Raw genomic sequence first — 43,942 nt, 5'->3', positions numbered from 1 at the left:
GTTCAACTCGGCGGCGCCCGACGACGGCAACATGATGCTGTTGGAACAGACGGCGACGCCGGCGCAGAAGGAGCGCTGGCTCAAGCCGATCGTCGACGGCGACGTGCGCTCCGCCTTCGTCATGACGGAACCGCATCCGGGCGGGGGCTCCGATCCCTCCATGATTCTGACCACGGCCACCCGCAAGGGCGACCGCTACCGCGTGCGCGGCCGCAAATGGTTCATCACCGGCGCCGCGGAAGCCAGGCATTTCATTCTCGTCGCCCGCACCTCCGACGACGAGCGCAAGGGGCTGACCGCCTTCCTGTTCGACCGTGACCAGCCGGGCTGGTCGATCGATCGGCGCATCGGCATCATGGGACCGGAAGAGCACGGCGGCCACTGCGAACTACTGTTCGAGGACCTGGAGATTCCGGTCGAGAACGTGCTGATGAGCGAAGGCGACGGCCTGAAGGCGACGCAGATCCGCCTCGGCCCCGCGCGCCTGACCCACTGCATGCGCTGGCTCGGCCTGTCCAAGCGCTGTGTCGAGATCGCCCGCCTTTATGCCGCTGAACGCTTCGCCTTCGGGCAGCGCCTGTCCCACCGCGAATCCGTTCAGATGATGCTGGGCGACCTCGCCATGAAGATCGAGATCGGCCGGCTTCTGGTCATGAAGGCAGCCGTCGAGCTCGACCGCGGCGGCTTCGCCCGCAAGGAGGTGTCGATGGCCAAGATCCACGTCGCCAATCTCCTGCACCAGGCGGCCGACACGGCGATCCAGATCAACGGCGCCCGCGGCTATTCGCGCGACACGGTGCTGGAATGGATCTACCGCTACGCCCGCCAGGCCCGGCTCGTCGACGGCGCCGACGAGGTGCACAAGATGGTCTTGAACCGCCTGCTGGAAAAGGAAGGCCCTAACTTCTGGCGCTGGGACAGCGAACCTGCCGGCTGAGGTCGCCCCGTCACCCCCCAGCCGGGCTGCGGCCGGCTCGTTCTTCCGCACACCGAACCGGGCACGCGCAGGTGGAATGGTGAGTGACGCGGCGGAAGAAGAGCAGAGGGAAGATCGCTCTTTGCGCACTTCCAGGCGCGATTTACTCGCAGGCATTTTTCAATAAGTTCAACGGTCACCGCCATATCTCCCTCCGCGGACCGAAAAACAGCCATGGCTTTATCCTTTGCCTCCTTGCCGGAACGAAAGAACAGTCTGCGCGTCTGATCGCGCCGGTCACGAAGTCCATGGTGATTGCTTAACGCAGGCTGTGTTTGGACCCCTTCCTGTCAATTATACAACGGCGGCAGAGGGAATTTTACCGAAAATAGGGCACGCCCGTTTCCGATTGCTGATCGGAAAACAAATCGAGGCCCGGAACGCCAGATATCTAATATGAAAATAGGTTACGCACGGGTTTCAACTGAAGATCAGAAACTTGATCTTCAAATAGATGCCCTCAAGAAGGCCGGCTGTGTGGAGATATATTCAGATCATGCGGTGTCGGGCGGATCATTCAATCGACCAGGCTTGACAAAGGCCCTCGATAGTCTTCAAGGCGGTGACACGCTGGTGGTCTGGAGACTTGACCGGCTTGGCCGATCCCTCATCCATCTGGTGCAATTGATCAACGAACTGGGAACGCGCGACGTTCATTTTCAATCGCTGTCGGAGCTGATCGACACCGCTTCATCGGGCGGCCGGCTGGTTTTTCACATGATGGCCGCCCTGGCGGAATTCGTGCGCTCGCTCATCAGCGAGCGCACCCGGGCCGGCATGGCGGCTGCTCGGCGCATCGGCCGCCACATGGGTCGGAAGCCGATCCTGTCGGATGAGGAACTGCGCAGCGCAGCCTATGCCGTTTCGCATCAGGGGGCGCATCTGAGCGACGTAGCCAAGCGACACGGCCTGGCGCCGCGGTCGCTGCGAAGAATGATCCAGGCGCGCGTCCACGGCAAATAGCGCCAGGACCATGAGCGATCGCCGGAGGTCGTGCCCGGCCCCCGGGCACCCGACGGTGGTCAGGAGAATTGGCGCAAGCGTCGTCGGATCTCGGTTCGCGAGGACACTTCGGGGCGCGTTCATGGCGATTAGGGCATCTGCGGTCCGACGCCGGGCAGGTGTGGCTTCGCACTTCTGTTGTTGCCGCCCGTTTGGCAAGAAGTTTCTGACCTTCTTTTACGTGTGATCGAGTGCGGACCTCTGTCAGGCCTTTCGTTGCGGCGCTTGCAAGCATGAGTATGTCAAAAGCACGATCTTTCATCACGTCATTTTCAATAAAAAAATCTCACAATTCTGAGTCTTCCTCACTTTGTGTGATTCATCGGCTGTTAGCGACGATGTCGCTATGGCGGGCATGCAAAAGAAATCGAAATGGTCGCCCGGCCCAGGGGTTAAGATTCTGGGTGCCACGCTCACTGTTGACGACGGGTGGGTTGTTTCCGCTGCTGGATCCGCAATCGGCATCTGCCCCGATTGTGGACGGCGAAGCCGAAGTCGGCATGGTTGGGCCCGCCGCAGCCTCCAGGATCTGCCGGTCCAGGGCAAGCCGGTGACAGTGAAGCTGCTGCTGAGCCGCTGGCGATGTGCACAGCGGGAATGCCCACGACGAACGTTCACCGACCGACTGCCGACGGTAGCTGATCCATACGCGCGTCGGACGAGAAGGGTCGGAGAGATTGTCGGCCTGCTCGGCCATAGCGCCGGCGGCCGTCCTGGCGAGCGGTTGATGCAGCGGCTCGGCATGCCGGTCAGTGATGACACAATCCTGAGGCAGTTGAAGCGGGATGCCACGGCTGCTCAACGCAATTCCGAGATACGGGTGGTCGGTATCGATGATTGGAGTTGGCGTCGGGCGACGAGCTACGGAACCATCATGGTCGACCTCGAGCGCCGCGCGGTTGTCGACATACTGGATGACCGTAGCGTCGAGAGTGCGGCAAAGTGGCTGCGTGACCGGCCTTCCATCGAAGTTGTCAGTCGGGACCGCTGCGGCCTGTATGCGCAGGCGACTCGTGAAGGCGCACAGCAGGCCCAACAGGTCGCTGACCGGTTTCATCTGGTCCAGAATCTTCGCTCGGCCATCGAAGAACAGATGAGCCTTTCCGGGCGCGCCACCGGGAGGGCCATTCTTTCGGAGGACGCATTTGTTGACTCTGCCACACATCGCCGTCGCGCCCGTCTTGCGCATAGTCAATCCCGCCAGGAAATATTCGACATGCTCCACGCTTTTCGCCAGCAAGGGCTATCCCACAGCGAGATCGCCCGACGGACCGGCTACGGATGTCGCAGCGTAACGAAGTGGCTAAAGTTCGAGGCTCCGCCCGACAGGCGGCGAGCAGCGTTGAAACCCACATCACCATGGTACTTTGAAACCTTCCTCGCCAAATGCTGGAAGGATGGGAATCGCTGTGGCCGGCACCTTTTTCATGACGTCAAACAGCGCGGTTACTGGGAGCCTGGCGGCGGGCCGAAAGGGAGCAGGTCGAAGATGTTCCGCCCACCGCGCTGACGTCGGAGCCGGTTCGAGACCCGGAAACCGGTCATGCAATCTCGCCAGTAGTTGCCGCCGCGCTGTGCATCAAGCCGCGAAACCTGCTGACAGAGCGACAGGTCAAAAAGGTCGATGTCCTGAAGCAGGGATCTGATGCGTTCGCCGAGATGCGACGCCTGGCGATGCGCTTCAACGGGATCCTTCATGGCAAGAGATCGGCACCACTGGACGCGTGGATCGACGATGCGATCGACTCCGAAATCATTCCGATCATGCGGTTCGCCCGCGTCCTGCGCCGAGACATTGATGCCGTCAATAATGCCATCGAGCTGCCATGGAGCAACGGGCAGGCCGAAGGCCAGATCAACCGCCTCACGACCCTCAAGCGCGCAATGTATGGTCGGGCAGGCCCTGAACTGATGAGGGCACGAATGCTACCACCGCTCCACACAAAGTGAGGAAGAGCCTGCCAAGCGGTTGTTCATATCCTGTATTCCCCCCGTTACTCCATGAAATTGAATCTTTTCTATCGAATTGTGAATCGCAGATTTGAAGATGCCGGATTGCGGCGCTGGAAATCCGAATGGGTCCCTTTTTTCCGCTTTGGCGGGAGAAACTTTTCGACACATAAAAGTCAACATTTTCAGTGTATCCCTTGCCACTTGGAACCCTCCGATTCGTTGTACGCGAAGGGACCCCTTAAAGCTCATTCGAGACCTCGATGTCCTGGTTCAAGACGGCGCTTTCAACGAAGTTTCCGAGCGCACGAGCTGTTGAGTCATAGATCGACTTCTTTCCGTCCGCGCTTGAAAGCGTAAGCACGAACGCAACTTCTTGCGCCCCCGCCTGGCTGTGATGCGTCCACCCAAATTGGTAGAGGTCACGCATGAACACGCGGGCATAAAGCCGCAGGTGTGGACCGGAAAACCCAAGCCCGCTCCCCTTGGAAAAGTCCCTGCAGTGCCTCCTGATAGGCTGCCATTTGCGAAGCTCATCGCGAGCATCGCTTTCTGGAAGCGTCGACTCTTTCATCGAGCCAAGAAGCGACGGCCACTTTTCCGCTCCCGTCTGATACGCCAGTGATGTCTCCAATCGGGAAGCGAAGTAGTTAGCGCCGCCAAACGGCGACACGAGGGGCCGCAGAACAGCGGTCAAGCTGGCGCGTCCGAACAATTTTCCGTCACGCACCAGCTCGGGAGGGATGGGAATATCGTTCCAGTAATATGCGGTTCCCGGCTCGAGTTGTGCCCGCCACGCAAGTGTGACACTGCCGGGCGCGCAGGTCCAAGGAAGGTGCCCTTGATACGGGGTTCCCCAGCCGAGGTTGGGATCGTGCTCACTTCGCTCCGCTGAATTGATGAGGAGAGCCTTGACCAAATCCGGCGTTGGTTCACGTAAGCTATCGAAAGTGTGGGCTGCCAAAGACGAGACCAACGGCGTTGCGTAACTGCTTCCCGTATCGACGACCCCACCCAGCATCCTAAGATTCGAAAACCACGACAGGTCCGGTTTCATCATCCCATCGGGGCCAGGACCGGGCAGACAGGTAGGGCATCGGTCGCCTGGGGTTCCATCCGGAAGCGCTTGACGGCCACCCACGACTATCGCCGCCTCGCAATCAGCAGGCGGATTAGGCCGGGAATTGTTGTCAGGGCTGACATTTCCAACGGAGATCACTGGAAGAAATCCAGCCGATCTCGCCAGAAGACTGATTTCATGGCCGAGAACGCTGACCTCGGAGGGATCCAAACCGGCGCCGTCCTGATTGGCAGAGATGTTCCAGACGCGCGCTTCTGGATAAAGACGCGCAACCTCCGCCAGATAGTCCACCAACTCCCGCTCATCGAAGCGCCGATTGGCGTTCCGATGGGGGACGGCCTGAACAGTTCCGATACGGCAGTTCAGTTCAGGCAGCGAGCGATTTTTGTTCCAGGCGTGCCCGTGGATAACGAGGGAGCTAACGCTATTTCCGTGTGGCTTGTCGGCTTGGACGTTCGTAACGAAAGGTGTCGCCCTGAAAGCTTCAGCCGCAGTGTAGCTTCGCGCATGCAGACCGCCATCGACGACGGCAACGATTGGAGCATTCTCATCGATTACTGGTGCGGGAGGCTCCGCTCCTTCGCCAGGTGCTGCCACTCTGATCGGCCGTACAGGATCAATGCGATAAGAAGCGCCTGACGCAATGAGCTGTCTCAACCCTTCTTTGTTCGGAATTCGGACTGTAGCGCGTCCGACGCCGGTGTTTCGATAATCTCGCATCGCCCGTGCAATGCTGGATTGTCGTGGTGTCGTGAGAGAACGCGGTTGTTCCGCTTCCTCAGATGTCCCGAGCGTGAGCCGCACGCTGGTAAATGTCGGCAAGACCAGCCTCTCATTGGCAAAGCCCTGGATACGCTCCAGGACTTCGGCCTTGGCATCTCGATCGCGGAACGGCGCAAGCCAAACAACGAACAAACGTCCGTCATCATCTTCCGGTGCGGAATTCCAGAGTTCATTGACCGATCGACCGCGCAATCGACTTTTCGCATCAAATTGTTTGAGAGACGAAACACGGGATATGTCGGCTTGCACCGCATAGCCGATTGGATGTTCGATTGCGTGAAGGAGGCGAGGCAACTGTCGGACATCAGCCTCGATCAAATAGCCGCCGGGAAGAGGAGCAACGAGCCTGCATCCATGACGCTGCGAGAACAGGTCATCGGGGGTGTGCGTTGGAGCAAGGGAATCCTCACTGAACATCCGAACGACTAGGTGCGTTAGACCCGAGTATGTGGACAACTCTGTCCGGTGTTCATAAATGTCGCGTGTTTCGCTCGCGAGCACTTCCTGCTGCCGGCCGAGCCGCTTCTTGACGATACTGTCGATGCCTTTGCCACGCCCCGTCGGACTTCGCAGCGCCGGGCCCATCTGAAGGCTCAGAACGGGATAGAGAAGGGGTTGGTCTCTAGGCTCCACCATTCTACACTTCCCCTTCCTGTTGCTTCAGGTAAGCATAAATGGCTTGCCGTGACACTCCGAGAATGCGGGCGGTATCCGCCCCCCCAATGGCGTACTTCTCCTTGAGGGCTATTGCAACCTGGCGTTTCTGCTCCGCATCCAATGGCTGCCGCTGCACAGGGACAGTACGGCCTGAACGTGGCTCCAGCAGAGCCGCAACGACGGCTCCAAAGTCAATGTCACGCGACTCATGAACGGCATGACGCCGCGCCGACAGACTCATCGTTTCGATATCGGCCCCCGACAACCCTTCGGACACGACGGCGAATAGCTCGGCGCGACTCTCCTCATCTTTGTCCTCAAAAAGAAAATGGCGCCAAAGGTCAGCGCGAACGCTTTCGTCTGGAAGACCGAGTTCTATTTTATAAGGGAACCGCCTCCAAATTGCAGGATCAAGAAGATGTGCATGATTGGTTGCGGCAACCACAATCGAGCTCGGGTCCAGCACGTCCAACGCTTGAATGACAGTATTGACGACGCGTTTGAGTTCGCCCAACTCGTGCCGATCGTCACGCAGCTTTGCGACTGCATCCATCTCATCGAGGAAAAGAACGGCGTTGCGCGCCGGCACGAAATCAAACACCGAACGGATATTTTTGGCGGTGTCCCCGAGCAAAGAGGAGATGACCGAGTCGAGCCGGACGACATATAGCGGACGAGACAACTGCGCAGCGATATGGCCGGCGAGGAGAGACTTGCCTGTTCCTGGCGGGCCAGAGAGCAGAAGCCCAAGACGTGACGCCAATCCTTTGGCGCTCAAGTCATCAATGCGCCGGGCATCCGCGATGAAATCGCTGAACACATGCCACCCGCCTTCGTTCAGAAAAATAGGCGTATCGGGCCAGGTCTGCTCCTCGACAAGCGGCAAGCGGGATTTCGAGTCCACGGGTAGCGATTCTACGTAGCCAGACGCCTTCAAAGGCACCCCCCTCTTGCGCACCAGGGCCTTCAATTCCTTGGCGATGGAAGTCTCACCATTCTTGTCGAGATCTCGCGCGAGCGCATTCGCAGCTCTGCGTACGCGCGTGTAGTCGGCGGAAAGTGCCGCATCGGCCAACTCCAGCACATTTTTCATCTCAATGGTCATGATCACTCCATGCGTAAAGCTTCTAGTCGGATTCGTAAACCACAATAGCCATATTGACAATTAAATTTTCCTTAATGTAAATTGCATTGGCACTCAAGAAAAAGGAATCTGATGCAATGACAAAGAAAAATCAGCATGTGGTTCCCCATAACGGCGAATGGGCCGTGCGGGGCGCTGGAAATCAGCGAGTGACTTCCACGCATGGAACGCAGGCCGACGCGGCTGCTGCTGCTCGCAATATTGCGATCAACCAGCAGAGCGAAGTGGTCATCCACCGTCCCAACGGACAAATCAGAGACAAGGATTCCTACGGTCGCGATCCGTTCCCGCCGCGTGGCTAAAACCTGAGGCCGCCTGGAGTGAGGCGGCCTCTTTATCAAAGGAGAGAAGAAATGCAGTTTGAAGGCGCATTAGTCCGCGAGCAAGGCGTCACATTCGCCATCGTCATAGTTAAGCCGCACGTTCTAAATAGCGGCCATCAAGCCGATGAGGTTGCGTACAGCTTCCAGCCGGCATTCCCGGGCGTGCCGATTGTTCTCATGGCGCAAAACAGTCGGGGAGTACCGACATATCGTGGCCGACGTGATCTCGTTAATTTTCTGTCGCGGGTGCCTATGCAGGCCATACCCTGGAAGCGCTACACCTTGAACTGACCAAGTAGACTACGTAGATGCTCAAAACCGATACCCGTCAGGCAAATTGGCGACGAGTCAATCCCGCAAAGTATGAGGCTCACCTCGTCGTGCAGCGTGCAGTAAAGGCGGGCGAGCTGAGAAAGGACACGTGTGAGGTCTGCGGCAACGAAGCCGTCGATGCCCATCACGATCAATATGATCAGCCTTTGAAAGTCCGGTGGCTATGCCGTCGCCATCACACGAGGCTTCACCATTATGGTGAGGACCTGTTTCCCATCCGGACTTCGTGTTAGCGCTCATCACCGATGTGCGCAGAAGAAAATATGAGCCCAAGAAGGCATGGGCGACGGGAAAACGGCGGCGCAGACGGCGGCAACAGAACTTTCCGACTAGATAATCCCCCACGCCCGAAACCTCCCCCTCTCCGTCATCTCCCTGAGGCCCAGTTCCAAAACGATCCGCCGCGCCGCCTGCGGTGTCACCTCGAGCGTTTTCGCCACCATCCCGGCCGACACCAATGGTTTTACCATCACCAGCTCGACCAGCTCCGGCAGCTTTTTCGCCATGACAGCTCACCCACTCACCTTTCTCATGAAACCAACCCGAACCATTTCGGCGCTTTTCTGTGATCGAGCGCCGGGCGACGTCCAAGCCACTCGGTGAGAAGCCACCGCCTGAAGCCTATCGTCGCGGTGAGGTGTGCCCGTTGTCGATAGCTGATAGACCGCTGACAATGGAGGTGATCGACTGCTGGGGAACAAGTTTGCGGAGGGCGAGCCAAAGTGCCGTCGCGCTGAGGTAATACATAGCCTGGGCGGTGCAGGCATACTTGCCACTTCCGGACGGGCACGCCGTTGGCGAACCCCGACGGCCTGATGAGACAACCGGCAAGATGCTACTTCGCAAACTCCCGGTACAACTCGACCGTCGGGGCGTGCGTATCGATCGCGTCGGCGATCTTGGACGCCATCGGTAGGTTCTTTTTCTCCGCCACCCATACCGCCCTGAACCGTTCAACCGTCTCTCGCGCGGTATCCATAACCAGCTTTTCGGAAAGCTCCGCTTTCGCAGCCATATGTTCCAGCTCATCCTTCGACAGAGCTGCCATCTTTTTGGTGCGAGAGAAATTGAGCGCTGCCGTATCTTCCCCCTCGATGTAAGGGATGGTCGACAACAGATCATAGGCTGGAGAGAGCGCTGGGGTGCGGCGATCTGGATAGATGAGCGACCAGTTCTTCAAATGCATGTCGCCATTGCCGATGAGTGTGCTGAAGACCAGACGGCGGATGAACTCCGCAACATCGGCTGTGCTTGCTTCGATCCCCAACACGCGCCCGATCATCCGGTAATTGCCCTTGTCGTATTTATGATCGGGCAAGACGCCGAAGACTTGCGCAAAATCCTCGATATGCACTGGACCCTCCGGCGTGCGGTCAAAACGCTTGATCGCCAGCGCCTGTCCGTGCAGTTCGCCCACCCCCTGCGGCAGACCGCTCACGGCATTGAGATCAACCAGCTGGATCTCGGGCACGTCCATACCCATCATACCGGCGACGGTCATCATTGCGAACTCGTTCTCGGGCACGCCGCTATACTGCTGCGACGGAAGCTTCACGATCCACGAGCCACCGGTGCCCTGGGCCGGAATGGTCAGGCCGCCACCCTTTTTGTCATTCTGGAAGGCGGAGAATTTGAGCTGCACACCCGCCAGCGAAAAGCGTAGCGCATTCGGCCGCGCTTCGGTGATCGCCTGCTCATTGTCCAGAGGCGCATCATCCCCTTCGGAGGGATGCACCGTCACAGCCCCGGGCAGGTCCCGGCCGAGCATCCAGAGCAGGAAGAATTCCCGCGACGGCTTCACACCCGCACGATCAGCGAGGTATTTGCGCAGCGGTCCTTCCGGCAACAGGTTCGAAAAGAAGGGCGGGACGACGATATTGTACGGCCTGAATCTCGTAATGAACGCGCCGAACGGGTCTTTCAGGGACAGGCTGAGCGTCGGTCGCTTTTCGTCTTCGATATAGGCATCGTTGAACGCGAAGATCGTGCGCCCGTCCTGCAGGTTCGTAAGGGTGGCGACCGGTTCACCATACAGTCTGACATCGAGCACCGTGACCTTAGGCATCGTCGTCTTCCTCATCCAGTGCATAGGCCGAGCGAGGGAACACGTCATGACGGTCGCGGTGTACTGCGGCGTTGCGCAGTTGTCTTACGGCATCAACGATCTTGCTCAGTTCACCGACGGACGGAGGATCACTCCCCCACTTGTCCAGGGGGGCAGTAGCCTCCTTGAGGGTGTCGATATCCTCGCTCGACAAAGAAAGATGCCGTAAGAGCGCGAGGCTGCTTTTGAACGCATCTGCGTCGACTGCACTGCCAAGCACGCCCCTGTGCTGCGCAGACCACCGCTCAAGGCGCCCCACCAGTTTGCGCTGGTCGGATGGCACGATATCGTTCGATGTCGCTATGCTGTCTAGGATACTGCGGATTGCCGGCATCAGTTTTTTCGGGGCAAGGACGATCTCAAGATCGAGAGCGCGCGCCACGTCCACGAGGCTGTCCAGACCGGGCTCCATGGTGCCCCGCTCTATCTGAGAAATATGGCTTTGCGTCAGGCCGGAACGTGCGCTCAGCTCGCGCTGGCTCATCTTCCGCGCTTCACGCGCGCTGCGCAGTTGCTGCGTTATGTGCTCCGTTTTATAAGCCACATCACTATCCTACATCACAACATGCGGGCCATACAGAATATTATATAGCCACTTATCCGCATCGAAGCAATCATGATACATAATTATATATCAACTCGACATCCAAAGGCGGGATAATATATCAAATTATGTCCAAGACCCGGACTCTCGAACAAAATGGAGCCACATCAACCGACGAGGAGCCGCCCCAAAATCAGTCACTCCCCGTCCAGTTCTGGATTAGATTCCACCATGGAACCCTCTTTAATCCGCCGACCGAGCAACCCTGCATCATCAAGTGCCTCCAAATCGGGCAGGTCGCGCAACGTTTCCAAACCTAAGGCGGAAAGGAAGTGCTTCGTCGTCACATAGGTATAGGGCGCCCCCGGCGTCGGGCTGCGGGGCCCGGACGCAATAAACCCCGCCCCCCGCAAGGCGCTGATCGTGTCGCGGGAAACCTCCTTGCCAAAAATCTTCGACAGCTCGCTTCTCGTGACAGGCTGTGAATAGGCAATCGCCATGAGCACCATCGACTCGAACTCGGACAGGGCCGCCGCCCCGCCCCGCGTCGGCGCGCAAGAAGCCCGGATCGCCTCCGCGTAAGCCGGACGGCTTCGATGCTGCCAGCCGCCGGCGACGGACACCAGTTCATAAGGCCGGGATCGGAGCTCCTCTTGCAGATCATCGATCAGTAGATCAATACTGCAATCCTTGCCAACAACGCGTGCCAGGGTTTCACGCGTCACCGGCTCGGCCGAGGCAAAGATCACCGCCTCGACTCGCATCATCCATTCCCGCCAGCGCAAGTCCGCCGGCAGATCCCCCAACTCCCGATCAAGCAGCCGTTCGGCTGCAACGTTCGCTTTTTTGTTGCGGGTTGTTTTTGCTGCGGGGGCTCCGGTCATCGTCACAATCCAAAAATCCGGAACGACGTTCGGCCGGACAGCTCGCGCACGGCGCCAAAACTCTGAAGCCGTTCGAACAGGCGGGTTGCAGCCCAACGGGACAGGTTGCTGCCGGGCGCCGAGGCCGCAATAGCATCCTCATTGAGCAATGCGTGGATCACTGGCTCCGCCCCCTTGGTGCGCAGCTTCGGCGCAACAGCAACAAGCTGATCGGCTCGACGGGCGATCTCGCCGGCTGACCGCAGGGCGCCCACTGTGCCGTCAACCAGTGCCAAACAAAGCGCCCCCGCGAATGCGGGTTCGCCGGGGCGGACGCGGCCTCGCCCTCCGAGGATGCGGAAGGCCGGTCTAAACCGTTCGGACAGCAGAAGCGGGACAGGCTTTGGCCATTTGAGTTTTTGCGCCAGGACATTATCGGCCAGCATGAACGCAAGCACTTCAGCGTCTGGGCGAACGGCAGAAATCGCCGTTATCAGGTCCGCCACCGCGAAGGGAGCCGCCCGCCCGGACTGAAGCGCAGCGTCGACCAGACCAGGAATCCCCGCAAGGTCTTCATCCCATCCGAGAGCCAACAAGTCCGCGAGCTCTGTCACGAAGGCCGTGGTGACACGACCGGATCGGCCAGGCGATCTTTTCGTGGCCAAAAGGACCTTTCCGGCCGGTCCGGGATCATCACCTGGTGCGGTCAGCAAGACCGCGTCACGCAACGCGTGTTCGTCCTCGGTTCGGCCCATTAACCGCGCGGCAACGGCAGCACATTTTAGGGCTTGCCGGGACCGCCAGCATCCCGCCCAAGCTGGATCAAGCCGAACCAGATCATTGAGGGATTTCAGGGCGATGCCGGCTGCAAAGGCCGCATCCGTCTCCGAAACATCGCGGCCGCGCGCTTGCGACCAGCCAGGCAGGCTGAACAGTCGAATCGGCATTGATGAGGGGGCAAACGGCAACGAATCCATGCCGGTGACGCTACACCGGACGTGCGGTTTATTCTATATTTTTCTGCGATAACCGCTCGGCATGTCGTGATCTTTTCATAACTGATAAGATTGCATTATCAGTCATTTTGCTCTTTATAAAGGGTATGGCCCAAATCATCGAGCAGAACCCGGAAAATGACGCTCAGGACAGCTCAGCGCCGTCTGACTGCACGGCGGTTTCCGGTGATGTTTCCGCGGCCGGGATGTCGGCCGGTCTCCCCTCCCCTCTTGCGGAGGTCAATGTCGGCGTGCCGGCGCATCTCCGGGACCTAACCGACCGTGCCCGCACCTATGTGGAGGCGGCGTCTTCCGCCAACACGCGCCGTGCCTACGCCAGCGACTGGAAGCACTTTACAGCCTGGTGCCGACGCCAGAATCTGGCCCCCCTTCCCCCGGATCCGGAAACCATAGGTCTCTACATCACCGCCTGTGCCTCCGGTGCGTCCGAGCGCGGCGCGAAGCCCAACGGTGTCTCGACCATCGAGCGGCGCCTGGCTGCTATTGGCTGGAACTGTACCCAGCGCGGCATGGTGCTGGATCGAAAAGATCGCGCCATTGCGACGGTGATGGCTGGTATCCGCAACACCCACGCTGCTCCACCCAGGCAGAAGGAGGCACTGCTGCCGGAAGATCTGATGGCAATGCTGGAAACGCTGGACCGGGGAACGCTGCGCGGTCTGAGGGATCGAGCGATGCTGCTCATCGGTTTTGCCGGCGGCTTGCGACGATCTGAGATCACCGGCCTCGATCTCGGTCGCGACCAAACGGAGGACGGGCGTGGCTGGATCGAGATGCTCGACAAAGGCCTGTTGGTTACGCTGCGCGGAAAGACCGGCTGGCGCGAGGTGGAGATCGGCCGCGGTTCATCCGATGCGACCTGCCCGGTTACTGCAGTTGAGACCTGGATCAAGTTTGCGAAACTCGCCAAAGGTCCTTTGTTTCGCCGCGTGACCGGCAAGGGAAAAAATGTCGGGCCAGATCGGCTCGGCGATCAGGAAGTGGCGCGTCTGGTCAAAAGGACGGCGCTGGCTGCGGGCGTGCGGGGTGATTTGTCAGAAGCTGACCGGGAGAATCTGTTTGCCGGCCATTCGCTGCGCGCAGGGCTTGCCTCATCCGCCGAGGTCGATGAGCGCTACGTGCAAAAGCAACTTGGTCATGCATCTGCAGAAATGACCCGAAAATACCAGCGACGCCGTGATCGGTTTCGGGTCAATCTGACGAAAGCGGCAGGGTTGTAAGCGCCCTCAGTGGCCCCGCTGGTTTAGTCCTCTAAACACCCGCCATCAGGACATCGACCGCGCGTGTTATCTGATTGCCCTGCTCCGCCACATTTCCCACCCGCTGCAAACTTGCCCTGCGCACCGCAGCAATCAACCGCGTGGCCAGCACAAAGCGCATTGCTTCAAACTGGATGTCGGGGTTGAGAAGCTTCACTGCCGGATAGTCTGGCAGCAGAGGAATGACGACGACGGCTGGGTCGGGAGGCAGCAGGTCACTTTCAACAACGACCATCAACACGCCCTTGTAATGGGCAACATCATAGCGGCTCAGCTGTTCCACGAGGCACCGCCCGGGGCCGCGATGATATCGGCGAGAGGATGACCATTGCGCTCATGCCATTCTGCCTGCGCTGCGAATGCATCGGCGTTTTCAGCCTGCCATTTCCTGTTGCGGGCCTCACCGATTGCCTTGAGAAGAGCTGCTTCAGCCACAGCGGACACGTTGATCTGCAGGTCTCTCGCGCTGTCGAGCGCATCTGCATCCAGTGTCACGGAGGTCTTGCGCTTAAGTGTACCTGTCATGAGAACCTGTTCCTTGTACATACCGTCAATATATACCGCGCAATGGCAGGACACAACCCTCACCCTGCCCGCCTTTCACCGGTTCCATTGGCGCGAATCTGCGCCATCAGCATCGGTCCGAGCGAGAATTCTCCGCGTTCGGCACGGCTAGTCAGATCGCGAAGATAGCCGCCGGCGGAATTGATATGACCGGCCCGTTCAAGAATGCAGGCGATGACAGTGGCGGCGTTTTCAGGGCCGAGAATCGCGCAGGCCTCCTCATAGGCCGACGGCGAAACGCCCAGCGTCGAGCGGACAACCACTGCGGCTCCCATTAGATCCCGCCAGCTGGAAATGGCTCCACCCGGCCCGTAATCGCGGATCTCGCGACAGGCCGACAAGACCATGCCGAGCGGAAACGGCTGCCGAACAAACCCGGCTAGGTTATCGGATTGCCGCCCGCTATGCCCAATTGCGGCGCCCTGCCCCACCCCCGACGCCGTCGACTTTATGTCCATAATTTCCGGCTCTACGTCGTTACGGTCGACAGGATCGCAATCTGCGCCTCGCTTTTTTCCTAAGCGAAGTTCAGATTCAAAAAAGGAGTCTGGTTTTGAATTCTGTTTGTGACGCTCATCTTCATGGGCATTGCCGCTTGGTTTGGCGGTTTTTATCTGGCTTTCCAAGTGGTTGAGGATGTTTTCGCGCAGGAACTCAATCGCCTCGAGTGCAGCAGTCGTCATCTCCAGCGTCGGCTTGCGTGGATAGTCCGCAAATATCGCCCGGTACTCGTCTTGAACCGCCAGCCAATCGCCCGCAGCCCCCTCTTCCAGCGCCGTTTCTATCAGCTTGAGCACATCGCGTCGGCAGATCGTCAACCGCTCCTTCATGCGACGCATGTGCAAGCGCTCAGCTTCCACCTCCGCGGCCAGCTGCGCGATCTCCTCGGCGCGGGCCAGCAGCGGCTTAAGCGAAAAGCCGAAAGCCTCATCTATTTCACCAGCCCGGCTGCGCCTGGCAAAACGCTTGCCATTGGCACTATCCTTGCGGATGAGAAGTCCGGACGAGACCAGAACAGCAAGGTGCCGGCGGATGGTCTGCTCAGCCATGCCATTGGCGCGGCGTGACAATTGCGCATTGGAAGGGAATACGATCAGGCTGTCGCCCGCCGCTAGCTCGGATTTGGGATAGAAGCTGATCAGCGCCGAAAGCACGGCCAACGCCCGGTCGGTGATGCCCAGGCGCGGCCGGGCTTCACAGAGTGCCTGATAGATCTTCCACTTATCTACACTCGCGTCGTCGTCGATTTCAGCGGCCGTCATCTGGTCCGCCAACATGGCATAGGTCACCGTTCGCCGCCCGAAAGGCGTCGTGATATGGTCGAGCTGCATTTTCTTTCACCTTCCAAAAGGCAATAGAAATTCATTCGCCAAAATGGCGCCAAACACTCTTGACTGTGATTCGGGGAAGTGCGATTCTCTAGCTGCTAGACACGAGAAGGGCTTCCACGACGGCGACGTTTGGGGGCCTTTTTCTATTGCGTTGCACTAACTCCGTTTGTCGTTGGTCTTCGCCCTAATCTCTTGGAGATAGGCGTCGTGAATGATTTCCATTTGTCTGGCCAGATAGGCGACAAATTCGGGTGGAACCGATTTGGCAAAGCTCATCCGCGCCCCTGAATTTCCATAGCTAACCTCAGCCAGTTTCATGCCCTTGGACATGATGGTCTCGCGCTGCTGTGCCTTGGGCTCGGGGGCCCGTGCCTTTTCGAACTTCGCCGACAGCGCCAGGGCAAAGCGGTCTTCGCTCGACATTTCAGCGTCGGTGCTGGCCAGCAGCTCCTCGACCATCGTGTGGGCCTCGGGAAACGCTGCCCACTTGTCCACCAGCTCGAGCCAGCGGCGGCGGCCGATCTCGGGCGCCGGACCGATGGCGTGCAGCAGGCTTTGCGGCAGCGTCGCGGCAATCCGGATCATCTCGGAAATATGCGACTTGCCGGTCGACAGCGACGCACAGATGGTGGCCCGGTCATAGCCCGCCTTCTCCTGCGCGAAGGCAAAATTGCATTTCTCGATGAAGGTGAGATCATTGCGGGCCGAGTTCTCCTCGCCCTGGAAGACAATGGCTTCGGCATCATCAAGCGGCCGGATGATCGCCTTGAATTTCAGCCCCAGCTTCTGCGCCGCAGCCAAACGCCGGCGCCCATAGACGATCTGGTAGCGCTGCGGATCATCCTTGAGCGGACGCACCAGGCCTGGCACGATCTGCCCGCGCTCGCGCATCGAATTGACGAGTTCCGAAATCGCGGCCTCGTCATAGGCCCCGGCAAACCGGTCCGGAATGCTCGACGGCACAATCTCTGACGGCTCGAGTTCACTAACATAACCGCCATCCTTGAGCACCCGTTCGGCCAGTTCGCCACGCTCCTGGATCTGGCGAACGCCGGCGGCAACCTTTTTCAGATGCGGCGACGACATCACCCGTTCGCGTGGCGCCATGGCCTGCCCTGCCCCGGATGTTGCACCGGATTCGGCCCCGTCCTGATCATCGCTGAGCTTGCCCAGCACATTGGCGAACATGCCTTTGGAATCTTTCCGGCTCATGTGCGTCCCCATGCATCTGTCAGCAGGTCCTCGATCTCTGCATTCACACCATTGATCGATTCCATCGCCCTGTCATAGGTCTTGGGTGCCGAGAACCGCGAACGCTGTACCTCATACAGGCTCTGCTTCCAGGTTAGCGCATCTGCCACCGCTGTGGATTTTATCACCGTGTTGAGCAGCAGATCATTGCCGAAAACCTGTCGCATCAAGGCCATCATATTGGCTTGCGGATGGTCGTTCGGCTCGAATTTGGTGATCAGGAATTTGGCGAAATCCCACTCAGCCCTTGTGCCCATGTCGTTGAGGATCTGCATGTAGGAGCCGGCAAGCTCGAGGAATTTCGCCGTCGAGTCGACATCCAGCATGTGGGCGGGAACCGGAATGAGAACGGCCGTCGCAGCCGTCAGCGACGACAAGGTCAGGAAGTTCAGCGAAGGGGCCGAATCCATCAGGATGACATCATAATTGTCCTCGACTTGGGCAATCGCCTGGGCCGCGCGCAACAGGAATTCGGTACCGCCGGATTTTCGCATTTCAAGTGCAACGGCGGTTTCGAACTCGGTGAGTTCTAGCCCGGCGCAGATCACGTCAAAGCCTTCAATATGGGTCTTGTGAACCAGCGACTGGGTCGGCACCGGGTCGTCAAAGCGGATGGCAGAGTAAAACGTGTCGCCCTCGCGCGGATCGAAATCCGGCAAGGAGCCGTGCAGGGCGGTCAGCGACGCCTGCGGATCGAGATCGATGGTCAGCACCCGGTAGCCTCTCAAGGCCAGATAATGGCCGAGATGGATGGTGGTCGAGGTTTTGGACGAACCGCCCTTGAAATTGGTGACGGCAATCACCTGACAAGCCTCGCCTCCAATGCGGCGCGGATTGATCCATTTCTTGCGGCCGTTTTCGGCCAACAACATGCGCAGTTCGAGAATCTGCTCGACGGTGTAAAGCCTGCGGCCATTGGTGGTAACTTCCGGTTCAGGCCCTCGGCCCTTGAGCGATATCTGGCGGATATAGGCTTCCGTTACCCCCAGCAGACTTGCCACCTCCGAGGACGCAAAGGTCCGCATGATGCGGTGGGCATCTGGCGGAAACTGCGCCAGCGACAAATTGCGCAAAGCGTGATCCAACTTGTTGGAAAACCTCTGCATAAAGTCCAGACTGTTCAAATGACGAGTCAATGTGTTGCTCCGTGGTGTCTTAATCCACTGTATTACCCGGTATGGTTAACAGAAGATTAAACACACTGTGACTACGCAAAAAATCGCAAATTTCGCAATTTATCGTAGCAACAGATATCCCGATTCGGGAGGAGCTGCAAAGTGTTCATCCATGCACACATAAGTCCGACACGTCCGAGTTCCCCGCGGGGAACTCCAGAGAATGGAGCGTCCCCTCGGGCACTTTCGATCCCTGAACAATCAATTCAGGACCTGTTCCCCGCGGGGAACGAAGCGGCAGAGCCACGAGTCTGTGTGGCAGTACCACTCAAAGAACATCTCTAGAGTGGAGATCCAGCATGAACTACGGGCAAGGAGACCGGCGAAAGGCATTGCCAAGTTGTTTGACCCCGGCGTTTCGGTTATCGAGACGACATGAGATTGCCGAGCACTTTCCCCCGTCTGAAGGGGTTTTCGTTTTCCGCGTTAAGCTGTCGCATACGCGGTCTGGGCCTATCATCGGTTTGCTCTGAGCACGGCCGATATGAAAGACCTTGTTGCTGAACGCGGTGTTATCTGAGCAGGGAAACGGTTCGTCTCTGGATCAACCGCTTTGGCCAACATTTTGCCGACTGCATTCGCAGAGACCGGCACAGGCCGAAGGATAAGTGGTATATGGATGAGGCCGTCATCACGATCAGTGGAAAGAAATTTTGGCTCTGGCGGTCCATTGACGCCGATGGTGACGTACTCGACATTCTGGTTCAAGCTCGCCGCAACACCAAGGCTGCCAAGCGCTTTTTCTCCACTGGTCAAGCAATTCGGTGAACCGCGTGTCGTCGGGACGGACAAGCTGCGCAGCAAAATAAAGCCGATACAAATCTGGCCCCGGACGCTGATTATCGAGCCGACAAGGGCCTGAATAACAGAAGTTAAAGCGCACACCGCAGACTAGGGAACGAGAGACGATCATGGGGCGGTTCAAATCGCCCCGCCAAGCACAGCGCTCCTGTCAGCTCACGATCAAATAAACACCATCTTTCGTCCCCGCAGATACAAATTCTCGGCCCGCTCCTGGCGACACACCAGGGCAGATGCCTTCTGCATGTGGTCCGAATCACTGCAGAAATGACCCCTTGAAAAAGAAGGGGACGCGCCGCTATCCAATGACAAATATATTGGCAATACTTATCACATTATCGCGCTGTTAATGCGCAAGACAATACCATGGGCTCTTCGGTTGGTGCGGTCCATAGATGAAGGTTCGGATCATAGCGCCAGCGCCCGCTTGAGATCATCGTGCTCAAAGGCGCTGGCCATCCGGGTAATCTCAGCAGAGCGGGCGCCGGCCACCTTGGCGGTTTCACGCCACGTCGCGGTCACGGTCGCGACCTCTTTAATAATTGCTCGGGCCTGCAGCAGTGTGAGGCCGAAGAACTCCGAAGCCGCCTCAAGCAGGTCAAGCGAGCAGGTGCCCTCGTCGAGGTCGATGTTCGTCGTCAGCACGCGCGCCTTGAGGTCGGTGGGCACAGGATTAAGGTCATAGGTTGGAGAAAGAGACCATCCCGCCTTACCGAGCCAAAGGAATCCATGGTTGCGCAAATGATCGTCGACATTGGAAATCAGCACGTTGAAGACGACGCGCCGATAGAGGGCATGTGCGTCGGCCTTTGCCTGCGCACCATGTCGCGTAAGAGCGTCCACGATCTCCGGGTAGCTGCCGCGCTCACCGTCCTTGGCGCCCACCATAGCCATTGCCGATAGGAAAGGAGAGCGGATCGCGCCGGCGCGATCGAAGCGCCGCGACAGCATCACCGCCTTGCCAGCGACCTCGATCAGCTCATGGTGAGGTGTGGTGATGCAGGCCTGGTCAGCCAGCCGTAGCGCAATTTCCTCCCACGTCTCCATGCTGTAATCGTCGGTTTCCCTCGGGAATTTGGCGATGGAGAGGTACCCGTGCTGGTCGATGACCGACGCTTTCGGCCGCGCGCCGCCGAGGGAGGAGCCGGGGGCGAAGATGAGTTGAAGGTCTTCGTCCGTTTCCTCGTCCCGGAGGATACGCTCGGTAATCTGGAGCAGTCGCCCGAGTTCAATCAGGGCGGGGACGCCGGTGTGGATCGGCGCCTGAAACGTCTCTTCGCCGGCCCAGCGGAATCGGAGTGCGCCTAGACGGGTCTCGTCGGCGACGCCGAGCAGGTAATCGCTTTCGGTAAGGGTACGCACGGTGCGGCTTTCGCGTTCGGCAAGACGGCGCTCGGCCCGCTGCATCAGACGGCGGCCCCATGTATCGGGCGCGGAGTCTCCTATGGAGCCGAAAGTCACCAGTCCGGCAGGAGGGGCGAAGGCACCACGGGTCAGGGCAAGGGCAGGCTCGAGCGAGAACCGATCGGGATCATCGAGCCACGCGCCATAATATTCGAAAAGGATAGTCTCCGTGCCGCGGACGCGATTGCTCCTGGCCAGACCAATGGGGCGCGTGCGGCCGTCCAGGTCGATAAGCACCTCGAAGTCAGCCATCGCGAGACGATCCGGTTGTTCGCTTGAGATGGACGTGCTTGGGCAGTTCGGCGCTGGCCATCGCTTGTCCGACTGGGTCGTTGCCGATGTCGGCGATCTGGCTCAGACCGTCGAGCAGGCCGAGCGCCTGAAGAACGCCCGCATAAATGCCGATACTGACATTGGTGTCCCCGGCCTCGACCTTTTGCAGGGTCGAGCGGGACGTGAAGGCGCGCTCCGCCACGACAGCCATCGGCAGCCGCCGACGCCGACGGGCATCGTAGATGTCGGCGCCGAGCTTGCGCAAGGCGCGCCGTACAGCGGCGGGAGGGTTGTGTGGTGTAGGCATTTGGAACCTTCGCACTACAGATTGGCGAAATATGTAGCACGACGATTACATTCTTCCTAGCTCTCTCGCGCGAAGGTCATTCATGAAGAAGGGGAATGGTGGACGGGTACGTGACCGTATAATTTCGGAAGCGCGCCTGGGGAGAACAGCACGATGCCCGAAGCTTAGAGGACCGTAACGCTTTACATCCGGGAAGCACCGGATCACCTTGACTCCAATATCGAATTCGTCGCCCCTTCAGTACAAGGAAGTTCTGTGTCAGCATCGGCGTACAATCAGGTCCACATTCCACGACCAAAACTGTGGCAAGATTTCGAGAAGGGATCGGCGCTGTTGTGGCGCCGGATCTTGGACGACCCCTCAATCCATCGTTTCGGGAAGAACGGTCAGGCCCAGCATGGGATGGACATGTACGGGTACCGGGATGGCGACACCGCCAAGATTGTGGGCGTGCAATGCAAGTGCAAGGGGCAGGGCGAGAAGGCCAGCGAGAAGGAACTTCGGGCCGATTTTGAAAAGGCGCTCAATTATGAGCCGAGGCTCACCGAATACTTCTTCACAACGACGGCCGACGACGACGCTCCACTTTCTACCGTCGCTGCCAAGCTAACCGAGGAGCAGCGCGTGCTGGGTCGCACCATAGTCGTGCGCGCTTGGGGATGGGATACGCTTGAGGACGAGATATCGGCCCATTCCGACGTCGCTTTGATGTTCGACCCTAACCATAGCCCGACTGCGGAGCTCCAGTCCCAGCGCCATGAGGAGATTGTCGGCCTTCAAAGCAACACGCTGGTCGAGATCCGAGATGTGAAGGCTCTGCTACTGGCGCGGGCGACCGTCGATGGTTCTTCTGCCGATCCGGCAGAAGCGGCGCTCGATGCCGAGATCGATCGGTACAGGGACCGCGCCAAGAATGGAAAACCGCGGTCATCGCTCGACCTTTTGAACGAACTGCTGAAGACCCTGACCGAAAAGAATTCGGGGCACATATGGTTCAGGGTGAAGGCAAATATAGCCCACTGCCATCTGCAGTTGAGCGACGAGGCTACAGCGGCTGACATGCTGGAAGAGGCAGTGTCACATGCACCCGAGGATCCGAAGGCTGCTGCCAACGCCATCTTGGCGATGATGCTGCGTGGCGATCACCAGAAGGCGTTCGAGCAGGGCTTGGCCGAACTGACCAAGTCTGCCGATAACGAGGTTCTAGCCGGATATGTCGTTCAAGCGGGCGGCTATGCCGGTGTTGCCGATGCGATCGACAGAATACCAGAAGCGGTCAGAGCCTCCGAAGCAGTCAGGAAGTATCACCTTCTGAACCTGCGAAACGCCGGAGATCCGTCGTGGATCGAACTGGCTCGACGCGGACGGGAGTGCGACGCCGAAGACGAATTCTACAAGCGCCATGCCGCTGAGGCCGACATCACCGAAATTGTCGATGGCGACCATCGCACGAGCTGGAAGCTGACCGCGGAGGGCAGGGAACGTCTGCGCCAGGCAGGGAAGGACCTGGTCGATATTTGGAATCTGGCGAAGAAGGAGGAGGCTCCTGACCGACCCGACCATCTCGCGCTTTGCATCAACGGCGCATTGGCTCTATTTGCGGTAGGCGACAGTGATGCTGCGAAGGCGCTGATGCTCGAGGGTGCAGCCGTTTCTGGCGGCAGGGACCCGGAGATTCAGGTTCGCGTGGCTGCGTTGGCCATGGAACTGGGCGACGAAGCGCTGGCAAGAGAGGCTTTCCCCAAACTTGCCGAAGTCGGACCTGCGCTCCTTATGCGTGCCCAGATCGCTGCCCGGCTGGGCGACTGGGATTATCTGATGGGACTGGATGGGACCGAGGCTCTCGAGACGGTCCCGGAGACCGAACGCGAGCTGGTCAAGGTATTGGCGTCGAGCGCTAGCATAAGAAAGATCGCGCTGGACGACCCAGCCGGTGCGTCGTCTGATCTGAACGACATGATCGTGCGGTACAAGAAGAACGGTCGTGCATCGGTGCTTTTGGCGCAACTGGCGGATGAGCTTGGTCTGCCGGAGACATCATCTCGTGCCTATGGCAATGCTCTCGCCTCGATCTCAAACAGCTCGCACATCGCCAGCCGCGCGATGGTGGCCGGTTATGCAACCCTTCTCCATGATCATGCAGCGGTGATCAGATTGATGGACGGCTACGTCGACGACGACGTCGACTCGAAAGACCTGTTCGATTTGGCCAGTGCCTTCGCATACGAATTCCCTCCACGAGCGCGGGCGGTCGAGTTCTTCGCGAACCTTGAGGATTCGATCAGGAACCTGCGCCAGTACGTGATGATAGAAGGCATCATGCACTTCCACAGGGGCGAGTTGAATCTGGCCGAGGACCGTTTCCTCAAGTCGCGGGAGCTTTCGCCCGATGTAATTAAGCCTATCCTGATGCATGCCCAGACGTTGTTCCGGTTGAAACGGAAGTCGCAACTTGCGGCATTGGTCGCCGATCTGGATGTGTCGTCGATGCAGGGCAGTCCTCGGGAGAAGATGGATTTCGCACACCTGCTCGTCGCTGGCGGGCGCGCCGAGGATGGTCTTGATCTGGGCTACGCCGTTCTGGACGCAGATCGGAACGATCCGAAGGTCGCGCTTAAATGGATCGGCTTGGTCCTGGGCCAGTTGAAGCGAATTCACGAACTGGGCAATGCCACCATCGGCGTGGGAATGTGGACCAGCTTGGAATCCGACGATGGTCAAACCAACCAGTTCCTGGTGGTAGATGGACCCGGCGAACCCTCCGAGAAGAAGTTCGGCAAGGGGCACGTTGTGGCCGAGGCAGCCATCGGGCACCGCGTGGGTGATTCATTCGATGTCGAGGACCGTCTAGGGCGGACCGTTCGCTGGACGGTGCAGCAGGTTCGGCACAAGTACATACATGCGTACGTCGACCTGACCGAGAACTTCAGTATCCGGTTTCCTGATGAGGACGGCTTCTACGTCATCCGCGCTGTCGGCGATGACATAGGCCCGTTCCTCGATGTGATGAGACGTCAGGGCGAGCGACGGGAGAGGATTCACGAACTCTATACCAATGGCCCTTTGCCCATATCGGTGCTGACGGAATTCTCCGGAGGAGGCAGCGTTCTGCGCTTTGCGGATTCACTGAGAGTAGAAGGGATCGGCATCGAGGCCTGCGAGGGCGCGCTGCCCGAGCGAAATTGGGCGACGCAAACGGCTAAAGCCCATTTTGGCAAGGGTGTAGTCCTCGACACGCTGACCTATTGGGCTGTCGTGGGGATAAACGGTCTCGATGTTTTGAAGGACCTGTTCGGAAGGATTCTCCTTGCCAGATCGACCGCCGATGAGATCGGCCAGTTGCATGAAGACGATGATCTAATTCCCGAAACCGAACATTCCGGCAGTGCCTACTTCCACAAGGGCCAGTTCCATTTCGACGAGTTTACGCCGGAGCGTGCCAAACAGCTTGCCCATGCCATCGCGATGCGCGAGAATGCCTTGCAGACTGATTGCGACGTGGTGCCAGTCCACGCTCCAAATGACATCGACCCGAGATTGCTCGAGACCATTCGCCACGGCGCGCTCGATCCAATCTTTGTGGCTCGCGAACATGGCATGTTGCTCGTCACCGACGACAAACGATATCGTGACTGGGCTGGTGGCCTAAAAGTGCGAGCCGTGTGGCTCCAGGCGATTTTCCTGGCTGCCAAAGAGATTGGGCGTCTGGATGACAAGGTGTATGCCCGGTTGGTTGGCCAGCTTGCACTGCTGCGGCATACCTCCATCGCCTGCAGCGCTGGCGACATCGTTGAGATCGTAGCGCAGGCCACCCCGGAAACGAGGTTCACCATCGACGCCATCGCCGAAGCGATAGGGGTCGAGAAGGCTGACATTCTTTCCCACTATAGGGTGACGACCGAAGCGGTTGTCCGGCTCTTGCAGACCGGACCAACACCCAATGGAGAATATGCCATCGGGCAGCTGATGCGAAATCTTCTCCGGTACAGGACCAATGACCGGCGCCAAATCCTTGCGGGATTGAAGAGGACGCTTTCCGATCAGGATGGAGGAAGGGCTTTGTTTGACCGTTGGAAGAAGGGCCGTTCGACGGATGATGGTCTCAAGCTAGAAGGACCGCGCGCGGCGCATGCTTGGAAACCTGATCCCTTAACCCTCTCGAAGCGGAACGCAGCAGTGAAGGCGCGAGCCAAGAGAGACCACAGACGCGCTTTCGGGAAGCGTTATCGTCGACCCGCTCGGGTGAAGCCTTAAATACGTAGGCTTGGTCGTCGGCAATTGGCTGTCGGTGTGCTTGACGTCTCTGTCCTTCGTCGCTTCTTCGAGGACTCTCTCGATGCGCTCCTCTAAATTGGCGGTTCAGTAGGTCTGTATCGGATTGGACCGACCGCTTTTCAGGATAGTAAAAGGGTATTTGAACGACCGAAATGGGGGCGCAAACCGAGCGCCTTGCTCTTAGGAAAGTTTTGATCGTTTCTCCGCCGCAAGCTGCACGTGGCGTGCACCTGATTGGGGTGGTCGTTGCTTGCGCCCATGCTGATGCGTATTGTGCGCCGGCCACGCCGCAATCGGATCGGAATACAATGACTTCGCAACTCGATTTCTTTGCAGCCCCTGTTTTGTCGGCCACCACAAAAGTGACCATTCCGCAGGCTGTTGCCGGAAGGGGGCAGGGCGGTTCCAGTTCTGATGACGAGGCCATGGCCTGCCATCTGGAAGATACCGGCAACTACCGCATTCTGCGAAGGCTTTCGCCCCGATCGGTTGTCGAACATGCTCGGCCCGAATTTCTGCGGCGGGGTGTTATCCTCGACACCGAAACCACTGGCCTGAATTATCGATCCGATGAAATCATCGAAATTGGCGTAGTCGCTTTCAGCTTCAATGACGAAGGCGAGATTGGCGATGTCACTGGCGTCTTTGGCGGACTTCAGCAGCCGACCGTTCCTATCCCTGCCAACATCACACGGTTGACCGGTATTACCGACGACATGGTCGCTTCTCAGGTGATCGACGTTGCGCGCCTCAATTCACTCATAGAGCCGGCTGACCTTATCATTGCTCATAACGCCGGTTTCGATCGGCCCTTTTGTGAAGCATTCTCGTCGATCTTTGCGCACAAGGCGTGGGCCTGTTCGGTCTCTGAGATCGACTGGTCGGCGCGCGGCTTCGAGGGAAGCAAGCTTGGGTACCTGATCGGCCAGTCGGGATATTTTCACGATGGACACCGCGCGGTTGATGATTGTTTCGCGCTGTTGGAAATGCTCGGGCAGACACGGCGCAACTCGAAGGCCACGCCATTTGCGGAACTTCATAAAGTCAGCCAGCTGTCACGGATCCGCATCTATGCGGTGAATTCCCCGTTCGACATGAAGGATCAGCTCAAGGCGCGCGGCTACCGTTGGTCGGACGGCTCTGACGGGCGCCCAAAATCTTGGTGGGTTGAACTTCCGGAAGAGAAGCTCGATGAAGAACTGCATTTTCTGCGAGCGGAGATCTATCGCTGGGATGCCGATCCGCCGATCCAGTACTTGACGGCGTTCGATCGCTTCCGGGCGGTTTGATCACTCCAAACGGCTTCGAACTTCCCGAGACGATGGGGCAGGGCTGTCCGCTTGATTATCTCACCCTGACCGGATAGCGCGTACGCAGTACTCAACGCGCTATTCAACTATGGTGCTAACAACTGAAAATTTCCTCAACGAGACAGGAACGAGCATGGAAACCACCACGATTGAATCGCGCAGCGACTTTGCCCAATGGGCCATTGAACGCGCCCGCGCAATCGTCGCTGACCAGGCAGGCGATCTGGCGGTCGCCGCCCGAGCTGGCAATGAAGAGGAGATCGCCAGAACCGCGAATGCGCTTGGCCAGGCTATCACCGGAGCTCTTATCGAGGTGTTCGATGGCTTAATTCCAGACGAGTGATTGTATTTTGAACAGATACGAGTGGACCCATTCAAACGGCAGGCTTAGTCAATATCCGCATTATTCCCACAGAACTTGTGATGAGCGGCTCAGCGGGCCATCCTACCAGCTTCCGATCACACGTTGCCCTTTCGTGCATACTTGCATGCGCGATAGGGGATGAGCAGGGCTTCGCGCCGCGCACCAGGATCGGCGCATATGCCACCCTTCTCGAAATGAATGGCGACAGCTGTCGTTCCGCTCAAAGCGGTGAACGAAAGAACAGACACTGCGCGTCAGCAGTCTGAGCGCGCCGGTCACGAAGGCCATGGTGAGTGCTCAACGCTGGCTGTGCTTGGACCATTACGGGTTTCCAGCGCCGCAATAGGGCATCCTCGAATCTGCGATTCACAATTCGAAAGAATCGATTCGATTTTATGGAGTAACGGGGGGAATACAGGATATGAACAACAACTTGGGCCGCATGGCAATCGACGCCAACACGCTGACCCAGGCGACAAAGGCCAAAGCGCCGATGGTGGAGTTCTTTGCACTCGTAACCTGTGCCAAGGCCGCCAGCATGTTCGGTTTCGCAGCCATCGCAGCCTTGGTATCGAAACTCACGTCGATCTCGTTGCGCGCCTTGTCAGGATGTTCCTTCCGACGCATCGTCTGATTGGTCGATGTCTCCCTGAAAGCATTCTGGCCTTCGCTCGTCTCGCGTATGGTGGTGATCAGCACCCCACCATGAAGTCATGCTTGCAGCGTTTCAGCAAACGCCGCTTCCAGAAGAATCGCGGATTGCTCATGTTGAATCGAATTTCGCGCAATCGGAATCGCGGCAGCGTAAATTGAGATAATGTGCGTTAAATTGCCTGCAACTCGATCCGATGTGGCACCAATCAAGACAATGTGGATCGCCTTGTAAGCAAGTTGTTCCCAATCATATCGCTTCGCCAGCACGGTACCTACAGTTTCTCATCAATTTTGCTTCGCTCGCGGGCGCGAGGTCGGTCGTTAAAATCTAGACGGCCACAGACTGGAAGTGCGTGGTTAGCCTCGGAGCCAAGCGCAATCACTGTTCGCACAGGAACGAGTAATTGAGTGTTCAGAATCGATAATCTCTGATGCCGAATCGAAAAAGACGGATTCAGAATCGCGGAATCCTGCATCCGAATCGACGTGTCCGAGTTCCGAATCGCGGCAGCATAAATTGAGATGATGTGTTCCGAGTTTTCGGCACCTCGTTTTGCCGCGTGTTGACTGCCAGCCACATCGAAACCTACCGCCAGCAATTTGTTTTGACGCATCTTGATTTGCTTTCCCGCAAAATGAGTTGCCCATGATGCAGACGTCGACCATCAACCTCTTCTATGGGAGCGTTACACTTATCCGAGGAGGTTTCGGGGTAGGGCAGGCGGCTATTTTGGCCAAAAGCGCGTTGATCTGCTGTGATGAACGACAACCATCTTGGCCCTCACCACCAGGCTCGACCCGCCTTAAGGGGCTGCTTGCTCGACGGGCGCACAGACCTCTGTGTTGACAATTTCCCAGAGAGCCGCGAAGGCCGAAAGGGAAACGGCAAAGCCGATATTGGAAACGGTTCTGTTCAGGCAGGAATCGCCGAAGCTGAATTCAGCAACGCGAATGCGGAGTTCCGCAACGGCAAAGCCTTGATTGGGAACGCCGTCTCAGGGTTGTGAATCGGTACATCATGGATCGGCAACGCGTGTGAAGGGGTCCGAATCGGAAGAGCCGGATCTGGCAACGCGGGATCAGATTTCTGAATCGCTGTTTCAGGGCGCCTGATTCTTTGGATTCTCCGATGCAGCGGTCGAGCCTGCACTGATCACCGATCTCACTTCGTCGCCATCAAGTACCTTTCGCTCGGCAGCACGGCTTGCCAACGCTTCAAGCTGAGTGCGATGATTTGACAGAGGGTTTTTGGCCATCTCCTCCGCAGCCTCAAGCCGGACTTTCACCTGTTGTACGAGCTGTCGATAAAGCGACAGCAGTGACGGATGCTCATGGGCAGATCGATAGAGCAGGGCGGTTGTAGACCCACATCCCGGGCTGGTTTCAGCATCCACCGAGGCGGCGGCTTGCTCCTTCGCCTGCGGGATGCGTAGAGCAGAATCCGGATCTTACACGGCATACACAGGAAGGTAGCTGCTGACGGCCTTCAGATCAGAAGGGCGACTGTAATCGCGGACGCCTACCACGCAGGCGACTGCCCGCCGATGGCGGCTGGATGCTCTGTTGGCCAAAATTCATCAGCCAAACTTCTGCGCCGAATAAACGACCGGTGCGCTCCACTCGCATTCAAACGGATTTGCCCATGGGACGTCTCGGTCCATAGCCTCGCTTTCGCTTCTGGCGCATCAGATCCAGAAACAGATCTACCGCTTCACTCTCTGTCTCGAATTGTTGCAGCCTGCTCTGACCGCGACTGCCGATGCGCCCCCAGGTTCGTGTCAGGCAGGCCTCACCAAACAATGTTTCCGAGATCTCCATGGCGTAATAGCGGGCCATGTTTTTCCCGGCTTCGCTGCGTTCGACATAGATGAAGTAAGGCTGTGAGATCATAGCGACAGATTCGGAATTTTCGATGCCGGCGTCCAATGAATTTGGTGAATCGATGGCGCCGGATTGATTCACAATTTTGCTGGGTCTGCGCGGTCGACCCGAAGTGCCCCGCCTTGCGGTGAACATATATGCGGGTCGCTGTATTGCCGCGCAGCGGATTTAATGATCGAGAACCAAACAGAAATGCCGATGCGGGGCCGGCGTTGGGCTAATTCGAACAACTCGCCGACATTGGATCCTTGAAGCCATGGAATTTTTGCACGGCATGGGGGAGAATCTAAAGCGGATGTATATTTACCATCAGGGCGATCGGATCACTATCAAGACGGTTGCACATGAATTGGCGCTGCTCGATCAGTTCACGTGTAGCCACTTTCCAAAGAGGATCGCCTGGAGGCCTTTCAACAATCTTTGCGGCAATATCGATCAGCGGATCGCCGAGACCGGTTTCGAAAAACTCTTTGAGGTGCGAATGGAGCAGGTCGACCAGACTCAGCCGCTCCATACCAAGTTCCAGCATGTGCTTGACCATCTCAGGTCCGGGCTGATCGGCTCGGCGTCTGTAAAACTCATTGCTGAAAATTTTCGCGAAAATTGCCGCGTTCAACGCCAGGCAGTCAAGATCAAACAGGCTCGTATCGTGCACGACAATCCGATCACGAGGGTTCGGCGATATCGAGCCACTACCAGCCTTGCCCAATTGCGTCGCGCGGTTGCGAGCCTCTTCAAGATCAGCCAGAGAGTAGACGCCGATGGGCCCTTCATTTCTGCGGACCCGACCAACGACCTCGTTTATGCTTCCCACCACACATAGATAGCTCAGCCCTGAAAAAGTCTGTGGCCTAGAGAGAACCAGGACAGGCTGATCGACAGGACAGTAGATGATTTCGCCGACCGCCCTCAGCGTTGGGGCAAGCTCGCCGAATTCTGCAAGCTGTAATTCAACGAGCGCCATATCCATGTCCTTGACTGGGGCTGGCGGCAGGAGAGGGAGGTTGTCACGTATCCTCCCAATCGTGGAGGTCAGATCAACAACCCGAGTCTCGCCGATTTCATATACTAGCTTATTGTGGAGCGCGCGATAGGATAGACGTCCGACCAATGGGCTGGATGAACTGAACCAATCCATACGGCAATTATCTCCCGGGCCGTGGCGTTTGCCTGCCCGCTGAAAAAACTTACCGTCATTGAATCGGTATTCTCCGAGACCGCATGTCAGTGCAACAGGCGCATCCCGCTCCTCGAATTCTTGAATGTCGACATGGCGGATAACTTTTGTCTCAATGATCTGCAGCTTGCGGGCACCACTCGTGCGACCGGTTGTGACGATTGGAACCTCAACCTGAGCGCAGACTGACATATTTGCTCCATAGTAGATGAATCTGTTTGAGCCTGAAGCTCGGTCGGCGTGCTATCCGTGTATGTCACACCGGTTTCCTGGCTGGGCGGTCAAGCGGCATGCAAATCATTGACGCCCATTCATTAATTGTTGGCAAACCGATGAAGGAATGGTGAATCGATGGCATATCCAGTTGCATCGCGATTGGGCACTGCCCATTCAAATTTCCGATTCCTCTGCAAACGACGTTATATTAAGTAATGGGGGGGAATACGGGATTGGAACCTCAACGTGGTTTGCACAATGCGCAGTGTTGCAAGCCAGGTTCACAGCCGAGGCATCACGGTTCAGGACCGGTCAACTGATCGGATGAGAATTCCCGACGGGGAAAAGGGAAACGGTGGCAACAGATTAAGCGGTCTACCAAAGATCCAAGGCATCCAGACTTACAACTCGGCATCCTATTCCATACCCGAGCCGCCAGCATCCTTCTGCAGATGCCTCTTTGGGCGAAATGGATAAGGTCCCTTTTCGTATTTGGTCACCAGCTCCTCGAATGCGTCCTCACTCTCGCGGCCATCAAATCCCTGCCGCTCCAGGCCCTCAACGATCTCGTCGCGGAGCCGATCCAGAACCTTTCGGCGATCGGCACGGTTCTCGCTGACGCCCGTGATAATCTGCCAGAGCAGCAGGCGCGCAATGTCATCACGTGACGGCCGCCGCTTGTCCCGCATCCTGTCACGGAGATCCTTCTGGCGTACCACCTGCTGGTCCGCCCTTTGCTTCGCACTCATCCTGGCCATCGCTCACCCTCACGCATCGGTCCACCGCCATTTCTAGCACGCCGTCGTTACCGCAGGCTTTCTGCAAACGTCGTTTCTTGAGGAATCGCCGTTTGTGCGTCGGGAATCGAACGACGGCTATTCAGAATCGCGGGAGCGTAAATTGAGATGATTTGTGCTGATTTAGACTGATTTGCCCGCAACTCAATCCGACGCGCATGCAATCAAGGCAAATCGAGCTGCCGGGCGGGCAAGTTGGCGGCAATCAAATGTAATCATCGGCGACGTGCACGAAATCCCGCCCGACCATTCTGCGTGATGCGCCCATGCCAACAGCCGGGACGGCGCGCCGCCATGACGCGACTGACCGACCGATACCAAGCACAAACGCCGTTTGCGGTGGAAACGACAAATCATTGATCGGAATCTCAGCGGCGTCAGAAGGAATCGTTGTTTCAGAGCCGCCGTTCACCGTAATCATCACTGTCATCCCCACACTTGCCCATCAGATGCCGCAGCTCATCTCCCGACAGGACGCCCTTTTCATTGAGTTGGGTGGCGATCTGCATAAGCTTCGACCCTTCCGCCTCCAGCAGTTCGCGGGCGGCGCTCTCCGCCACCACCAGCCTGGCATTCACCTTGTCTGCCAGATCGCGATCGCGCGCCAACTCACCGAAGCCCCGTGGGCTGGCGCGGTATAACAACGGCGTTTGCTCAGAAAAACCGAGTGCCGTTTCCGCGTCCAGGGCAATTCCGGTTGCTCTGGCAAGATCGCTGTCTTCGCCACCGCCCGATCCGGCAAGCGCTTCACCGATGACCAGCTGCTCCGCGACCCTGCCCGCCAGTATCGCTGCCATCGTTTTGGTGAGCCAATCTTCAGTCTGAGCGAGATGGCCATATCGTTGAACGGTCACCTGCCCGACATTGCTGATGCCGAGGGTTACTGACTCGACTTCGCCGATGCCGAGCTGTGTCCAGGCCATTGCATGCCCCGCTTCGTGAATCGAGACACGCCAGCGCAAGTCGTCCGACATGATCATCCGGTCTGCACAAAGCGCGTGCTCGATGTCTGTCCAGGTCAGATCCCGTTTTTCACGACGGGCTTGTTGGCGCACTTCGCGGACGAGACGTTCAATATCGGCGCCGGTTCTGCCAAGCGCCTGAATTGCAAGACTGGCAAGACGGGAGTGAGACGACGGTGATGGATCGGTCTCAGACATGAGCTTGTCTCCCTTCGTTGGTCATATCGGGGGAAATTGCGTTGCGGCAGGCGCCCGCAATATTTGGCGCGCGAGGAGATGGGTCTTTGATATGTGTTTCACTCTGTCCGGGAGCCGTGGCAAGAACCGCGGCAAGGTCGGACCCAAGATGATGAGCGAGAATGCCCGCCAGAGCCTGGACATCGGGAGGCGGGATCATGACATGCCTCTCGAGACGACCTGACCGAAGAAGTGCCGGATCAATCTTGCCGGGCAGATTCGTCGCCCCGACCACGATCACTCCCTCGGTTTTCATCGCACCATCCAGCAGCTCGAGCAGACGCGTGATCACCGTCGTCCAATATTCGTCGTGACGCTTGCCTTGTCCGCCACCTCTGCTGCCAATGGCATCCAATTCATCGATGAAGACAATACAAGGGGAATGCTCGCGCGCGGTCTCAAAGACAGCGCTCATGCGTTTGAGGACATCGCCAAGATATCCTGGCTCGAGCCATGACGCGACCGAGCTGACAATCAAAGGCACCTCCAACGAATTGCAGAGGGCTCGGGCATAGGTTGTCTTGCCTGTTCCCGGGGGGCCCGAGAGCAGCATTTTTGTGCTCATCTGATCCCACCCGATTGCCCCCTCCCGCCAGAGCGGAAGGTCAGCCTTGAGGTCAAGCGCCCAGCCTTGCGCCTCGCCATAGCCGGAAAGAGTCTCCACTCTCAGCGTAGGGCTAACGCGGAATGTGGATGATGCCCCGCTGACAGCGCCAGCATTGCTGGTGACGGTACCCGTGGTTTTCCCGGTGGCTAAGGTCTCGGGCTGGATGATGTCGACGGAAATCACTTTGGTTTTCCCCTTGACCGACGTCTTGGTACTTCTATTCCAGCGGCCGGTCTTGTCCGACTCGTCATCATGGTCCTCCTCTTCACTGTGTTCGGCAGCCAAGGACACAAGGGCTTCCAGAATCGCCCCCAAGCTGCGGCCTGGCCTGACGGCAAGGGCCAGATCGTCAAGACAGATATGCGCTGGATCCAACGTCATCGTCTTCATCCGGTCGAGCGACACCCTTGGCGGCATGCCGCAACAGACATGTAGAAGTTCGGCGATGAGGGCCTGATCGAAGCCGGTGAATTCAAAGACAATGTCGGCCGCGGCGGAAAACTGCGGCCGCACACTCACCGACGTCTCATCCGCAATGACCACTGGCACAGCCTCACCGAGCAGTGCAGTGCTCAGCTGTCGCCTCAGCGTCCTGTCAGAGACGCTGGCGCTGGCCCGCCCGGACGCGGTGATCACCTTGCGGCGGAGCTTCTCGGTGCGTGACTCGCGGAAATGAGCAGACAGTGCCGATCCGCCCGCGATATCTTTCAGTGAAGCCCAGAAGGGCGCAATGAGCGAATCCTCCAGCATCAATCCGAACTGGCGCTCGAATCCCGAGACGGGGATTTTGAGCATAACGACCGGGTTGGGTCGTTGCAGAACTTCGCGGAGCGCTCCGAGATCGGCATGCCGGGCACCGACAGAACGGGCGATCAGCAAGGCCATCGCGACGTGAACTGGATTGGGCTGCAGCGGGAAATCGCGCAGCAGCCCCAGCATCAACTGAGTTTCCCGGTGGTTTCCTTGCGTCTTGCTGGCAGCCTCCGTTCGGGTTGCCTTGCCCGCCTCTGCCACCGCCAAAGTCCAAGGGTCGGCGGTCTTCGTGTTATCCTCCTCCTGGTCATCCTCTGTCGCCGGTCCGCACTTCAGCGCCCTGGCAACAAGGCGGCGAGCGCTGGTGCGGTCACCTGCCAGCATCCCCAACCCCTTGGTGGAGATGCTCCAGATGGTGCCGGTAGTCTTTTCGTCCTCGATTTGACGAGAGTTGAGAAGACCGGCACCGGTGGCATGGGCATAGAGGTCGAGGACCGCCAGGCGGCGGATGCGCCGCAGGAGGTGACGGGTGATGCGGTCAGCGATCGGGTCCATCACGCGTCCCCCCTGTCGACAACGGTAGCAATAGAGAAAGACCCTTCAAAGCCGTCGGGAAGGTGTGCCAGATTTCCCAAAAGCCAATCACGGACGACGAGACATGTCGGGTCCCCCTGGTCACACAGATCGAGGAGCCTACGACGGGGGATCGACAGCATGCTCTGTAGACTGACCCCTCGATGCTGAGCTGAACGGATGGCGATCCGAACGACCATCGCGACCTGGGCAGCATGGTCATCCACAGTCCACGGTCGCGATGTTCCAACCAGTTCAGTGGCCAAGGCATCGGCTGCGGCCGTCTGTTCAGGCAACAACGACTGACCGCGCTGCATCATGATCTGATCACGTCGCGATTGTCGTCTACCTGGCTTCGTTACCGGTGACGGGATGGAATTCGGGAAGGGAACGATTGTTGAGGTCATGGCATGGGTCTCCGTGCGCTGACCGGTCGCGGACAACGCGTTTAATTGAGTTAGGGGAAGTTGTTGAGTGGAGCCGAGAGCACTAGCGTCGCGCGGGCACCTGGGCGAAGCCCAGCTTGATCAACCTCGGCTCGTCGCCGATGGCGACAGCAGCATCATCGTCGTCAGGGCGGGCAGCACCATCGGCGGGCTCCTCTGTTTCCGTAGCCGCTACCGTTGCCGGCGGTCCTTCATGATCATTCGACGGACGAACAAAGCTTTGGCGAGCCATGGTCCAATTTGCCTTGATACGGGCATGAAACCGCTTCTGGAGGCGCCTGATGGCTTCGCCGGCGCCGACGACTTCGACAAGATGGTCGAGATGGGACAAGGGCCAGATGCCGCCATCGATATCGGATTTGTGATTGTCCGCATTGAGAACAACGATCCTGACTTCTTCGGCGACCAGGCGGCGATGTTCCTTGTACAAAAGATCTGGCACGACAAGAGCCGCCGCCAACATCCGGCTTTTGAGATCATCGATCCTTGTGCTCTCGTACGACGTCAGGCTGCGCTTCACATCGACCACATGCGCCACTCTGGTCGCATTGTTCAGAATGATCAGATCAGGCGTATAGCTTTTGCGGCCGCCCTGGTCGGCATCCAGCGTCAGAGACCGATAGTGCTGCGGGTTGTTCTTCTCCACCAATTGCAAAGCTGCCGCTGTAACCGGTAGCCGAAGATTCTGCGTGAGGACCACGAGGTTCGGATTGCATCTGGCCACGAGCCCAATGCCGCGCTCAATCAGTCGCCCCTCCTGACCGGAGATGGAACGCAGGTTGGTGGTAACCTCCTCAATACCGTCGCTGAGCGACCGGGCGAGGCCGTCGACAGTGAGGCTTGGAGCGATGAACTCGTTCACGAGCTCGTCGAATTTCTGTCGCAGATCTGCGCACTCGGCGGAGTGCGGATAGGGCGGCAGATTTGCCGCGGAATTGGTCAGGTGTGGTGTCATGGGAAGTCTCCTGTTAAGGAGCGACGACGTCAAAAAATCCGGCCAGACATGGTGGGTCACATGCGGAAATTATTTCCGCATCGTCTGCCAAAGTGGGCAGTCAAACCGTCGATGTCGGCAAGGAACTGGGCGTGATCGCTGTTGGTGAAAACGATCAGCGGCGCGAAAGCGAGCCGGATGCTGGCAACAAGTCGCCGGTCAACCAGACGCGACTTCGCGATCGAGTTCCGACAGGAGAGCGGTGTGAATGGTCTTTCCCCGTGGGAAAGTTAGCGGTAAGGGTCTTCATAGCCCAAGTCCTTCGTCAACAAGGTTGCGGGTCAGGCCTCCGTTCGATGTTTCCGCATCGGCGGGGGCCGTTAAGTGTCTGCAGACATTTAATTTCTGTAGACGAATGAGGGATAGCCCGGGTTTGCGTCTCCGGCAAGCAAGAAGAACGCATCCGGAACAAAGAGCACGATAATGGTTAACAGGTGACGCGGGCTCATATCTTTATCCGAGCAAGTGAACGCGCGCCGAAACCCCAATAACTCAAATGGTCCACAGGTTGCTGCCAATTTTCTGCTGTATTCGAAGATGATGTCGTTCTCCAACAAACAATGTTTGAGGGCAGGGGACATCATTCCGTTGTTTTCCTGAGAAGCTGCCCGGGCCCTCAATCTCTTTGGGCCAGCCACGCGACCACCCAATCATCGGACCGTCAGCAACCGGCTCGCCAGGGCCGCCAGGGTCACCGATGATATTGAAAAGTAGGGCGCCGCTATTCGCTAACCCCTACCGCACAAGCCGTTCTGGCTATGCGACGACAAGAACGAGGCATGATCCGGTTCAAGTCGGCTCGGCAATGCCAGCGTTTGGTCACCATCCCTGGCCAGATCGCCAACCCATCTTCCGCAACCGGTCAATATCGAATGCTGCGAACACCAAGCGCCGAATCAACCAGTCAACCGCAGCATGGGCAGTACCCCCGTCATGGCCACTCCTGTGCCCACTTTGGTTAAGGCGCCGCAACCCCATCGAAGGCCCATATCGGTCAGTCATCATTTGAGGCATGGCTGATCACCGGTGATCGCGGATCATATAATCGCTCAATACCCACCAGGCTCCTACGCAACAGCGGGGACTCGTACATTTGATTGCAGTTCCCGCACGATTTTTGAAATCGCAGTAACATTTGCCCGTCCGACAGAACTTGGATTCGTCGCACTGTAGAAATTGACCGCAAAAAATATCCCGCTCACCAAATATCCGAAATGGTCATCCGTACTTCGGACGACGAATGGAGAGAGCTTTTCGTAGTCGATCAGCCCAGCACTGGGATCCAGAGTGCTCACATTGCGATGATTTGCGCTGGATTTGAGCAATGCTGTAGTACCCTCGCCAAATCTCATCAAATTGGCGCCGTCAATCCAGGTCTTTTCTCCATCCTCAAATACGGCTGATAGGCAGGGATCCACCTTGGCGGGTTCGAAGCTCATCGTATGTCCATTAGAAAATCCACGAACCTGGATGCCGGTCGGATAGACTTTAAGCTTGTCGAGAAGGTCGGCATACGATTCTGTCATCGAGCGAGACATTCCACTTCCAAAGAGATTGACGATTTCCCACATCTGCAAGAATTGCAGATAGAACGGTGTGCGATTGTCGATTTTATTGAACAATGCATCGCGGAACCCAGCGGCATTATTCAAAAATCCAAGCAGGTTGTTTGTTGAAAATCCGATGATGATATCGGAATCACGTAGTTGATCGACAATGAATTCGAAGAATCGGATCGGCTGTGGATGGTCCAAATAATCGTCACGTCCAAATAATCGTCACGTCCAAATTGAACGATTTCGGCAGGCTCGTCCTGGGTCGCTCGGCGTAAGGCCGCTACGCCATCTGAAGAGAGACTGGATGATTTATCCTTAAAATCTAGTATAAAGTACTTCATATCTGGAACTCCTGCATTGTTGTTAAAATTACTATAACATACTTATTTGATAATATCAATTGCAAAAACTCTATACTGATCCATGATACTATTTTATATCAGTCGTTAATTTTTATATTGACTGTTCTTAAAGTCTATATTACCGTATAGTGACAGTAACGGGAGTTTGTACCATGTTTAAATCTGAATTTCATCACTTCATCAAGCAGTTCGACGCAGCCGCGAAAGCGGGCAATATTGCAAGCTGGACATATGGCGGACGCTTGCTGCTGCCCGGCGAAGACGCGTCAATTACCGTGACAAGTTCGCGCATCATTGTTGCGATCGACAACGGACCTGCACCGAAACCTCATCCGATCAATGCGTTCGTCGCCGATCATGAAGCCAGGATCCGCGAGGTGACTGCAAATGATCTCGGCTCGCATCGAGAAATTACCATCGCCGGCCGCTGGCATGACAACGGGAACGAGACTCAGTCTTTCGAGCCGTATCTGACCCGGAAGATCACAAACGAAGGCGCCGCCGAGACCGCGAGATACAACTATGAATTCTTTGGTGTTGGCGGCTACCGATTTGGCATTGATTTCCATCCAGGCGTTGGTGGCAAGCTGGCGTTTGAGACTATGACTGCCGCCACGGCCCATCATACTGATTACAGCCATCTGCGCCCCGGACTGGCCGAAGCTGTGGGACTTCCTACCGGTGTGGTCTGGTATCCCGTGGTCGCCTGCAAGCTTCCTTTTCTGGTCGTGGAACACGCGAACAGGATCATTCAGCGGCGTTCAGCGTGATGCCAGAGACCGCGCATGGCGGAAGTAGGGAAGAGTCGGTCCGACAGAAAATGCGGCCTCAGATCTGTGGCGCCGAATGCTTCTGAATATAAACAACCAACATAAGGATACTTAAATGCCAAAATCCCCCGGAATTGACAGCTTTTCTCGCATGCAGCGGGCGATCCAGAGTAGCCCCATCCCCGAGATGATCGCCGACCTTGCCGCCGGCCACATCACACCGGTCAGTTCAACGAGAGAGCTTAGGATGCGCTATCGCAAAGACCGTATTTCCGAGGATGACGCCAAGACTTGCATGACTCACGCTTGTCGTGCCCATGCTGCTGCGGTTGGATCAGCCCTCGTCGTCACAGATCATACTGGAAAAATCTGCTTCGGTTTTGTCCCAGATCCTGGTCTTGAAACTAATGACCCGAAGATGGCGCCGGCTCTTCGAACACTGGCAAAAATGATCGACACCGATCATGCTGCCAACATCATCGCCGCCCAACCATCCGATTCCAGCACATCGGTTGAGTGTCCCATTTTTGTGATGCCTTTGTTTAAATATGAGCGCACCCATGGCGGAATTATAGAGGCGTACGGCACCTACCTGACGAGCTTCCAGCTCTCGGCACCTCGCCGGCATGACCAGCCCACACCCGTCGCATGACTAGGTGTTGGCTGTAAGGCCATTTCACGTCGCATCCTTTGAATACTGGCTGCGATGTACGCGGGTACCTGAGCAACTCGTTACGCAGTTGCAAGCTTCATCGCTTCCCATCCCGCATCATCGCCCTCGTGGTCTGGCTCTATTTTCGGCTTCCGCTGAGCCTGCACCTTGAGGAGTTGGTGCTCAAGCACATCGCGTGGGGTTGGCGACGCCTATGGGTCGAAATACATATTATACTAAAAAAATAGAATTGATGAGTATTTTATCTGTTGAAGTCAAAATATACATTGGTTTAATATATTAATTGAACGTATAAAAAAACAAAACGGAGTTTGACATGAAATATAAATTATACACGCAATCTCTCGTGACCGAGTCTCTGATAATTGATGCAGATTCCCAACAAGAAGCTGTCGAGCTAGCAGCCAGAAACGCTCGGCTATCAAGCACGTCTAACGTTATTCGCTTTGCCCTGGTCGATCCCGAAGGCTTTATTCGGCAGACTTCACTTCAAAGTTTCGATTGGTGGTCGATCCGACCATCAGTTCCGCACAAAGGCACAGAGGAAGAATCCATTGCTCATCACTTCCGTTTGCAGCTTATGAAGAGCCTGGCATTGACCGAGCTGATTGCCTATTTCCACACGACGCGTGATCTAGCTGTCGAGCGCAACGAGACAGAGGAAGGAGTCCTTATGACCCGGGACTTCCTCGATGAGTATGACACCTTCATGCAAGTGATTCGAACAGCCCGTGCGGCTCTCGATCTGCCAGATCAGAAGTCCGCACGGGCTGATGCGCCGAATGAAGAAAACAAAGGTGGTGACGACAGTCTTGACTGCGACGAGAACTACGATCCGCATGGAGGGCTTCGGTTGGACGGGCAATATCCGTCAAAATTTTACGTAAGTGTTCCGGACTGGAACGTTGAAGCGCCGAGTATCGCAGAGCAAGAGGGCTAATCCCTGTTGATGCCGCCTCACTAAAGGCATGGGGTGTTTTCGCCGCTTCAGCTCAACGCCTCGATGTTCTCGAGCGGGTCATGTATGGATGCCCCCGTTCGTGCAAGGTTTTTCTTTGAGCAGTTTGAACGTGTGATTGGATGCGATCAGGTATCATGCCTTTGATGCAGTCCCGTCCGGATACGTCTGTTGGCCGGTACGGAGCTAAGCGGATCCGGAAGAAATCTCTCACCAATTTGGAGCCATGGTTGGAACGCGCCAGACCAAGCTTGGTCGCTACCTCCGCCAACGGCATCGTCAAATACCGGGCAGCCGCAAGGCACGCGCATGACTTCGGTCGCGAGGTACGGCGACAGCGGTATGGGCAAGACCATGATCATGAAACGCTTCCGGGACAAGCACCCGCCGAGCTTCAATCCTCTGACGGGCACGTTGAAGACGCTGGTCCTGATCATGGAGATGACGAGCCACCCAGGCGAAGCGACGCTTCTATGCCGAGCTACTCACCCGTCTCGGCGCGCCTCAGCGGCCTCGTGCCGACATTGCGCAGATGGAACAGGCTGCATTGCGCATCATGGAGGCCATCGGCGTGCAGGTGTTGGTCATCGACGATGAGGTTGAGCAACTCGGCTGCCTGAACAACGCTGAGCCGCTCATCACGGATCTTTTGAATGACTTCGAGGCGATGCAATTCTTTCTGCGACGTAGTGATCAAACAGGACATGACGACCCCGATCGCTCATGGTCTCGACCAGGCTAAAGGTCGTCATCCTTGCTCCCAACGTTGATATTGACCAGTCCGTCGAGAGGCGAGACTGTCGCATCTCTAACTGGCCCAACTGTCGCATTACTAAATGGCTGCTATAAAACGCTGTTGCATAAGCTTTATTATGGAACACGCGGTCATTTCTGACCCTGTTTCGTGAACTGCACGGTGGCAGAGAAAGCGGCAACGGCCGGTCAGAACCCTACCAGCACCATGTCCAGTGCGGCCATAATCTCATTGTCCTGCCCCATCAGGCTGGTGACCGGGCTGCGCAGCAGCGCACGCGGAACCGCCGCCATGAACTGGGTAACCATGACATGCTGCTCCTCCCCGATGTTGAACACCGGGTTGAGGCGGTCGGCCGGAACCGGAGCTTGCGTGAGAGGCAGAAGCGGCACCACGATCCGCGTATTCAGTTCGCTCAGAACATCTGCCTGAACATCGAGCACATAGCCGGCGCCACTGGGGTTGGCGAAAACCTCGAAACGCGCCATCAGAACTGCCTGTACTTCTCCAGAGGCAAGCCGTGCGTCTCCGCCCACGCGTTCGAACTGGCGAGAGCGGCGGCATTCTCGCGCCGCCAGGCTTGCGCCTTCGCCTCGGCAACGGCACGCCGCAAACCTGCCTCCGCCGCCTGCGACAGATTCACCCCGAACGATCTGGCCTCCGTCAGCAGGGACGGGTCCAATGTCAGGTTTGTGGGTTTTCTTGGGGCCGTTTGGTTCTGCATAATCGCACCTCGCTTTATGCGCATCATATATGCACATACCATGCTGAGCAAGGCATGGCTGCGCGACCACCCCATTGACTGTTTCAAGCCTGCGGAGGGCGATGTCACGGTAACGCCTTTTGAGTGAGGAGCGGCTGCGATAGACACGCGTGAATGAACACCTCGTCAGTCCGCTACAAGCGCCATCGCTTCTCACCCCAGATTATCGCCCACACTGTCTGGCTCTGCTTTCGTTTTCCGCTGAGCCTGCGCCTTGTCGAGGAATTACTGCTGGAGCGCGGTATTGTCGTCTCATATGAAACAATCCGCCGCTGGAGAAAGAAGTTTGGCCCGGATTATTCGCGTCGCCTTCACCACAAGAGGGCGCGCATGGCATTGGCCGTCTGGCTTCGCTGGCGGATGAACAACTCGCGGGTCTTCAGGACCATCCCCGCCGCTTGATCCTCCGGCGACTTGATCGGCACGAACCGCATGGTCGGGCGCGTCACCGCTTCGCAGATTGCCTCAGCGTCTGCCGCATCGGTCTTGTTGCTTTTGACGTAGGCCTTAGCCCGCCATCGCTCAGATCGACCACGCCACACAGCATCAGCGGGTGCCGGTTGGTCAGGGCATGAGGATCCGGGCCTTGGACGATACGCGGGTCAGGCTCACCAGTGGCGCAGGGCCGCTTCGTATGCCTGCAGCGCCGGCTTCATGTGATCGACGACGACCTCAACCAGCGTGGCGCGGTCGCCGTTGCGGATCGCCTCGATCATCGTCTCGTGTTCGGCGCAGGAACGCTCGGCGAGCGACGGGTCGATGAGCGCGTAGGAATGGATCGCTGCGGTCTTGTTCCAGAACTGCTCGATCGTTTCGGCCAGGAACACGTTGCCGCAGGCTGCAAACAGCGTGGCATGGAAGGCGTCATTGGCGGCCGACACGGACACGAAGTTACGCTCCTCCAAGGCCGCCCGGTAGCGCGCCTGGATTTCCTCCAAACGGGTGACCAGGTCCGCGGCGTCCTCGAGCGGAATGCGCTGGGCCGCCTCGCGCTGCAGGAGGCTGCGCATGTCGTAGAGCTGGCGGATCTCCTCGCTGGAATACTCGCGCACCACCGCGCCCTTGTTGGGCCGCTTCACGACGAAACCCTGCCGCTCCAGTTCATCGAGTGCCGCGCGGATCACATAGCGGCCGACGCCGAAGCGTTCGGTCAGATCGCTTTCCACTAGGCGCTCGCGCGGACGCAGGCGCCCGAAAACGATGTCGAATCTCAGTGCGCTGGCGACCTGGTCTGTCATGTGGCGTCCCGCAGGGTTCTCTTTGTCGTTGTTTAGCACGGCTCCCCCGATACCGGTCAACACTGGCCGCCGAGCAGTCACCATTATTGCCAACGAGATTGTTGACGATCGATCGACGATATGCGAGACCGCTGGCTGAGCTTGGACGGGACTTGCCATGTATGACTACTGCATCGTCGGAGGTGGCATTGTCGGCCTCGCAACAGCGCTGACCATCACGCGCAACCGGCCCGGCGCGCGCCTTCTCCTGATCGAGAAGGAAGAGGCGCTGGCCCAGCACCAGACCGGCCATAACAGCGGCGTCATCCACGCCGGCATCTACTACGCCCCCAGGAGCTTCAAGGCCGAGCTGTGCCGCGCCGGCGAACGCGCCACCAAGGCCTTCTGCGAGGAGAACGGCGTTCCCTTCCGCACGCCCGGCAAGCTGGTGGTGGCGACCAGCGAGGTCGAGATGGAGCGCCTTGCGGCGCTGGAGACCAAC

At 57.7% G+C, this 43,942-nt stretch carries 41 protein-coding genes and 6 pseudogenes; 19 read left to right on the top strand and 28 right to left on the bottom strand.

Annotation, left to right across the window (positions count from 1 at the left end; genetic code table 11):
- From LL06_RS18535 to LL06_RS18525, 3 genes and pseudogenes are all read left to right on the top strand, one after another.
- Positions 1-937: acyl-CoA dehydrogenase (locus tag LL06_RS18535; RefSeq protein WP_035530226.1), on the top strand; the 937-nt coding region annotated here is incomplete at its 5' end.
- A gap of 435 nt (positions 938-1,372) precedes the next feature.
- Positions 1,373-1,939, top strand: coding sequence for a recombinase family protein (locus LL06_RS18530; RefSeq protein WP_035530221.1), 567 nt, complete (start codon positions 1,373-1,375; stop codon positions 1,937-1,939).
- Between the two features lie 394 nt (positions 1,940-2,333).
- Positions 2,334-3,928 (top strand): annotated as a pseudogene (locus LL06_RS18525) (ISL3 family transposase).
- Positions 3,929-4,169: 241 nt separating this feature from the next.
- Here LL06_RS18525 and LL06_RS18520 read toward each other — a convergent pair.
- A complete protein-coding gene (locus LL06_RS18520; protein WP_244447180.1) occupies positions 4,170-6,377 on the bottom strand; it encodes a S8 family peptidase in 2,208 nt (735 codons plus the stop codon).
- 52 nt (positions 6,378-6,429) lie between these two features.
- Positions 6,430-7,554 carry an ATP-binding protein gene (locus LL06_RS18515; RefSeq protein WP_052161717.1) on the bottom strand — a complete coding sequence of 375 codons (1,125 nt, stop codon included), beginning with the start codon at positions 7,552-7,554 and terminating at the stop codon, positions 6,430-6,432.
- Between the two features lie 116 nt (positions 7,555-7,670).
- Between LL06_RS18515 and LL06_RS26985 the strand changes: the two genes are divergently transcribed.
- Genes LL06_RS26985 through LL06_RS26975 form a run of 3 tightly spaced genes read left to right on the top strand, consistent with a single transcriptional unit; the run spans position 7,671 to position 8,482 of the window.
- On the top strand, positions 7,671-7,895 hold the full coding sequence (locus LL06_RS26985; RefSeq protein ID WP_081964068.1) for a DUF2188 domain-containing protein: 225 nt from the start codon (positions 7,671-7,673) through the stop codon (positions 7,893-7,895).
- A gap of 51 nt (positions 7,896-7,946) precedes the next feature.
- Complete coding sequence (locus LL06_RS26980; protein ID WP_020918826.1) at positions 7,947-8,207, top strand: hypothetical protein; 261 nt, start codon at positions 7,947-7,949, stop codon at positions 8,205-8,207.
- A 17-nt stretch (positions 8,208-8,224) separates the two neighbouring features.
- Positions 8,225-8,482 carry a hypothetical protein gene (locus LL06_RS26975; RefSeq protein ID WP_035530211.1) on the top strand — a complete coding sequence of 86 codons (258 nt, stop codon included), beginning with the start codon at positions 8,225-8,227 and terminating at the stop codon, positions 8,480-8,482.
- 96 nt (positions 8,483-8,578) lie between these two features.
- Here LL06_RS26975 and LL06_RS26970 read toward each other — a convergent pair.
- From LL06_RS26970 to LL06_RS18480, 5 genes and pseudogenes are all read right to left on the bottom strand, one after another.
- Positions 8,579-8,746: pseudogene (locus LL06_RS26970) on the bottom strand (helix-turn-helix domain-containing protein); the annotation flags it as partial.
- A gap of 338 nt (positions 8,747-9,084) precedes the next feature.
- Positions 9,085-10,314, bottom strand: a complete 1,230-nt coding sequence (locus LL06_RS18495; protein WP_035530209.1) for a HipA domain-containing protein — start codon at positions 10,312-10,314, stop codon at positions 9,085-9,087.
- The gene (locus LL06_RS18490) at positions 10,307-10,897 is read right to left on the bottom strand and encodes a helix-turn-helix transcriptional regulator (protein ID WP_035530207.1); all 591 of its coding nucleotides are present in this window, start codon (positions 10,895-10,897) and stop codon (positions 10,307-10,309) included. The genes LL06_RS18495 and LL06_RS18490 overlap by 8 nt, the downstream gene beginning before the upstream one ends.
- 197 nt (positions 10,898-11,094) lie before the next feature.
- Complete coding sequence (locus LL06_RS18485; RefSeq protein WP_035530204.1) at positions 11,095-11,781, bottom strand: SMC-Scp complex subunit ScpB; 687 nt, start codon at positions 11,779-11,781, stop codon at positions 11,095-11,097.
- Between the two features lie 2 nt (positions 11,782-11,783).
- Positions 11,784-12,737 carry a DUF1403 family protein gene (locus LL06_RS18480; protein ID WP_035530202.1) on the bottom strand — a complete coding sequence of 318 codons (954 nt, stop codon included), beginning with the start codon at positions 12,735-12,737 and terminating at the stop codon, positions 11,784-11,786.
- A 125-nt stretch (positions 12,738-12,862) separates the two neighbouring features.
- On the opposite strand from LL06_RS18480, the gene LL06_RS18475 reads away from it, so the two are divergent.
- Entirely contained in the window at positions 12,863-13,996 is a 1,134-nt protein-coding gene (locus LL06_RS18475; RefSeq protein WP_035530245.1) for a site-specific integrase, read from the top strand.
- 31 nt (positions 13,997-14,027) lie between these two features.
- On the opposite strand, the gene LL06_RS18470 is transcribed toward LL06_RS18475, so the two are convergent.
- The 5 genes from LL06_RS18470 to repA all read right to left on the bottom strand — a co-directional run bounded on the left by LL06_RS18470 (position 14,028) and on the right by repA (position 18,317).
- Complete coding sequence (locus LL06_RS18470; RefSeq protein WP_035530200.1) at positions 14,028-14,318, bottom strand: CcdB family protein; 291 nt, start codon at positions 14,316-14,318, stop codon at positions 14,028-14,030.
- Positions 14,306-14,560, bottom strand: coding sequence for a type II toxin-antitoxin system CcdA family antitoxin (locus LL06_RS18465; RefSeq protein WP_035530242.1), 255 nt, complete (start codon positions 14,558-14,560; stop codon positions 14,306-14,308). Before LL06_RS18465 ends, LL06_RS18470 begins: the two co-directional genes overlap by 13 nt.
- Positions 14,561-14,619: 59 nt before the next feature.
- Positions 14,620-15,930: a plasmid replication protein RepC gene (gene repC / locus LL06_RS18460; RefSeq protein WP_035530197.1), complete on the bottom strand. Its 1,311-nt coding sequence runs from the start codon at positions 15,928-15,930 to the stop codon at positions 14,620-14,622.
- Positions 15,931-16,086: 156 nt separating this feature from the next.
- Positions 16,087-17,142: a plasmid partitioning protein RepB gene (repB, locus tag LL06_RS18455; RefSeq protein ID WP_035530240.1), complete on the bottom strand. Its 1,056-nt coding sequence runs from the start codon at positions 17,140-17,142 to the stop codon at positions 16,087-16,089.
- Entirely contained in the window at positions 17,139-18,317 is a 1,179-nt protein-coding gene (repA, locus tag LL06_RS18450; protein WP_035530194.1) for a plasmid partitioning protein RepA, read from the bottom strand. The genes repB and repA overlap by 4 nt, the downstream gene beginning before the upstream one ends.
- 414 nt (positions 18,318-18,731) lie before the next feature.
- Here repA and LL06_RS18445 point away from each other — a divergent pair.
- Positions 18,732-19,428 (top strand): annotated as a pseudogene (locus tag LL06_RS18445) (IS6 family transposase).
- A gap of 137 nt (positions 19,429-19,565) precedes the next feature.
- Here LL06_RS18445 and LL06_RS18440 read toward each other — a convergent pair.
- Both LL06_RS18440 and LL06_RS18435 read right to left on the bottom strand, forming a co-directional pair.
- On the bottom strand, positions 19,566-20,813 hold the full coding sequence (locus LL06_RS18440) for a HipA domain-containing protein (protein ID WP_035530192.1): 1,248 nt from the start codon (positions 20,811-20,813) through the stop codon (positions 19,566-19,568).
- Positions 20,806-21,141, bottom strand: coding sequence for a helix-turn-helix transcriptional regulator (locus LL06_RS18435; protein ID WP_035530191.1), 336 nt, complete (start codon positions 21,139-21,141; stop codon positions 20,806-20,808). Before LL06_RS18435 ends, LL06_RS18440 begins: the two co-directional genes overlap by 8 nt.
- Before the next feature lie 255 nt (positions 21,142-21,396).
- Between LL06_RS18435 and LL06_RS18430 the strand changes: the two genes are divergently transcribed.
- The 4 genes from LL06_RS18430 (at position 21,397) to LL06_RS27390 (ending at position 27,724) form a co-directional block, all read left to right on the top strand.
- The gene (locus LL06_RS18430; RefSeq protein WP_035530189.1) at positions 21,397-25,395 is read left to right on the top strand and encodes a hypothetical protein; all 3,999 of its coding nucleotides are present in this window, start codon (positions 21,397-21,399) and stop codon (positions 25,393-25,395) included.
- 329 nt (positions 25,396-25,724) lie between these two features.
- Positions 25,725-26,705 carry a 3'-5' exonuclease gene (locus LL06_RS18425; protein WP_035530185.1) on the top strand — a complete coding sequence of 327 codons (981 nt, stop codon included), beginning with the start codon at positions 25,725-25,727 and terminating at the stop codon, positions 26,703-26,705.
- A gap of 154 nt (positions 26,706-26,859) precedes the next feature.
- Complete coding sequence (locus LL06_RS18420) at positions 26,860-27,069, top strand: hypothetical protein (RefSeq protein WP_035530183.1); 210 nt, start codon at positions 26,860-26,862, stop codon at positions 27,067-27,069.
- Positions 27,070-27,511: 442 nt separating this feature from the next.
- On the top strand, positions 27,512-27,724 hold the full coding sequence (locus LL06_RS27390; protein ID WP_152599674.1) for a hypothetical protein: 213 nt from the start codon (positions 27,512-27,514) through the stop codon (positions 27,722-27,724).
- Between the two features lie 77 nt (positions 27,725-27,801).
- Here LL06_RS27390 and LL06_RS27385 read toward each other — a convergent pair whose 3' ends face one another.
- Positions 27,802-28,011, bottom strand: coding sequence for a hypothetical protein (locus LL06_RS27385; protein ID WP_152599673.1), 210 nt, complete (start codon positions 28,009-28,011; stop codon positions 27,802-27,804).
- A gap of 491 nt (positions 28,012-28,502) precedes the next feature.
- Here LL06_RS27385 and LL06_RS27380 point away from each other — a divergent pair, with 491 nt between their 5' ends.
- A complete protein-coding gene (locus tag LL06_RS27380) occupies positions 28,503-28,751 on the top strand; it encodes a hypothetical protein (RefSeq protein ID WP_152599672.1) in 249 nt (82 codons plus the stop codon).
- A gap of 93 nt (positions 28,752-28,844) precedes the next feature.
- Here the strand turns inward: LL06_RS27380 and LL06_RS27375 are convergent, their stop codons facing one another.
- The 9 genes from LL06_RS27375 to LL06_RS27360 all read right to left on the bottom strand — a co-directional run bounded on the left by LL06_RS27375 (position 28,845) and on the right by LL06_RS27360 (position 38,141).
- Positions 28,845-29,138 (bottom strand): hypothetical protein, encoded by a 294-nt coding sequence (locus LL06_RS27375; protein WP_152599671.1) that lies wholly within the window; start codon positions 29,136-29,138, stop codon positions 28,845-28,847.
- A 232-nt stretch (positions 29,139-29,370) separates the two neighbouring features.
- Positions 29,371-29,634, bottom strand: a complete 264-nt coding sequence (locus LL06_RS18410) for a WGR domain-containing protein (RefSeq protein ID WP_035530179.1) — start codon at positions 29,632-29,634, stop codon at positions 29,371-29,373.
- Positions 29,635-29,911: 277 nt separating this feature from the next.
- A complete protein-coding gene (locus LL06_RS27370; RefSeq protein ID WP_152599670.1) occupies positions 29,912-30,994 on the bottom strand; it encodes a hypothetical protein in 1,083 nt (360 codons plus the stop codon).
- A gap of 440 nt (positions 30,995-31,434) precedes the next feature.
- Positions 31,435-31,776 carry a hypothetical protein gene (locus tag LL06_RS18395; protein ID WP_035530173.1) on the bottom strand — a complete coding sequence of 114 codons (342 nt, stop codon included), beginning with the start codon at positions 31,774-31,776 and terminating at the stop codon, positions 31,435-31,437.
- A 244-nt stretch (positions 31,777-32,020) separates the two neighbouring features.
- Entirely contained in the window at positions 32,021-32,236 is a 216-nt protein-coding gene (locus LL06_RS27365; RefSeq protein WP_152599669.1) for a hypothetical protein, read from the bottom strand.
- Entirely contained in the window at positions 32,211-32,975 is a 765-nt protein-coding gene (locus LL06_RS18390) for a hypothetical protein (protein ID WP_081964065.1), read from the bottom strand. Before LL06_RS18390 ends, LL06_RS27365 begins: the two co-directional genes overlap by 26 nt.
- Entirely contained in the window at positions 32,968-34,929 is a 1,962-nt protein-coding gene (locus LL06_RS26510) for an ATP-binding protein (protein ID WP_052161714.1), read from the bottom strand. The genes LL06_RS18390 and LL06_RS26510 overlap by 8 nt, the downstream gene beginning before the upstream one ends.
- 507 nt (positions 34,930-35,436) lie before the next feature.
- Entirely contained in the window at positions 35,437-36,348 is a 912-nt protein-coding gene (locus tag LL06_RS26505; RefSeq protein ID WP_052161713.1) for a hypothetical protein, read from the bottom strand.
- 1,106 nt (positions 36,349-37,454) lie between these two features.
- Positions 37,455-38,141, bottom strand: a complete 687-nt coding sequence (locus tag LL06_RS27360) for a hypothetical protein (protein WP_152599668.1) — start codon at positions 38,139-38,141, stop codon at positions 37,455-37,457.
- A 316-nt stretch (positions 38,142-38,457) separates the two neighbouring features.
- Between LL06_RS27360 and LL06_RS18365 the strand changes: the two genes are divergently transcribed.
- The 4 genes and pseudogenes from LL06_RS18365 to LL06_RS28475 all read left to right on the top strand — a co-directional run.
- Positions 38,458-39,075, top strand: a complete 618-nt coding sequence (locus tag LL06_RS18365; RefSeq protein ID WP_035530168.1) for a hypothetical protein — start codon at positions 38,458-38,460, stop codon at positions 39,073-39,075.
- 115 nt (positions 39,076-39,190) lie between these two features.
- The gene (locus LL06_RS18360) at positions 39,191-39,727 is read left to right on the top strand and encodes a hypothetical protein (RefSeq protein ID WP_035530166.1); all 537 of its coding nucleotides are present in this window, start codon (positions 39,191-39,193) and stop codon (positions 39,725-39,727) included.
- A gap of 337 nt (positions 39,728-40,064) precedes the next feature.
- Positions 40,065-40,688, top strand: coding sequence for a hypothetical protein (locus LL06_RS27355; protein ID WP_152599667.1), 624 nt, complete (start codon positions 40,065-40,067; stop codon positions 40,686-40,688).
- Positions 40,689-41,000: 312 nt separating this feature from the next.
- Positions 41,001-41,307 (top strand): annotated as a pseudogene (locus LL06_RS28475) (TniB family NTP-binding protein); the annotation flags it as partial.
- A gap of 341 nt (positions 41,308-41,648) precedes the next feature.
- On the opposite strand, the gene LL06_RS18345 reads toward LL06_RS28475, so the two are convergent.
- Positions 41,649-41,948: a CcdB family protein gene (locus LL06_RS18345; protein WP_035530161.1), complete on the bottom strand. Its 300-nt coding sequence runs from the start codon at positions 41,946-41,948 to the stop codon at positions 41,649-41,651.
- Positions 41,948-42,184 (bottom strand): type II toxin-antitoxin system CcdA family antitoxin, encoded by a 237-nt coding sequence (locus LL06_RS18340; protein WP_035530229.1) that lies wholly within the window; start codon positions 42,182-42,184, stop codon positions 41,948-41,950. Before LL06_RS18340 ends, LL06_RS18345 begins: the two co-directional genes overlap by 1 nt.
- 153 nt (positions 42,185-42,337) lie before the next feature.
- Between LL06_RS18340 and LL06_RS26955 the strand changes: the two are divergent.
- Positions 42,338-42,535, top strand: a pseudogene (locus LL06_RS26955) (IS6 family transposase); the annotation flags it as partial.
- A gap of 14 nt (positions 42,536-42,549) precedes the next feature.
- Here LL06_RS26955 and LL06_RS26950 read toward each other — a convergent pair.
- Positions 42,550-42,732 (bottom strand): annotated as a pseudogene (locus LL06_RS26950) (transposase); the annotation flags it as partial.
- A gap of 99 nt (positions 42,733-42,831) precedes the next feature.
- Positions 42,832-43,461: a GntR family transcriptional regulator gene (locus LL06_RS18335; protein ID WP_035530159.1), complete on the bottom strand. Its 630-nt coding sequence runs from the start codon at positions 43,459-43,461 to the stop codon at positions 42,832-42,834.
- A 157-nt stretch (positions 43,462-43,618) separates the two neighbouring features.
- Between LL06_RS18335 and LL06_RS18330 the strand changes: the two genes are divergently transcribed.
- Positions 43,619-43,942 (top strand): FAD-dependent oxidoreductase (locus tag LL06_RS18330; protein ID WP_035530157.1); only part of this gene is annotated, 324 nt, incomplete at its 3' end.

The organism is Hoeflea sp. BAL378, from assembly GCF_000759435.1.
Lineage (GTDB): Bacteria > Pseudomonadota > Alphaproteobacteria > Rhizobiales > Rhizobiaceae > Hoeflea.
Note: the sequence above shows the minus strand (reverse complement) of the source record. Positions and strands in the feature narration are given on the sequence as shown.

What these genes read in the sequence shown, in the direction of transcription:
- LL06_RS18530 (WP_035530221.1), top strand. Translation starts at nt 1,373, where the DNA reads ATGAAAATAGGTTACGCACGGGTTTCAACTGAAGATCAGAAACTTGAT.
- LL06_RS18520 (WP_244447180.1), bottom strand. Translation starts at nt 6,377, where the DNA reads ATGGGCCCGGCGCTGCGAAGTCCGACGGGGCGTGGCAAAGGCATCGAC.
- LL06_RS18515 (WP_052161717.1), bottom strand. Translation starts at nt 7,554, where the DNA reads ATGACCATTGAGATGAAAAATGTGCTGGAGTTGGCCGATGCGGCACTT.
- LL06_RS26985 (WP_081964068.1), top strand. Translation starts at nt 7,671, where the DNA reads ATGACAAAGAAAAATCAGCATGTGGTTCCCCATAACGGCGAATGGGCC.
- LL06_RS26980 (WP_020918826.1), top strand. Translation starts at nt 7,947, where the DNA reads ATGCAGTTTGAAGGCGCATTAGTCCGCGAGCAAGGCGTCACATTCGCC.
- LL06_RS26975 (WP_035530211.1), top strand. Translation starts at nt 8,225, where the DNA reads ATGCTCAAAACCGATACCCGTCAGGCAAATTGGCGACGAGTCAATCCC.
- LL06_RS18495 (WP_035530209.1), bottom strand. Translation starts at nt 10,314, where the DNA reads ATGCCTAAGGTCACGGTGCTCGATGTCAGACTGTATGGTGAACCGGTC.
- LL06_RS18485 (WP_035530204.1), bottom strand. Translation starts at nt 11,781, where the DNA reads ATGACCGGAGCCCCCGCAGCAAAAACAACCCGCAACAAAAAAGCGAAC.
- LL06_RS18480 (WP_035530202.1), bottom strand. Translation starts at nt 12,737, where the DNA reads ATGGATTCGTTGCCGTTTGCCCCCTCATCAATGCCGATTCGACTGTTC.
- LL06_RS18475 (WP_035530245.1), top strand. Translation starts at nt 12,863, where the DNA reads ATGGCCCAAATCATCGAGCAGAACCCGGAAAATGACGCTCAGGACAGC.
- LL06_RS18465 (WP_035530242.1), bottom strand. Translation starts at nt 14,560, where the DNA reads ATGACAGGTACACTTAAGCGCAAGACCTCCGTGACACTGGATGCAGAT.
- repC (WP_035530197.1), bottom strand. Translation starts at nt 15,930, where the DNA reads ATGCAGCTCGACCATATCACGACGCCTTTCGGGCGGCGAACGGTGACC.
- repB (WP_035530240.1), bottom strand. Translation starts at nt 17,142, where the DNA reads ATGAGCCGGAAAGATTCCAAAGGCATGTTCGCCAATGTGCTGGGCAAG.
- LL06_RS18440 (WP_035530192.1), bottom strand. Translation starts at nt 20,813, where the DNA reads ATGGCTGACTTCGAGGTGCTTATCGACCTGGACGGCCGCACGCGCCCC.
- LL06_RS18435 (WP_035530191.1), bottom strand. Translation starts at nt 21,141, where the DNA reads ATGCCTACACCACACAACCCTCCCGCCGCTGTACGGCGCGCCTTGCGC.
- LL06_RS18425 (WP_035530185.1), top strand. Translation starts at nt 25,725, where the DNA reads ATGACTTCGCAACTCGATTTCTTTGCAGCCCCTGTTTTGTCGGCCACC.
- LL06_RS18420 (WP_035530183.1), top strand. Translation starts at nt 26,860, where the DNA reads ATGGAAACCACCACGATTGAATCGCGCAGCGACTTTGCCCAATGGGCC.
- LL06_RS27390 (WP_152599674.1), top strand. Translation starts at nt 27,512, where the DNA reads ATGAACAACAACTTGGGCCGCATGGCAATCGACGCCAACACGCTGACC.
- LL06_RS27380 (WP_152599672.1), top strand. Translation starts at nt 28,503, where the DNA reads ATGAACGACAACCATCTTGGCCCTCACCACCAGGCTCGACCCGCCTTA.
- LL06_RS18410 (WP_035530179.1), bottom strand. Translation starts at nt 29,634, where the DNA reads ATGATCTCACAGCCTTACTTCATCTATGTCGAACGCAGCGAAGCCGGG.
- LL06_RS27370 (WP_152599670.1), bottom strand. Translation starts at nt 30,994, where the DNA reads ATGTCAGTCTGCGCTCAGGTTGAGGTTCCAATCGTCACAACCGGTCGC.
- LL06_RS18395 (WP_035530173.1), bottom strand. Translation starts at nt 31,776, where the DNA reads ATGGCCAGGATGAGTGCGAAGCAAAGGGCGGACCAGCAGGTGGTACGC.
- LL06_RS27365 (WP_152599669.1), bottom strand. Translation starts at nt 32,236, where the DNA reads ATGATTACGGTGAACGGCGGCTCTGAAACAACGATTCCTTCTGACGCC.
- LL06_RS18390 (WP_081964065.1), bottom strand. Translation starts at nt 32,975, where the DNA reads ATGTCTGAGACCGATCCATCACCGTCGTCTCACTCCCGTCTTGCCAGT.
- LL06_RS26510 (WP_052161714.1), bottom strand. Translation starts at nt 34,929, where the DNA reads ATGGACCCGATCGCTGACCGCATCACCCGTCACCTCCTGCGGCGCATC.
- LL06_RS26505 (WP_052161713.1), bottom strand. Translation starts at nt 36,348, where the DNA reads ATGACACCACACCTGACCAATTCCGCGGCAAATCTGCCGCCCTATCCG.
- LL06_RS18365 (WP_035530168.1), top strand. Translation starts at nt 38,458, where the DNA reads ATGTTTAAATCTGAATTTCATCACTTCATCAAGCAGTTCGACGCAGCC.
- LL06_RS18360 (WP_035530166.1), top strand. Translation starts at nt 39,191, where the DNA reads ATGCCAAAATCCCCCGGAATTGACAGCTTTTCTCGCATGCAGCGGGCG.
- LL06_RS27355 (WP_152599667.1), top strand. Translation starts at nt 40,065, where the DNA reads ATGAAATATAAATTATACACGCAATCTCTCGTGACCGAGTCTCTGATA.
- LL06_RS18345 (WP_035530161.1), bottom strand. Translation starts at nt 41,948, where the DNA reads ATGGCGCGTTTCGAGGTTTTCGCCAACCCCAGTGGCGCCGGCTATGTG.
- LL06_RS18340 (WP_035530229.1), bottom strand. Translation starts at nt 42,184, where the DNA reads ATGCAGAACCAAACGGCCCCAAGAAAACCCACAAACCTGACATTGGAC.
- LL06_RS18335 (WP_035530159.1), bottom strand. Translation starts at nt 43,461, where the DNA reads ATGACAGACCAGGTCGCCAGCGCACTGAGATTCGACATCGTTTTCGGG.